The sequence below is a fragment of the Rhizobium terrae genome (assembly GCF_003425685.1).
Classification (GTDB): domain Bacteria; phylum Pseudomonadota; class Alphaproteobacteria; order Rhizobiales; family Rhizobiaceae; genus Neorhizobium; species Neorhizobium terrae.
Genome location: NZ_QJKM01000005.1, coordinates 1 through 56,081 on the forward strand (window position 1 = coordinate 1; position 56,081 = coordinate 56,081).

The window sequence follows — 56,081 nt, forward strand, 5'->3', positions numbered from 1 at the left end:
CACCGTGCGCGATCCAGCGGCAGGTCGCGAGCTCCCTGATCTGGCCCTGGTCCAGCGATGGCTGTGCCTCGAAGTCGAACCCGCCCAATTCGCGCACGAACGGGAACTGCGCCAGCTTGCTCGACATCGATATCCGCCGCTCGTCGCGCCGGGCAATCTCGCGCGACACCAGGAAAGCCAGCGCCTCGCGCAAGGTCATCTTCGAACGGGCCGCCTCGTCCAGCAGCGTGTCGAGCTGGTCGCGGATCGCCGTCAGCTTCAGCCGATCGAGTGTTGCGATCAGTAAATCATGGTCCACGTTCGTCATCACCAGCCTCCTCCGACCACCGCCTCATACTCCGCAAGCGGCCGCAGCAAGACAGCGGGAGCGATCTCGATGGCTTCTTTACGTACCGGCCCATCGAAGCCGGCCACGCCAACAAAATGAGCCCGGTCCACAATCCGTTGTCGTCGCCCCCGGCACAGGGGATGGTCAGCGACGACCTGGCCGGCATGCCGGATGATGACGCGGCCGGCCAGCACAACGACTTGAACGCTTTCACCGATCAGGCGCCAAGGGACCGAGTAGCTGTTGGTATCAAGGTCGATCGCGCAATCGGCTTGAACCTTGCGAACCAGATCCCGCAATTGTCCAAAGGGTGCCCGTCCGGCCAGTGGGCGGAGCGCCTTGGCTTCGTCGGCAAAACGTTCCGCCGGTTTGACACCGGTGGTACCGTGTTCACGCTGATCGGCAACTTCGCGTGTCCATCGATCCAGGTGCGCTTCGAACTCGGCCCAGCTCTCGAAGCGCCGGCCGGCGATCGCGTTCTTCTTGACGTAGCCGACCCCGCGCTCGTCTTTTCCTTTCGTTCTTGCCCGATACGGCGCGCAGGCCCGCGGCGTGAAGCCCCAATAACGGGCAAAAGCATGCAGTCGCGCGTTGAATCTCACCTCCCGCGTCACCGCATCATGATGCTCGACCAGGGCCTTCGCGTTGTCGATCAGCACTTCCGCCGGAACCCCGCCGAACCGCAGGAAAGCGCCTTCCATGCCTTCAAACCAGTCCGCCTGGCGCTGTCTCTGCGAAACCCGGGTATGCATCCGGCGCGAATAGCCAAGTGTCCCGACAAATACATGAATCCGCACCCGCTCGCCGCCGATCCATACCCGGGTGTCGCCGAAGTCGATCTGCATCTGATGACCAGGCGCAGTCTCGTAGCGCACGGTCGCTCTCTTTTGCGCCGTCAATTCCCGCCGCCATTGCCGCACCCGGCGTTCCACCGACCGCAAGCTGATAACGATCCCGTGCTCGCTCGCCAGTTCCTGGCGAATGACGTCCGCGTTGCCCTCGTGACGAAAAAAACGCTCACGCAACCAATCATCGAGCCCGTCCAGCGCCGACACGCGCGGGCGGCCACGATAAGCAATGACGCCACCTTCCCGAAGGTAACGGCGAACCGTATTGCGGGCGCACTTGAACTCCTTGGCTATCCGTTTGGCACCCCAACCATTCTTGTGCAGACGCACCATCGACATCACTTCGTCGGCCTCAAGCATCGCCTCACCCTGCATCCCTCTCGACAATGCAGGATTCACCGAAATCTCAATCGTCATCTATTGCTCCTCTCAAAACAGAGGGGTCACTTCTTTATGCCGTCCGGGGGTCAATTGTGCATGTCGCCCGACACCCTGGTCCGCTCTATCCTTCCATTCTGAACACATCTGTCATCCCACCGGCGTCGCCGAAATAGATGGTGGAGTTGAAAGCCGTGGCTGCGAGGCGTCGTCAACTGGAATGATACGTTGCTCCGGCGCTCTTCGTTTTTCGGCCCTGAGGTCAGCATCGAAGAAAAAGCTGGTCTTGCCCGTGGGTATTCCCACACCCGCTCGCTGGTTCCATTAGAGAACCGAACGCCTCCGCGCCCGCCCACCGATGCCGGTTGCGGTCAGGGCACTTGACCGGACAGATCGCCTGATCTTGTCTCGGTTCACCGCCGCTGTGGCGGCTGGAACGGCAGTGGACATTGGGTCTCCACCCAACGCCATTTGGAGATTTGATCTTAGCGCAAGCCACCTATAAGCTCGTGCAGAACATCCCGGAAGGTCACCACCTTTAGCAGTTGGCCATCCGGGCTTGTTATCTCGATTGAGCCACGTTGGACGACCTGGCCGAGCCTTATCTTCTCTGCAATGAGCGACCTTGCACCCTCCTTCGCCTCGGCGATTGCCGCGGCAATATCTGCGAGATCGGATCCATCGGGATCCTCCATCAGGATGTCGGCCTCTCGGATATGGAAGAAGTAGGTTGCCATCGCGTACGAACAAAGTCCTTCGGTTGGAGGTTCCCGAACCCTTGGAGCGATTGTCCACGCAGCGGGGACGTTCAACCATCCAATGAGCCGGTGAGTGGGACAATATTGGAAGCGTCTTCGCGAAGTTCGCCGAGTAGCCTTTCGTACTCCTCCTCTGGTTTCCCGTAGGCGTCGCGTGCGAATTCTTCAAGAGCTGCTCTGTTTCTGATCACTATGCGGCCCCTCTCGGAGCGGATGAAGTGGTTTCCCTCGAGAACGTGAAGTGAGGTCGTCACCGATGGGCGTCGAACAGCCAGCATGAGGGAAATGTATTCGTGTGTGAGATGTAGCTCGTTTCCGTCAATCCGGTCGTGGCACATCAACAGCCAGCGAGCTAGCCGCTCATCGATATTGTGGGCAGCATTGGACAATGCCGTGAAGGTAACCTGCGTGGCGAGCGCTTGAGCGTAGCAGGCGAGAATGTGGGCAAATAGCGGGCTTATATCCATCGCTTCACGAAACGCGGCAACTGAAATCCGATGCCCCTTGCCCGCCACTTGCATGACGATTTCATGTGGGCTGACGTCGGATCCGACCGCGGCTTGCACGGGGGAAAAGCCGTCGCGACCAAACAGACCGGCTTCTGCCTTGTTGCCCTCCGGCGAGATGGCGACGATCGAAGCGATACCCCTGTCAGGGAAATAGATCTGTTCTATGGAACCGCCCGCCGGTGCGATCAGGAAATCTTTCGGCAGATCGATTGGCTTCAAATGCGCACTGAATAACGAGAGCTCTTCCGGCGGAAGCCGGCGAAGAAGATCGTTCTGTATGGAAAACATGTGTTCGGGCACCATGGTGCTCCTCCCAGCGTTCGCAGGCGGGAGCACGTACCAACCCTCAGTCGTCAGCGCCTACAAATTCGGTTGCTGACGATGCCACTGAGATAGGCCGATGGTTCAGGAAGTCAATCCATTGCCCAATGTCACTATCGGTTGGGATGCTCGGCACTGCGCCTGTTGACGAGCCTGAGAGACTTATCGGCGTGGATATAGATCTCTTCCCACTGTTGGCCGAACTGGTCGCGGAAACGATGATGCACAGGGCTCTTATCGGTGCCCGCCTCAGCTTTGTTGGAGGTTGCCCGCATAGATCAGGCTCCCGGGACGGTTGAATACCATTTTCACCGGCCGCGCAACCGTGAGGATCAGGAAGAGGGTGAGGGCGAGGGGCTTCATATTCGCTGCTTCCAGTGAAATGCGCGATGGAGCGAGCCGAAGTGAATGCGGGGTTGTCTGCCGGGTGTCTCGATCTCATAGTCTGCAAAGCGGCCCGCCGGAGCGGGTCCGTCGACTGCTCATGGATTGGACGCCGCGAGAACCTCGGTTACGAAGATCTCTGCCATGGAGGCATAGACGTCGTCGCGGCGGTTCATCGAACATGGATGGCAAAGGATTGTTCGTGATCATCATAGTTCTTGCGACCCGTCATCAGGCAAATGCCACCCTGCTTCGAGCTGACCGACTTAGGCTGGGGAACCTGTACCCCTGCGGTTTGTTCGTTGCCCACATCAACTTTGTCAGTCAGTGAAGCTTACAAAAGAACCTCGGAACCCAGGTGGGACGTGTGGAACAACACGAGACTATGCGCCAGCTTCTCAATGCTCTCTCGGCCGAACTACGCCAACCGCACCGGGCATTCCCGACCGATGACTTGAGGAAAGCTGCCAACAATATGGCCACGGTCCTCACCATTCTCGCGAATAAAGTACCTCTACCGGAGAAGGAGACAGTTGAGACCTTCGTAGGAGCGGCACAAAAGATTCTCGCCCGGTCAACGGTCGTCCAGTGATGGCGAGGTGGAAATATCGGGGTTCCCGCTGAAGACTGAAGACCCTGTTCCTCACTGGTCGATTGCGTGAGGAGAAGTCGTTCCGGCTTCGTTGTTCAAGAACGCCTGGAACGGCCTCGATCCAAATATGGCGATAAGCGCCGCGAGGAAGACCACGGTCAGGATGATGATGTTGCGCTTGCCCATGGTGCAATTGTACTCCGGCTCTCTCGGGGCCTTCCCAAATCGCTGCGGTTTGAGAGGGCTTTCGGATGGGACTTCCGGCAGCACCCATTCAGCTTGCTTCAAGGCGCATTGATGCTCGGAAGGAGGTTTCGACGTCCCTGCGCCGCTTCTCGTCGAGTGGTTCGATATCGGTTGCCCAGAACTTGCTCGCCTCGGCGGGCTCATCCTCCCACAGGCGGGTGTTGACGATATTGTCGTCGATCTTTGATTTCCTGCGATCCCCAAGCCGCAGATACTCCTCCGCCAATTTCCGTGTCTCGGTCATCTCTGTCTCCTGACATCCCCAAACGGCGGGCAAGGCCGGAGGACATTGCCGTGGGAGTTTCGGTGCGGGCGTTGATGCGCCGTCGAGCGGCATTCTTGCCCTCTTTTGTCAACTCGAACGCGGCTGCGCCGGTCTCTTCTGCTTCAACCCTTCATCCGAGTGGTCGGATTTCTTCTCGGTTGACTTCTCGCGCTTCAGCTCGTTTTCGACAGTCTGCCTTGAGCCTTCCGCCGGATCCTCGTCTTTGGAATCTGCCATGTGCTTCTCCTGAACAGTTACGGCCCAACCGCGGAGGATCGCAGATGTTCCTGCGGGGGCAAGGAGCGGGCCTGGAACTATCGCCGCTCGCTGCAGTTAGTGTGCCGCCACAACCAGGGAGAAAAATCCAATGGCAGATACCTCTGAAATCCGCTCCATCTTCGTCACTGGTCTCAAGAACGCCCATGCCATGGAAAATCAGGCCCTGTCGATCATGAAGCCGCAGGTCTCCCGGATCGAAAACTACCCCGAAGTGGCGGCTCGACTTGAACAGCATATCCGTGAGACAGAGGGACAGATCAAAAGGCTGGAGGATGTGCTTGAGAGTCTCTCGGAAAATCATTCGGCGCTAAAGGATATGGCACTGTCTTTCACGGGCGGCATGGCGGCGATGGGCCACACTGCGGCCGGTGATGAAATCATCAAGAATTCGCTCGCGAATTTTGCCTTCGAAAATTATGAGATTGCCGCCTACAAAGCCCTCATCACCATCGCCGAGCATGGCGGCTTTCCGGGGCCGGCGCCTGCGCTGAAAACCAATCTCGATGAGGAAATCGCCATGGCGAAATGGCTTGACGACAACCTGAAGAGCGTGACGATGAAGTTCGCCTCATTGAAGGAAGCAGGCGAGAGCGCAAAGATCTGATCTGCCAGTCCCCCACGCGGGAAGTAGTAGCGGCTTTCTCCAATCCTGCGTTACTGGAGGGCCCTTCTCAAGCAATGGCTCATCAGTCGTCATCGCGGTTCCTATTGAACTTGGGCAAAACCTTCCGCCCGAAGGCATTGATGAATTCAGATTGGTTGCGGCCGACATTGTGGATGTAGATCTGCTCGAAACCCATGGCGGTATCGTCCTCCAGCCATTCGATGTGCCGGCTTGGGTTGGCCGAGATGCGCACATGCTGGTCCATGTCCTCCGGCCGCACCTTCGTGCAGGCGCCGTCGAATTCCTCCGGTAACCGAAGCGTCTGCGAGATCGCTGCTGGCACCGCATTGCTTCGCCATTGATCGAAGGCGTTCGCCAGGGCCTCATCCTCGGTATCGGCATAGGAGACGTGAACCTGCAGATAGAGCGGCTTTCCTTTCCCACCGCCGCGCCGGAAAGCGTCGATGATTTCCCGCAGGCTTTTCCGCGGCTGGTTGATCGTAATCAGCGCATCGGCCCAGTGTCCTGCCCATTCCGCGGTCTCGGGCGACAAGGCGCCCACCGCGAGACGAGGCGGCTCTTCGGGAAGAGTGTGAATGCGCGCCTCGTCCACCTTGATCGGTCCGTCCCGGCTGACAAGCTTGCCCGACCACAGATCGCGGATAATTCCGGCTGCCGCCTGTAGCCGTTCGTTCCGCTCCCGCTTCGAAGGCCAGCGCTCTCCGGTGACGTGTTCGTTCATGGCTTGGCCGCTGCCGACAGCCGTCGTTTGGAGATTGGCGAGAAGACGGTCGAACAGACGCGATAGTTCCGCTTGTCCCTCTTTCGAAAAATTCAATTCTCGCCGCAACCGCTTGGTGAGATGGAAGGCGATGAAGTTGAAGAATGCCGCCCAGACAACGGCATATTGGGGCCGCAGGACGCGGGTCGACACTATGGTGGCGATAGAGTTGGCGGCGTCGTGCAGGCCATTCAGGAAGTCGAAGAACAGGGCAACGACGATCAGGCCGACGAGCAGGGGCAGGGCGAGGGTGGCATCCATCAGACGTTCTCGATGACGATGCCGCTGATCTCGTTGGCGACATCCTCGAAGCGATCGACTACCTTTTCCAATTCACTGTAGATTTCATTGCCGATCATGTAGGCCATGACGTTGCCCATCGATCCGTATCGCTGGAACAGATCTTTCAGCCCCTGGTCATGAAGCTCGTCCGACCGCCCCTCTACGCGGGTAACCTCCTCGGCGATAATCGCAAGGCGCGACGCATTGGAGCCGATCTTGTTGAGAAGCGGGATTGCTTCCGCAATAAGGTTCGCCGCCTTGACGATCTCACCACCCATCTCCTGCATGAGCGGATCGAAGCTCGCCTGCTCGAACAATCGGATCGTCTTGACCGTCTTGTGCATCATGTCGATGGCATCATCCATCGACTGGATGAGGTCCTTGATATCCCCACGGTCGAAGGGCGTGATAAAGCTGCGCCGGACGGCCAGGAGAACCTCGCGGGTAATATCATCTGCCTCGTTCTCGAGTTCGACGATGCGTTCGCAATTTTTCTGAACATCATTGCCTTGGAGGAGTTGATCGAGCGCGTAGGCTGCTGCGACGACGGTCTTCGAGTGCTGGCAGAGCATATCGAAGAACTTATCTTCCCTCGGCATCAGCCTGCGAAAAATGCTCATCATGCTAAAGCGGCCTCAGATCGAACCTTCTGTCATACATGTGTCATAAACTCGCTCAGGCAATTGAAGCAACATGGAAAATCCGACAGGCTGGATTGATATGAACTCCACAAACCCAAGCCGGAAAAGCAAGCCCAAGAAGTCGCAGGGGTGATGTCAGATTAAGTTCTTGAAGTACGCCTTCGACAAGACGCGTGGCTCCTGCAGCTGTCTCGGCCACGTCCTTCCAATGCGCGATTGCCTGAGGCGGTGTAGGTGAACGGCGATAGCTGAGTGTCTCGAACGAGGCGGCATGTAGAGATTTCGGACTGGCGAAAAGACGCTTGTGAAGCGTTGCAGCGCGCCTGGCGAGCGAAACCGTTGCATGGGCCGCTCCCGTTTTCGCAGTGGTAAATGCGAATTTTCAGCGCGATTGTTCAGTCCCTTGTGTGGCCGATGCTCGACCGTAGGCATGATCTGACGCTGTGCCGCGCCATAGGAACGAAGCTTGTTGGTGACAATGCGCTTCGGCAGGCATCCCTGCTTCTTCAATCAACCGGATCAGCAGGCGTTTGGCAGCCTTGGTGTTGCGGCGGGTCTGGACGATCTCGTCGAGCACGTAACCGTCCTGGTCGACGGCACGATGATCGTCGCCGGCACCTTGTGCAACAAGATGGCGCCTGCATTGCGCAAGGTCTACGATCAGATGCCAGAGCCGCGTTACGTGATCTCGGTGGGCTCTTGTGCAAACGCGGGGGCTACTATCACTACCCTTATTCCGTCGTTCGCGGCTGTGATCGGATCGTTCCCGTGGACGTATATGTTCCAGGCTGCCCGCCGACGGCGGAAGCGCTTCTCTAGGGAATACTTCTCTTGCAGTGGAAGATCAGGCACAGGGGCACGATAGAGCGGCAAGCCGCGCTCGTATCTTTGTACAGCCTCGGCGAAGACGATCTTCCGCCTGGTTGGCGCTGGGCAAGGATACCGTGCGGCGGGCGGTGGGGGATCGTGGGCTGCGCTTTCATCTCAGGGGGTGAGCACAACCTTGATGCAGTTGTCCTTCTTGTCGCGGAAAGTCTCGTAGAGGGTAGGACCATCTTCCAGCGTTGCCCGGTGGGTAATGATGAAGCTCGGGTCAATCTCCCCGTCTTCGATCCGCCGCAACAGGTCGAGCGCGTAACGGTTCACATGAGTTTGCCCGGTACGGATCGTCAGCCCTTTATTCATCGCTGCACCGAAAGGAATCTTGTCGAGGAAACCACCATAGACACCTGGCACCGATACGATTCCGCCGGGCCGGCAGGCCATGATGGCGGTTCTCAAAACATGCGGCCGGTCGGTTCCAAGCAGGGCCGCCGCCTTGACCTTGTCGACCAAGGCATCGAAAGAGGCAGTGGCATGGGATTCCGCGCCGACAGCATCAATGCATTTGTCAGCGCCGTGGCCGCCGGTCATTTCCTTGATGCGATCCGGAATCGTCCCATCCACCTCGTCGAAATTGATGGTTTCGGAACCGGCCTGTTGCGCCAGCGCCAGCCGCTCCGGCACGTTGTCGATCGCGATGACGCGGGCCGCGCCCTGCATCAGCGCGCTCTTGATGCAGAATTGCCCAACCGGGCCGCAGCCCCAGATGGCAATGATATCGGTCGGCTCGATTTCGCAATTGGCCGCCGCCATCCAGCCGGTCGGGAAAATATCGCCAAGGAAAAGCGCCTGTTCATCCGTCATGCCGTTTGGAACAACGATCGGCGAGACATCGGCATGGGGCACGCGAACATATTCTGCTTGCCCCCCGGCATAGGCGCCGGTGAGATGCGAATAGCCAAAGAGGCCCGCCGTTGGATAGCCGAACGCTTTGATCGCATTGTCTGCATTTCGGTTGGTGCGTTCGCAGACTGACCAGTTGCCCTTGAGGCATTGCTGGCATTCGCCGCAGCAGATCGTGAAGGGAACTACGACGCGGTCGCCAACCTTGAGCTTCTTGTTGTCGCGGCCGACTTCCACGACCTCACCCATGAATTCGTGCCCGAGGACATCACCCTTTTCCATGAAGGGAATATATCCGTCCATGAGATGAAGGTCGGAACCACAGATCGCGCAGGACGTCATCTTGACGATGACGTCGCGGCCGTCCTCGATCTCGGGATCCGGAACGCTGTCGCAACGGATGTCTCCCTTGCCGTGCCAGCACAAAGCTTTCATCAGTGTCTCCTCTCGATTGATCAGGAAGCGGCGGTGTCTGGGGCCTTAACGTTGGTGGTGATGATCAGCATCAGAGCCAGCACGCCAAGCACGTAGAATGGCCAACGGAGGACTGCCGATATCCCGTAGATGGTCGGCAGAACCAGAATTAGGATGCCGAATAGAGCATCGAGCAATAGATGGAACTGAATCCTCAGGAAAACGGACGAGACCCAGCTCAGAGTCGGTGATCGCACTGTGGAGGAGAACGATCGCCCCGAGAACCACTATGGTGGCTTGGCACCATCGAGACCCAGGAGAAACGGAAGAGCAATCACGAGCAAACCGACGACATAGTCGGCGATTCCATGTGCCATAGTGGGAATGAAACGCACGGATGCTCCTGATAACCGGTAATGTGGACCGCCAAACCGCAGAGGCGACCATTTGTTCCGCCTGTGCCCTCCACCTACAACGGCGTCTGCACGGTCACACCGTCCTTTGGAGTGGCCGTCGCGAATCATGTCTTGATCCAGTTGAGGCAGCCGGCGGGGATGATCGAATCGCCGACCAACAACGCGCCATGGCGATAAAGGTCACTCCGCCGCGCGCCATTCGAAAGATCGATCGCCCATAGCTGCTCGGACTGGTCGACCCAAACTATTCGCCCATCGACGGCTTGAACTGCGGCATAAGCTTCGGCCGAGGTTATACCAGGCCGGAACATCACCATGACCGTCGACTCTTTCGGGGCAGGCAGTGCGGCGAGCGGCCCCGCCACCATCGCCGCCAGCACAAGGCCAAAAGGAGAACGGGCCGTCCGTCCCCCAGACGCTGAGCCGCCTCCGCGTATGATCCAGCCGATTACCAGGGGGACCAGCCCGAAAACCATCAACCAGAGCAAGTCCCAGAACAGAGGGTTATCGACCTCCATGCGGATGCGGTGAATGCCGAGGACCCAGTGCGAGAGAAGGGCGTCAAGAACGTGCCAGATGCCAAATCCGACGATCGCGTTCGCAAGCAACCGGCGATCAGCGCCCGCGCTGGAGAACTCTCGCCGGGTATGGGCCAACAGCCAGAGACCGACGCCGGTGATGACATACATCAGGATGTGGAAGAGGCCGTCTGTCAGGATGAGGATGCGGATATCCTGGCGCGCTTCCTCAATCCCGCTCAACAGATGGTGCCACTGCAATATCTGATGCAACAGAATGCCGTCGAAGAAGCCGCCCAAACCAAAGCCGAGTGCAAGCCCTGCCAGCTCAAAGTGCCTGGAGAATGGCCGTCCCGGATTTGCGATTGCGTCAGCCAAAATCCTTCTCCCGCAACGCTTGGCGGTTGAATCGCTTCCCGATGCGAACTGAGGTCAGCGATGGGGGAACCTGCTATCTTTAAATCCCGCCGTGGCTGCGGCGAGCATCACGTCCTCATCCCGGTCGGATTCGCTACTCGTTGAGATCCTCGGCCATCTGGAGGTGATGTTCCAGCGCTGGGCGGGTCTTGGCCGCCCACGCCTTCAGTTCCACATCCTCGCCCTCTTCGCCATATCGCTTGAAGAGATCGACCGCATCTTCGTGGACGTCTTCCTGGTCCGAATGGTATTGCTTGGTGAAGTCGTCGCCCTGCAGCTTCTTCAGATCGTCCAGCATGCTCTGATGAGCGGAGGACATCGCCGTCGGAATAGTCGCCTGAACCTTGCCGCCGATAACAAGGCTCTTCAGTTCATCCGACGTCTTCTGATGATCCGTCAACATCTGCTGTGCGAAAGTCTTCGTTTTGTCGTCCGAACGTTCGACCGCCAGTTTGCTGGACTCAATCTCGAACATGTCGCTGCTCGCCGCTTCGGTGACGAAATCCTGCGTCTTGGGTGCGACGCCCATGACCGAGTTGACGCCAGACTTTTCCGCGGCGGATTGCGCGAAAGCGGCGGAGCCTGCAGTAGCAAGGATGATGGATGCGTAGATAAATGCTCTCATGACGACCTCCTGTTGAACCAAGGGGCGAACCTTCGGCGCGTCCTATGGTTCCCGGCAAGGAGGAACTTTGAGCCGGCACCAGGACTTATGGCTTTGGCATTCCGGGAGGTTTCATGACAGATTGATCAGGGTGCCCGTCGCGGATATTGCCGCCCGACTTGAGGCGATGACACAGGACGAGGTTTCTTCCACCATGAGCGATCTGGATCTGCGAGCGAAGGCGAGGAATGCGAGGAGGCCCTGTCACGGATCGTATCGGTCGAGGAAGAAATCAAAAGGCGCTTTCCAGATCATCTGCTGGCGCCATATCGCGAGTGGAAGAGATCCGAAGCGCTGCCAGGACGCGGGGTCGGATAGCCCCCTTGCGCCGACGCCTTTCACACAGGTCGTTTAATTGGCGCTGAGAGTGACATCGGAAGCTTATGATATACTTCATCAGCGACACCCATTTTTCAGATCCGCGCGTCCTGCGGATAGACCGTCGGCCGTTTCCCGACATGGTGGAGCACGACGTCGCGTTGATCCGGAACTGGAATGCGATCGTCGACGAAGAGGATGAGGTTTGGCATCTGGGGGACTTCATGTTCGCGCGAGGAGGCGATTGCGACCAGCTCCTGTCGAGGCTGAACGGGCGCAAGCATCTGGTCATCGGCAACAACGACCCCGTGACGACTGCGACCGCGGCGGGCTGGGCAAGCGCCCAGCATTACGCCGAGATCCTTCTTGGCGGCCACCTGCTTGTCCTTTGTCATTACCCATTCCGAACTTGGAACAAGATGGGCAAGAAGTCGATCAATCTGCACGGCCATTCTCACGGCAGGCTGAAACCTATGCCTCGGCAGTTCGATGTCGGCATCGACGCACGCGGCCTGAGACCCGTCTCTCTCCAGACGTTGCTAACCTCATCGAGGCAGAGCCGACCGGACGATGGCGGCGATTCAGCCCCGATCGACCGATGACGCCTTACATGGGCTTGGCGCCGACATTTCCAGCCCGCTCGGTCTTTCGCTGCGATAGGACGTTGTTCATCCAGTCACGGCCGAACCGGTTTGTCTTCGCAGCCAGTGAGGTCGGGAACCTGTTGAAGCCATGCGGCGCTTCCGGGACGATGAGAGATTCCGCATTGCCGTTCTCTTTTTGCCATTTCGCGCTCATCTCGATGCTGTCGTCCAAGATCGGATCCAGGCTGGCGGCGATGAAGAGCGCCGGTGGAAGATCATGGAGGTCTGCATGGAGAGGGCCTCGCGCACGATCTGCCGGAAGGGAAAGGGTAAGGCGGGCAAGATTTGCCAGCGCGGACCGGTCGTCGATCAGCAGACTCCGCCGCGAGTTGGCGCGCAAGCTTGGGGAGCCGGTCAGATCGAAGCCTCCACAGACCGAATAAAAACCGAGGACGTTATCATGCTTGCCGACAGAGCGCAGATGAAGCAGCGCTTCCACCGCCAGGTGGGCGCCAGAGGATTCTCCGGAGAGAAACAAATCCTGCACGCCAAATCGCTGGAGATTGTCGGCCAGCCATTCAGTGACGGCACTACATTCCTGCACTGTCGAGGCAAGATCGTCATCGATGGCATTACGGAACTCGACAACGGCGACGACAAGGCCGCACTCCCTTGCCATCGACGCTGCAAGCCGGTCTTCGAGGCGGGCGTTCCCGAGCACCCAGGCGCCGCCATGAAAATGCACCAGCATGGCCTGGGGAACGGTATCCGGTCGGACGACACGGATACGGGTGGAAAGATCCGGAATCTCGATGACGGAAACACGGCGCCGTAACCTGCGGACGTCGGGCACCACAAGTTGGGCAACCGTCAGCACCCCTTGGACAAGGCGCGCATTCCAGCGGCGCCCGGTCTGGTAACGGGGCAGAAAGCTCAGGAGCCGATTGAGACGGCGGGCCTGCGCAAGATCGTCATCGTTGAAGATGTCGCCGACCACCGCCTTCATGATTAGGAACTTCCTGTGGAATCTCCCGGCGATCTCGGACATCTCCCCGGGTGGTGCAGTCGGGTGTAGAGGCCCGACGGCACGGTGGTGGCCCGCTGGATCTTTCGCCCTGGGTCGCCAAACACGCCCAGACTACCATACCATTGCTGCCGTCCCGACTGAAGGACTGTCCGAATCGGATCAGCAGTTCCAGACGGAATTTATGAATGATGCGGCAGACGGCGTAGGCCGAGCGTTAGTATGCGATGCCAGTCTCGTCTCCTCAACGCGGCTGAGATTATCGGAACCAAAACCAACGATCGAAACGGAATTCCGAACATCCGGCAGGCCCATACGATTTGCATCTAAGTCGTCGCGGTCGCGAAGACACCGGCGCCAATTGGGCAGAAGCCGATCGTGCCACAACGCTTTCCAGCAGCACAGTTCCCACTTAATGGGGGTAACGAACACCTCAGGGTGAGGGGTAGCACAGCCCGCCACGATCAGCCCCGGCTGTGGCCGCTCCGCGACGCCTTTTAGAATTTCTGTAATCTTGTCGCGGTTGTGGTAACCGGCCGCGGCGAAAGCGCCTTCAAGGACCCGCACTGCATCCTCGTTCGAAGAGGCTGCACAACGGTGAGTTCAGGCATGGCCCAGCGCGCTCCTTCGTTTCGTCAAATGCTCGCATGCCGATCGTCGCCGGATTCACGCAATCCATCATTGTTGCTTTTCCTCCGGCCATTCCTCCAAAAAATCGAAGATGTCGCCCAGGCATCCCATTTCCTGAATAAAGTGCTTTTTTTTCACGAAAAGAGGTCGGTTAAACAGAGTACCGGTCCTTGCGTCCTCCAACGTGATCGGTTTGATGGCCATGATCTAGAAGGACGACGTTGCGCCTTCAAGATGGTGGAAGAGCTTCAAAGGCAACAAAAAAGGCCGGGGCGAAACCGCACCGACCTTCCTCATTATCGCTAACTCACCCGTGCCAGTACATCCGTGGTCAAAAGTATTGAAGCGACGGCGGCGATTGCGAGCGGCGAATTCGCTCCAGCGCTCATCAGCAATGCCGATGGAAATGATATAGGCAGCCTTTGTGTCCAAAACAAGCCCGGTCCGGGCGCTTGATTGTCACAACACCTCTCTCCCGAACGAGGTTGACAAGACTTGGTCAACAGTCGAGCCATCTCTCTCCTTGCTCAACGGCGTCCTCAGGAAACAGCGAGTGTCTGAAGGAAAGAGGATAGTGCCGGTTGTCGTTTGAGGCTGCAAACCGGAAGCCGGTACGTATGCTTTCGTGGTACGAGCGTCTGACAGTCTTCTCCATCGTTCATCCCTCCTTGTTGGCCAAGGATGCCGGCGGCCTCCAGAAGGCCGACCGCCGGCCGGGTTGGATCGATTAGTTCTTGATGGCGATGCGCTTGACCTGCGACTGCGCCTTCTCGGACTTCGGCAAGGTCACCGTCAGCACACCGTTCTTGAAGCGGGCGTCGACCTGGTCTTCCTTGACCTCGATGCCGAGCGGGATGCGGCGCTCGAACCGGCCGTAATAGCGTTCGGAGAACTGGCGATCCTTGTCCTCGTTCTCGGAACGCTTTTCGCCCCTCAGCGTCAGCACGCCGTCGTTGAGCAGGACCTCGATGTCCTTCTCCTCAAGGCCGGGCACCTCGGCCGTCACCTCTATCTCCTTGTCGGTATCAGAGATCTCGACGTTCGGCCACCCGGCACGAAATGCGGACGTCCGGGCAAGCGGCGCAAGGCCGGAGCCGAAGCCGCGGAAGACGTCATCGAACAGGCGGTTCACCTCGCGATGAAGCGACACGAATGGATCGCGGTCGCCATCGCGCAGGAGACTCGGAAACTGGTTGCCATTGTTGCGGTTCCAGGGAATCAAATCACGAACACTCATGTTTCTTCTCCTTTGGTTCAGTCGATAAAGCTTTCCTGCTGGCGCCGAGCATCGCCCGGCGCCTTATGCGCGTATTGCGCTGCTGGAAGGCTCAAGCCGCGTGTTTCTCGGCCTCGATCTGCCTCGTCTCGGCCTTCGGCATGGCCGTATCGGTTGCGATCTCGATCTGGCGCGGCTTCATCTCTTCCGGGATCTCGCGCTTGAGATCGATGGTCAGCAGACCGTTGACGAGGCCAGCACCTACAACCTTGACATGGTCGGCGAGCTCGAACCGACGCTGGAACGAGCGGCCGGCAATGCCGCGATGCAGATACTGCACATCTTCATCATTCGCCTTCTGACCCGAGACGACGAGCATGTTCTGCTCCTGGGTAATCGCCAATTCGTCCTGCGAGAAGCCCGCCACTGCCATGGCGATACGATAGTTGTCCTCGCCGGACTTGACGATGTCGTACGGCGGCCAGTTGTCGATCGTCTCGACGCGGCTTGCGGCATCGAGGGCGTTCAACATTCGGTCGAAACCGATGCTCGACCGGAACAGGGGAGAGAAATCGAGGTTTGTCCTCATAGCCATATCCTCCTTTGAAGCAACATGGAACGAGGAGACGCCAAGAGAAACCGGCGTCTCCTGGACTTCGTCGATCCTCATGGGGCATCGACAATATCGATATAATTCAGTGGCTTGCGGTTTCAAGAGGAGTCGACTTTCATAAGTTGAAAATTGATTTTTTTTGACGGCGCCACCACATCGGAGGAGAGATGGAGAGAGGAGAAATGGACATGCCAATGACTTCAGACGACGTCATCGCCATCCTTGGACCTGTCGACGAAATTCTCGTGGCCGATGTCATCGCGACAGGCGCGACGCAGACTGAACTCGCAGAGGCATTCGCATGGGTCAGCAATGATGAAGCCTTGATAGGGGAAGGGCGGCATCTGCCGGCAGGCAGGGTGGCTGCGCTCGTCGATCTGCTGACCGCCGATGAGGAGGAGCAAGCCGACTAACCTGGTTGGCAAGGCTGCCAGCCGGTGCAATCGCCGAACCGGTTCATGCCGTCGCAAGCACCCGGACATCGCCCCTGCGGTGGATCACCTCAACCACCACATGGCGACCGGAGCGGCGAAGAGCAACGTCGGCCGAGCCGGTGCCGATCAGCAGATGCCGCAAGGTAACCTCGTCGAGAAAGGCCGGCAGGTGCGGCTCTTCGAATTTGATCTGCATACTGTGCGGATCAAATTCGAGGCCGAGGCAGGATTGCAGCAGGAAGAGCGGCGCTGCGGCTGACCAGGCTTGTGGAGAGCAGGCCACGGGATAGAAGGTCGGCCCCTGTGCGCGCTGACGTGGCAGCCCGCAGAAGAGTTCGGGAAGGCGGCGCAGGTCGATATAGGTCGAGGCGGCAAACAGCCCCTCGAAAATCCGTGCCGCTTCGGCCCGATAGCCATAGCGAGCCAGGCCGCTGGCGATCAAGGCATTGTCATGCGGCCAGATCGAGCCGTTGTGATAGCTCATGGGATTGTAGCGCGCTTCCGTGGAAGGCACTGTGCGGATGCCCCAGCCACAGAAGGACGAAGCGCTCATCAGCGTAAGGACAACTTGTCTGGCACGCTCGGGATAGGCAATGCCGGTGAAGAGCGCGTGGCCGGCATTCGATGACCGGACCCGACAGGGGCGTTTATCTCCGTCCAAAGCAAGCACATAAGTGCCCAGTTCCTCATCGAAGAAGCTCGTGTCGAAGGCGCGGCGCAGACCTTCGGCCCGCGCGAGAAAGCGTGCGGCCTGTTCCGGCCGGTCGAGCACGCGGAAGATTTCCGCCGCCGCCTGCCAGGCGCCGTGGACATAGGCCTGAACCTCGGCGATGGCGATCAGCCCCCTGGCGAGCGTTCCGTCCGCATGGAAGACGGAATCGTGGCTATCTTTCCATGCCTGGTTGATCAATCCTTCTTCGGTGAGCCGTCCATACTCGACGAAACCGTCGCCGTCGCGGTCGCCATGCTCGTCGATCCATGTCAGCGCCGCCTCGATATGCGGCAGAAGACGGTCGATGGTCGCAAGATCGCCTGTCCGCTTGAGATATTGGCCGGCCAACATCACGAACAACGGCGTTGAATCGATGCTGCCGTAGTAGCGCCGGAAAGGAACTTCGCCAAGTTCGGCCATTTCTCCGGCACGTACCTCATGCAGGATCTTTCCGGGCTCGGCGTCTGAGGCGGGGTCCACTTCGGTGGCCTGGTTCGCCGCCAGATGCCCAAGAACACCGCGTGCGATCTCTGGATCGAGCCAGAGCGTTTCCAACGCGGTGATAAGGGCATCTCGGCCGAAGACCGTGCTGAACCACGGAATGCCTGCATAAGGGTAAGGCCCTTCCGGCTTGTCGGTCATCAGCATGTAAAGGTCGGAAACGCTGCGTCGAGCCATCTCATTGAATATCTCGTTCGACGTCGCGATTGCAGCCGCGCGCGAGGACGAGGCGCGCAAGGCGCGGCGGGCATCCCGCAGAGCAAGAAAAAGCGAGCGGTGGCCCGGCCGTTGTGCGCCGGCCTGATCGCAACCTATCTCGATAAACATCGATTGGGCTTCGTGCGGCGCCAGATGGAGATTATAGATGACATGGCCGCTCCCGAGCTCGTTCGGCTGTGGATCGAAGGAAAGCCGGGTGGTTCGCTTCCGATCGTCCAGGCCGACATAGGAGAGCAAGATCGAATCCTGCTCCACGACGGCGGGAAAATGTCGCCCCCTCCTGGCTCTCGTGGTTCCCCGCACTTCGAAAAGATCTGCGAAATCTGACGCGAACTCGATCCCGATGCACACGTGCCGCGGCTGGTCGTCATAGTTCATCACGCTCAATCGCTCGTAACATCGTGCATTCCAGAGGAAGCGGGATCTGCGCAGGTGAATCAGGTCATGCTCCAGAACGAGCTTTCCCTTGTCATCGAAGAGATCGGGATTGGTGAGATCGCAAGTCAGTGTCGCATTGTCGTCGCGTAGCGTCGATGACAACAGCATCGGCCGCTTGTTATTGATCGTCAGATAAAGGTGCGAGAGATAGCGCGTATCGCGATGGAAAAGGCCTTCCGGGCTCCCGGGCCCGGAAAGCGCGTCGCCATTGTGATCGAAGACCGCGAAGGTGTCCCCGTGCTTCAGGGTGCGCGGCCGTCGCTCCTGCAGCGACGCGGAAGCTGGAATGAAGAACTGCGCTATCGGCATCCCCTGGCCTGCCGGTTCGGGGACTGAATTGCTGCCTGCAGAAGCGATCGGCATGATGGCCTCCGGTTTCTATGCCACGATTTGAAGATCGAGGGCGCGGCCGTTGGCGCGGCGAAGTTGCGCGGCCTTTGTCCGGGTGCCGGGCAACTGCCGATAGATGTCGAGATAGTCCTGCGCCATCCGTTCAGCGGTGAAACGCTTCTCGAAAGTGGCGCGTACCTTCCACCGGTCAAGCTGCAGCGCCCGTGCGACATTTTCTGCAGCCTCCGTCACGCTGTCGATCAGAATGCCGGAAACGCCGTTGTCGATCACCTCCGGCACGGAGCCGCAGCGGAAGGCGATGACCGGCGTGCCACAAGCCATGGCCTCGATCATGACCAGCCCGAACGGCTCAGGCCAGTCGATCGGGAAGAGCAGCGCGCCGGCATTGCCGAGGAAAGCCGCCTTCTGATGTTCATTGATTTCGCCGATAAATTCGACATTCGGATGGCTCTTCACCATTGGCTCGATCACCGTTTCCCAATAGGCCTTGTCCGCGTTGTCGATCTTGGCAGCAATCTTCAAGGGCATGCTGGCCCTCGCTGCGATCTCGATCGCTCGATCTGGCCGCTTCTCGGGCGAGATGCGTCCGAGGAAAGCGAGGTAGCTGCCTTTAGGTTTTGCCGTGAAGGGGAGGAGATCGGCGGGCAGACCATGATAGACCGTTCCGGACCAATTGACTGGCGGCATCGGGCGGCGCTGGTCGTTGGAGATCGATACCAGCGGAATATCGAAGAAAGCCTCGTAGAAGGGCTTTAGGTCCGGCAGGTCGAGCCGGCCGTGCAGCGTCGTGACCGTGCGGTCGGCAAAATCCCGGATCAGCGGAAAATGCAATAGATCGATATGAAAGTGCAGCACATCGAATTCGTGCGCCCGCCGTCGGATTTCCTCCAGCATCACGACCTGATGCGGCAGATGGTCCCTGACTGCCGGGTTGAGCCGCAGCGCGACGTCCGAGCAGGCCACCAGCTTGGCTTAGGTGACGGAATCGCCGCTGGCAAAGAGCGTCACGTCATGACCTAGGGCGGCAAGTTCTTCGGTAAGGTAGGAAACGATGCGTTCGGTTCCGCCATAGAGTTTGGGTGGAACACTTTCGGCAAGCGGCGCGATCTGAGCGATCTTCATCGGCAAGACCTCCTCTAATGAGCAAAGAATCGTCGGTAAAAATCATGCCCGTGTCCTCGGAAGGCACGCGGCAAGTCAGATGGAACGTCTAGATCTCGAATGGCTGTCGGCGACGCTCTCCTTTCCGGTAGCTGCACAGACCAAGGCTGCCAAACCGGCCCACTTTCGGTCTCCGGCGATGGGGCCTGTGGACATTGAAGAGAGGAGACGAGCCTTGCTCCTTGCATCGCTCATCGTCCTTATCCAACGCCTTCAGCGCTTCAATGATCTCGTCATAGGGGACGGCTTTATCCGTGCCGGGATGAAGGCGAAGGGCCGGGATGGACTCGATCGCAAAGATATCGGATGCCCACGACGCGAGAATGGCTCGCTTCTCGTCATTGTCGATGTCGGCGGCGGTAAGCACGTCACGCGGGTGATCGAAATGCTGAGCCGGATGAAGCAGATGCGCAGCGCTGATCGCTGCTGTGGCTTGCGCCGGTGCCGAATTGCTGTCGTTTTCCTTTCTCATTGTCTAGCTCCATTGATGTCAAACCGATGGATCTTGTTGTTCTTCCCGTTCAGACCGGTGCCTGCTTTTGAAAATAGCCTGCGTGCGGCCTGGACCATTGTCTCTCAGATGGCCGGAGTCGTGACCCCTGCCGGTAGAGTTCAACCACGATCACCGCGATGTGCTCCCCTTCCTCCGATTCCTTGGCGACGCCGGCGTCCTTGCGGAGATCGTCGAATACGTGCTGACAAAGGTCGTCGGCATAAAGCGGCGTGGCCGAGCGTTTGATCGTCGCCTGAACCATCTTCATCTACATGGATGAAGGCCCGCCCGTCGAGGGCCGGGCGGGCCGTTGTCGATCGACCTAGAAGTCCATTCCTGCTCCGGCGGGCATGGCCGGAGCGGCTTCCTTCTTCGGCTTCTCGGCAATCATGGCTTCCGTCGTCACAAGGAGACCGGCAACGGATGCCGCGTCCTGAAGCGCGGCGCGCACGACCTTGGCCGGATCGATGACGCCCTGGGCATAAAGGTCGCCATATTCACCGGTCTGGGCGTTCCAGCCGTAGGAGAAGTCGCTTTTCTCCCGCAGCTTGCCGACGATCACCGAACCTTCGGCACCAGCGTTCTCGGCGATCTGGCGAACCGGGGCCTCGATCGCCCGGCGCACGATCTCGACGCCGACCTTCTGGTCCTGGTTGGTGGTAGAAAGATTGTCGAGCGCCTTGACGGCGCGCAGCAGCGCGACACCGCCGCCCGGCAGGATGCCCTCCTCGACCGCAGCACGCGTCGCATGCAGCGCATCGTCGACGCGATCCTTCTTCTCCTTCACCTCGACTTCCGTCGAACCACCGACGCGGATCACGGCAACGCCGCCAGCGAGCTTGGCAAGACGTTCCTGCAGCTTTTCGCGATCGTAGTCGGAGGTGGTTTCTTCGATCTGGGCGCGAATCTGCGCAACGCGGCCGTCGATTTCCGATTTCGAGCCAACACCGTCGATGATGGTCGTGTTCTCCTTCTCGATCGCCACCTTCTTCGCCCGGCCAAGCATGTTGAGCGTGACGTTTTCGAGCTTGATGCCGAGGTCTTCGGAGATGACCGTGCCGCCCGTCAGGATGGCGATGTCTTCAAGCATGGCCTTGCGACGATCACCGAAGCCCGGAGCCTTGACGGCGGCAATCTTGAGGCCGCCACGCAGCTTGTTGACGACGAGAGTGGCGAGCGCTTCGCCTTCGACGTCCTCAGCAATGATCAGGAGCGGCTTGCCGGACTGCACGACGGCTTCGAGTACCGGCAGCATCGATTGCAGGTTCGAAAGCTTCTTCTCATGGATCAAAATATAGGGATCTTCCAGCTCGACCCGCATTTTGTCCTGGTTGGTGACGAAGTAGGGCGAGAGATAGCCGCGGTCGAACTGCATGCCTTCGACGACTTCGAGTTCGGTTTCGGCGGTCTTGGCTTCCTCGACGGTGATGACGCCTTCGTTGCCGACCTTCTCCATTGCTTCAGCAAGATAACGGCCGATCTCGAAATCACCATTGGCGGAGATCGTGCCGACCTGGGCGATCTCTGAATTGTTGGAGATCTTGCGCGCGTTGTTCTTCAGTTCCTTGACGACAGCGTCGACGGCAAGGTCGATGCCGCGCTTCAGGTCCATCGGGTTCATGCCGGAGGCAACCGCCTTCGCACCTTCCTTGACAATCGCCTGGGCAAGCACGGTTGCGGTTGTTGTGCCGTCGCCGGCGATGTCATTGGTCTTCGATGCCACTTCGCGCAGCATCTGGGCGCCCATGTTTTCGAACTTGTCTTCCAGTTCGATTTCCTTGGCGACCGATACGCCGTCCTTGGTGATGCGCGGTGCGCCGAAGGACCTGTCGATGACGACGTTGCGGCCCTTCGGACCGAGCGTCACCTTCACGGCATTGGCCAGCACATCGACCCCGCGCAGCATCCGTTCACGGGCGTCGCTGTGGAACTTGACTTCTTTCGCAGCCATTTCTTTAACTCCTCAATAGGCAGCTATCTGACTGATGGTTCGTCGTGTGGATGGTCAGGCAGCTTGTCTCTGCTCCACCTGGGCTTCGATGATGCCCATGACATCGCTTTCCTTCATGATCAGCAGGTCTTCCCCGTTGATCTTGATTTCGGTGCCGGACCATTTGCCGAACAGAATGCGGTCGCCGACCTTGACGTCGAGCGCCTGGATCTGCCCGGCCTCGTTGCGGGCGCCGGAGCCGACGGCAATGACCTCGCCCTCTTGCGGCTTTTCCTTCGCAGTGTCGGGAATGATGATTCCGCCCTTGGTCTTTTCTTCGAATTCGACCCGGCGGACGAGAATGCGATCATGAAGCGGTCGGAACGACATGTTTTCCTCCGATGGACAAACAATGATGACGTTGTTCCCCTGACCGGACCGGATGACCAGTCCGGGCGGGTGCAAAGCCTCGATCGAGCGTTTTGCGCGAAAAAATCTGGTTTTGCGATTTTCGATTTTCAAGAGGGACAGGAGAAAAAATTAGCACTCGACGTGAGCGGCTGCTAACACGCTGGAAAGGAACGATAAACTGGCATTGTTCGTTGGGAAAATCGTTGATGGCCGCAAAATTTTGCGCCACCTTTGCAATGTCATGAAACGGAGATGAAGCATGCAATTTTCGTCGGATCTGGAACGCCAGCTCAACGGCTACGGTCTTACCACCGCTCACATCCTCTACCGCATTCCTGATTTCGAATCCGTGCTGCAGACCTATGTCTGGCAGGACTACGACCTGGCTCCCGATTTTCCCGAGATGCACAAATTCCTCGATTTTTGGCAGTCCAGCCTAGAAGGCCCACTGCATTCCGTCCGCTATACGCACCAACGCCTGATCGGCCCAAATGAATGGCGCCGCGTCGAGGGTGAGTTCAAGCTGCACTGAGACTGTATCCGGATTTTTCCTTCCTAGCTCTGCGGTGGCCACGGCTTGATGAGCCGGTCGTTTTCCCACGTTTGTTCAGAGTGAGGCCTAATTGGAAGAGAAAACCCATATGATCAAAGACCTCGATGTTGAGGAACGCGAGCAGGTTTTCACGGATGTCGCCCGCGTCCTCGAAAACACGGCATGCGAGGTCTTCATCGAAGGACACAGACACTTTGCGGCGCTTCCACCGATGTGGTGATCTGAACCCTTCAAACTGGCCTAGTTTTGGGTAGAGTTTTCCGGTGCATTTTCCTGGCTGGGAAAGGAACGGAAGACGATGAAGGCATCGCAATTTTCGGACGCGCAGAAGGCGTTCATTCTAAAGCAGGGTGATGAAGGTGTGCCAGTCGCGGAGATCTGCCGGAAGGCAGGGATCAGCCAGGCGACCTACTTTAACTGGAAGAAGAAATACGCCGGTCTGTTGCCGCCGGAGATGAAGAAGCCGAAGCAGCTCGAGGACGAGAATGCGCGGCTGAAGAAGATTGTCGCGGACCTGACGCTGGACCGCGAGATGCTGCAGGATGTCATTCAGCGAAAGCTTTAAGGCCTGCTCGTAAGCGTGATGTGGTGAAGGGCATGTGCCGGGATTGGATGATCTCGATCCGGCGTGCCTGTGGAGCGTTGAACTTCGATCGATCGACCTACCACTACACCTCTCGCCGTCCCGATCAGGCCGGCCTGGAAGGTCGTATTCGTGAGATTTGCGAAACCCGTGTCCGTTACGGCTATCCTCGTATTCATGTGCTCTTGGAACGCGAGGGCTGGGGCACCAATATCAAACGCACCTATCGGATTTACAGGGACTTGGGCCTTCAACTACGGAATAAAACGCCGAAGCGCCGGGTCAGAGCTAAGCTGCGGGAGAACCGGCAAAAGGCTGTGGGACCAAACGATGTCTGGGCGATGGACTTCGTTCACGACCAACTCGCCACCGGCAAGAAATTACGGGTGCTAAAGCGCGTCGCACTCTTTCAGATTCGCTTGCCGCGCTTTAGATTCTTGTTTTTACGCATGTCGTCGTCGCAAAACCGCTGCACACTTTTGCGCGACATGCTTTAACGGTGGTCGACACCTTCTCGCGCTACGTGCCGGTGCTTGACCCTCGGCACAGCTATCGGGGTGAAGATGTCGTGGAAACCTTGGAACGGGTATGCCGGCAGGTCGGGTATCCGAAGACAATCAGAGTGGATCAAGGCACGGAATTCGTGTCACGCGATCTGGATCTTTGGGCTTATGCCAAGGATGTCACTCTGGACTTCTCGCGTCCCGGAAAACCAACGGACAACGCCTTTATCGAGGTCGCTTCCGGGCGGAATGCCTGAACCAGCACTGGTTCCTGACCCTTGCGGATGCCCGCGAAAAGATGGAGGATTGGCGTAGAGACTACAATGAGGTTCGGCCGCATGGTGCGATCGGCAACAAAGTCCCGATCTCGCTGATGAATTCCCGAGGCGCAACCAGCCCGCCTCCCTGAATGAAGCCCGAAAACTCCAGCCTCCGCTGGTCCAGTTTGAAGGGTTCAGATCAGGTTCCGGCTTGGCCGCGCTGCACCGCCACACCTATATCTTCGCGAAGTCCACGACCTGCGCCCTGATTGCGACTTCGGTCGGCAGACGTTCCATCGAACTGGCCCCATAAAAGCCGTTACAGCCCTTGCAGCGGGCAAGCACATAGGCCGCATCCGCCGGCATGGAGATCGGACCGCCATGGCAGAGCACGATGACCTCGTCGCGCACCGACCTTGCGGCATCCGCCCATTCGTTGATCTTCTCCACGCACCCGTCGAGCGTCAGCGCCGTTTCCGCGCCGATCGCGCCTCCAGTGGTCAGGCCGAGATGACAGACCACAATATCGGCACCGGCCTTGGTCATGGCGGCGGCGTCATCGCTGCTGAAGACATACGGCGTGGTCAGCATATCCTTGGCATGCGCACGGGCGATGATGTCGATTTCCAGATCAAAGCCCATGCCGGTCTCTTCGAGATTGGCGCGAAACGTGCCGTCGATCAACCCGACCGTCGGAAAGTTCTGGATGCCGGCAAAACCCATCGCCTTCAGCTCATCGAGGAAATGATCGGGCAGCATGAAGGGATCGGTGCCGTTGACGCCGGCAAGCACGGGCGTATGGCGCACGACCGGCAGCACCTCACGGCCCATCTCCTTGACGATCTCGTTGGCATTGCCGTAGGCAAGCAGGCCGGCAAGCGAGCCGCGACCGGCCATGCGGTAACGGCCGGAATTATAGATCACGATCAGGTCGATGCCGCCGGCTTCCTCGCTCTTGGCGGAAAGGCCGGTACCGGCGCCGCCGCCGATGATCGGCCGGCCCTCGGCGATCTTGCGGCGAAGCCTGCTCAGAATGTCGGTTCTGTCGATGCGGGTCAAAATTCCCTCCTTAGGCATGAATGTCTTGGAAGCTGGCGACGAGTGCCGCGGCGAATTCCGGGCTGTTGATATGGGCGTCTATCTCGATGAGACGCCTGTTCGGCGCGGCGTGCCACCCGAGGCGGATGGCGGAAAATAGCGCCTCGTCGGCTTCAGGATCGTGAAACGGCTGACCGGCCACATCGATTGCCGAAACGCCCTGAAGCGGCAGCAGAAAGCGGACCGGACCTTGCATCCGGTTGAGCCGTTCGGCGATGAAGGCGCCGATCCGGCCATTTTCCTCCGGCGTGGTGCGCATCAGCGTCACCTGCGCATTGTGGACGTGAAGCCTGCGGTCACGGAACGGTGCCGGCACGGTGTCACGCGCGCCGAAATTCACCATGTCGACGGCGCCGACCGAGCCGACATACGGCAGGCCGGTGCGGATGATGGCTCCGAAGCGATCCTCGGTCGCGGGAAAGACGCCACCGACCAGGAGATCGGGAACTTCTGTCGTCGTCACATCGATGACGCCCTGCAGCAGACCTGAATCGACAAGCTTCTCCATCGACTGGCCGCCGACGCCGGTCGCATGGAAGACGTAGATTTCATGCGTCTTGCCGAGCATCTCGCGCACCTGTGTGACGCAGGCGGTGGTGACGCCGAACATGGTCATGCCGATGCCCGGCCGGTCATCCCCGGAAGCGGGAACGGGGTTGCGGGCCATTCCGGCCGCCGCATTGGCCGCATTGCCGATAACTTTGCGCGAGATGGCATTCAGGCCGGCGACGTCAACAACCGAATACATCATGGTGATGTCGTTGGGTCCGACATAGGGCGCCACATTGCCCGAGGCGACCGTTGAGACCATCAGTTTCGGCAGTCCGATGGGGAGTGCCCGCATCGCCTCCGTCACAAGCGCCGTATTGCCGGTTCCGCCGAGGCCAAGAATGGCGCCGACGTCATCACGCGATTTCAGGAACGCCGTCAGCGCCTTGGCCATGGCCGACACCGCTGTTCCCCTGTCCGTCTGCCCGAGCACGGCCGCAGCACCTTCAGGATGAAATTCGGCGATATCGCGCGCCCGGACATCGGCGCCAGCACCTTCCCCGAGCGTCCCGACATCGATGAGCACGGCATCGGCTCCCGCAGCAAGGACCACTTCCTTGGCGTAGCTCAGTTCGGCTCCCTTGGTGTCGCAAGTACCAACAACATAAACCCTTCCCATTGGTTTTCCTCCTCCTTTCAACCCGTCGCTGACTGTCTCGATAAAATTCCTATTTTTTGTATTTTCCATATTGTATATTCTTTCGCATATTGCATACTTGGAATGCGAAAGCCAGACGGAAATGGAGACCATGAACGCACCCCGCCATCTCACTCTTCGCGAGCGGATCTACGAGGAAATCGTTCGCCTGATCGTCTCCGGTGAACTGCCGAGCGGCGTCTCGATCGACGAAAAGGAATTGACGGAACGCCTGCAGGTCAGCCGCACGCCGTTCCGCGAGGCGATCGGCACGCTTGCCAAGGAAGGGCTGATCGAGATCAAGCCCTATCGCGGCTTTTTCGTGCGCAGCTTCACGCCCAAGGAGATCGACGACCTCTACGAACTTCGCAAGACGCTCGAATGCTTCGCCGTCGAGCTCGCCGTTCCGCAGATGAGCGACCGGCACATCGCCGGCTTCGAACGCATCCTGGATGAGGCGGTCGCAGCGCTGCGCCGCGGCAACATGGAGACCTACGGCATTCGCGACAAGGAATTTCACGAGACCATCGCCGAGCTTTCGGGAAACGCGCCGCTCATCGAAACGCTGGCGCGGCTGGCGCTGCAGATCCAGATCTGCCGCTCGATCGCCAATGAGAGCCGCGATCTCGCCGAGAGGGCGGCAGAAGAGCGCGATCAGATCCTGCAGGCCTTCCGGTCGCGCGACATAATCCGCGCCAAGGCGCTGATGCACGCACATATCAGCGATGTCCAGCAGGCCGTCATGGCGCGCTTTCAGAAGGGAAATCCGGCGAGTTAACCGGGTGTATGAAGGAGAGGGAGGTCTCCTTTTCGACAAGCGAAAAACGTGGCCGTGGAGCGGCCCAGGAGGAGGGAACAATGCTGAAATTTCTTGCCCGCGGAACGGCGCTGGCGGCGATGATCGCCGCAAGTTCGCTGGCGCATGCCGAGACCCTGAAGATGTGGGGTCCGGAACAGATCACCGAACCGCTGGTCGCGCAGCTGTGGAACGGCATCAAGGCCGATTTCGAAAAGGCCAATCCCGGTGTAACTGTCGAATTCATGCCGCCGACCGGGACGATCAGCAACGGCGCGGTACAGGCAGCGATCCAGTCGGATGTCGGTCCCGACGTGATCCTCACCAATTCAGGCATCGGCCGCATCAGCGTCGTCAAGAACGCCAAACAGGTCATGCCGCTGACCGAGCAGTATGAAAAACGCGGCTGGAAGGACAAGATCTACCCCTGGCTCTACACCGAACTGAAAGGCCAGTTCGGCGGCGAGATCTACGAGGTTCCTGACGGCCTGGATGCGCTTGGCATCTGGTATCACAAGGATCTTTTCGCGCAGGCGGGCTGGAAGATCCCGGCGACCTGGGCCGAATTCGAGACGCTGATGAAGTCGATCCGTGATACCGGCTTGCAGCCGATCGCCATTGGCCCGCGCACGACCGGCAGTGCTGGCCATCTCTTCGGCAACCTCATGCAATCTGCAAGCGGCAAGGACGTGGTCGGCAAGGCGCTACGCCGCGAGATCGCTTGGGACGATCCCTCGGTCGCTGCCGGCGCCATCCGGCTGCAGAAGCTGGTCGAAGCCGGTTACATCAAGAAGGAAATGGCCGGCCTCGATCTCGACGGCGCCTCACGCCTCTGGTTCAACAAGCGCGCGGCCATGTTCGTCGCAGGCCCCTGGTTCACCGCCAATGCCCGCAAGGCAGGCTACGACCTCGCCAATGCCGGTTACGCGCCCATGCCTTCCGACATTAAGGGGGCGGCGATGCCGACCGGCGGCGTCGGCTGGAGCTGGCTCGTGCCTGTCAATTCCAAGCAGCCGGAGCTTGCGATGAAATGGATCGACTTCATGCTGTCGGATGCGGTGATGAAGAAGCGCGCGCAGGATCCTGCAAGCACGATGATCTACCCGCGCGAAATCCCAGGCCTCGAACCGCCGACCCCCGTTCTCAAAGCTATCTTCGCGACTGCAGCCGGCGGCGTCGGCTACAATCCGAGCGTCTATCTGCCCGGTACCGTTCTCGACACCTATTTCCAGGTCATCCAGGGCCTGATCTCAGGCCAAATCGGCGGCGAGGACGGCATGAAGCAGCTTCAGGCGAAGATGGCAGAGGCGAAATAGTGGTCAGTCCAGAAACGCCGGGAAGCAAGGTCATGGGTCCTCTCAGCACCACACCTGCCGTGGCGGGACATACGGGCGGCAAACCCGCCCGTATGTCCAGACCACGAACGGCCGGGTCGATCCCAGCCGATGGCGATGCCAGGACCGCATTCTGGCTGATGGCGCCGGCGCTCGCGCTCTATGCCGTCTTCACGCTGCTTCCAATTGTTGCCACCTTCTGGCTGAGCTTTAACAGTTCCGCCGGTTTCAACACGTCCGCGAGTTTCGTCGGCGTCGGCAATTACGCCAAGGCGGCGCAGGATCCGATCGTCTGGAAGAGCCTTGTCCATACCTTCATCTGGCTGGCCTACCATGTGGTGATGGCGGGCGGGCTCGGCCTTCTGCTGGCGCTTGCCGTCAGCAGGCTCAGGATCACGCAGGTCTTCTTCCGCACCGCCTTCTTCCTGCCGCATCTGGTCTCGCTCGCGGTCGTCGGCGTCATCTGGGCCAATATCTACGACCCGTTTTTCGGCCTGCTGAATACGGCGCTGACGCGGATCGGGCTCGGCGCCTTCACGCAAGGCTGGCTTTCCGACCCCGCGCTCGTGCTCTTTTCCGTCAATGTCGCAAGCTCGTGGCAGGGTTTCGGTCTCTACATGCTGCTCTTCATCGCCGGTCTGCAAAATATCGACCGTTCGCTCTATGACGCAGCCGAGGTGGACGGCGCCAACGCTCTCCAGAAGCTGATTTATGTGACGCTGCCGGGGCTTCGTGAGGTCATGACCTTCGTCGTCTCGCTGGCGATGATCAACGGCCTCAAGGGCTTCGCCACGGTCTTCGTCATGACCAATGGCGGGCCGTTCTATCAGAGTGAGCTGATCACGACCTATATCTACCGGCTTGCCTTCCAGTCCCAGGATCACGGACTTGCGGCAGTGCTCTGCATCCTGCTCAGCCTGCTTGCGATCGTCATCACCATCGTCTTCAACCGCTGGCGCGCGAGGCTTTCCCGATGAATGTGCGCTATCGCGAATGGCCGGTGGCACTGGCGCTGACGCCGGTCTTGATCCTGATCCTCGCCCCCTTCGTCTGGCTGCTGATATCGAGTTTCAAGACCGAGGCCGAGATCGGCCAGGCCGATCCCTTCACCTGGCCCGCCGACCTGATGTGGCGGAACTATTTGGACGCCTGGCAGATTGGGGGCTTCGGCGACCTCGTCGGCAACAGCCTCATCAATCTCGTCGGCGTCGTCCTCCTGTCGCTCATCACCTGCGCGCCGGCCGGCTATGCGCTCGCCAAGATCCGCTTCTCCGGCCGGGAGTGGCTGTTCTATGCCTTCATCCTGGGCCTGACCGTGCCGGTCCAGGCGATCGTCATTCCGCTCTACCAGGTGCTTTTCGGACTGAACCTCGTCAACACGCTTACCGGTATCGTGCTGGTGCAGGTCAGCAACGGTATTCCGTTCGGCATATTCCTGATGCGGAGCTTCTTCATCGGCGTACCTGACGATTTGATCGAGGCGGCCAAGATCGACGGCGCCTCGCACTTCCAGATTCTCACCAAGGTCTTCCTGCCGATCTCGACGCCGGCGGTGCAGGCGCTCGTCATCATCAGCGCGCTCTCCACCTGGAACGATTTCTTCCTGCCGCTGATCGTGCTGATCAGCCCCGACGTACAGACGCTGCCGCTGGGGCTGGTGCGTTTCGCCAGCACCTACGCTTCCGACTACCGCCTGGTCTTCTCGGGCACCGTCATTTCATTCCTGCCGATCATTCTTCTCTACATCCTGATGCAGCGCCGCTTTACCGAGGGGCTGACGCAGGGAGCAATCAAGGGCTGACCATGTCGCATCATGTCCAGCGGGAAATCCGCTACAATTTCGAATTCGACCATCGCATCAAGGCCTGCTTCATCGGCGCCGGCGGCCACGCCTACCGCAATGTCTATCCCGCGCTGCGTTATGCGCCGGTCGACCTTACTGGCATCTGCGATCTCGATCTCGGCCGCGCCGAGAAATTCGCCAAGCTCTTCGGCGCCGGCAAAGCCTATACCGACCACCGCGAGATGCTGGAACGGGAGAAGCCGGAACTGGTCTTTCTCGTCACCGCTTATCATCCCGACGGCCGGGTGCAGGCGACCGATCTGGCGCTCGACGCGCTTGCGGCAGGCGCCCACGTCTGGATGGAAAAGCCAACCGCTGCGAGCCTCGAGGATATCGAAAAGCTGCAGGCGGCAAGCGCTACTGCCCGCCGCATGGTGATGACGGGTCTCAAGAAGACTTTTTTTCCTACCATCGAGAAGCTGAAAGATCTGATCGGCTCACCCGGTTTCGGCAGGCTGACCTCGATCAATGTCCGCTATCCCCAGAGCCTGCCGAGACCGGAAGACCGCGCCGATCTGGTCAAGATGCAGAGCTTCCTCGACCATATTTACCATCCCGGCGCGATCCTCAATTTCCTCGGCGGAGAGATCGAGCGCGCGGGCTATGAATGGGAGCCACTGACGGGCGCGAGCGTTACCAGCCTGCGCTTCCGCTCCGGCGCGATCGGCACGCTGCATTTTGCCGCCGGCCAGTCGGGCGGCAGTATCTTCGAGCGGGTCGAAATCATCGGCGAAGGCGCCAACGCCATCGTCGAGAACGGCAGCCGGCTGACTTATTTCCGCAAGGCGGACCTGCCGTCTTATGGCCGCGCCGCGAGTTTCATCCAGCCGGACGAAAATGCGGCGCTCTTTTACGAACCGGAGCATTCGCTTGGCCAACTCTACAACAACAACCTCTTCTATCTCGGCTACGTGCCCGAAATCCTGCACCTGACCGACGCGATCCTTGCCGGCACGCCGATCACAAGAGGCACGCTCGAAATCGCCCGCGAGATCATGAAGCTCTTCGAATTCTACAGACGCACGGATGCCGGCGTCACTTCCAATCTCTGACCGGAGGCACAGCCTTGAGCGAGACCGACATCATTTTCAGAAAAGCCGGTGGCGAATTCATGCCGACCAGTTGGGGTGAACTCAACTGGAAGATCACCGGCGACGGTACGCCCGGTGCCGAGATGACATTCGGCACCTGCCGCATCAATCCCGGCGAGCGCAACCAGCTGCATTCTCATCCCGATTGCGAGGAGATCCTCTACGTCGTCTCCGGCAGTTGCGAACACAAGCTCGGTGACGCCCTTTACCGGCTCGAAGCAGGAGACGCGATCCGCATTCCCCGCAACATCAGGCACTGGGCACGCGCGCTCGGCACTGAACCGCTCTTCGCCCTGATCATGTTCTCCTCCGGCACCAGGACGGCGGTCAATCATGAAAGCGAAGGCGCGGCCTGACACGACGATCACCAGGGGAATAAATATCATGGCGTCGATCGCGCTTCACAACATCCGCAAATCCTACGGCAGCCTGCCTGTCATCCATGGCGTTGACGTCGATATCAAAGACGGTGAATTCATCGTGCTCGTCGGGCCGTCCGGCTGCGGCAAGTCCACGCTGCTGCGTATGATCGCCGGCCTGGAGACGATCTCCGACGGCCGCCTTTCGATCGGCGGTCGCACGGTCAATGACCTGCCGTCGAAAGAGCGCGATATTGCCATGGTGTTCCAGAGTTATGCGCTCTATCCGCACCTGACCGTGGCCGAAAATATGGGCTTTTCCCTCAAATTGCGCGGCACGGCCAAGGACGAGATCGGCCGCCGCGTTCAATCTGCCGCCAAGATTCTCGCGCTGGAACCCTATCTCGACCGTCATCCGCGCCATCTCTCGGGCGGCCAGCGCCAGCGCGTCGCAATGGGCCGGGCGATCGTGCGCGATCCGAAGGTTTTCCTCTTCGACGAACCGCTTTCCAATCTCGACGCCAAGCTACGCGTGGCGATGCGCGCCGAGATCAAGGAGCTTCACCAGCGGCTGAGGATCACCACCGTCTACGTCACCCATGATCAGACCGAGGCAATGACCATGGCCGACCGCATCGTCGTGATGCGCGACGGCATCGTCGAGCAGATCGGGACTCCGCTGGAGATCTACGATTACCCGGCAACCACCTTCGTCGCCGGTTTCATCGGCATGCCGGCGATGAACCTCATCAAGGGCCGTATCCAGGCCGATGCCACTTCGATCTTCCGCACGGACAGCGGCGTCGCCTTGCAGCTGTCGCTGCGTCCCGGCACGGCCCATCCCAATGAAGAGCTCATCTACGGCATCAGGCCGGAACAGTTCGTCCTCGCCGACGATGGAACGCCGGCACAGATCGTCGTCGTCGAGCCGACAGGAGCAGAGACGCAGGTCGTCGCCCGGATCGGCGGAGAAAACGTCAATATGCTGTTTCGCGAGCGCATTGCCGTAAGGCCTGGCGACACCATCCGCTTCACCTTGCGGGTGGCCGGTGAACACCTGTTTTCGGCCGCCACGGGCAGACGTTTTCCTTAGTTTTGTCGAGGCTCTGACGATTGGCGCGTCCTCGTCGCATCGACTGGGGGCTCAATCTCGCATCACCTGCGCTAGGGAAGACCGTCGCTCATGATCGAGACTAAGTTCGTGTAGCCGAGGAAGTGAAACCCGGGAGATTGCCTACCATCGGTAACATGTTTTACGGCCGTGGATGTCAGGCGGCAAAGGCCTGCTCATCCTCAATCGCCCGCTGTTCGGCCTTGCTAGCCGGCTTGACGGCCAGGCGGTAGCCCTTCAGGCGGGCGATCGGCGCCAGCGTCGCATACAGAGCCTTTTGCACCCAGACCGGCGGACCAGAGATATAAAGGTGGTCCGGGAAAGCATTGAGCGCCAGCGCGATCGGCAGCAGCTTCACCGAGCCATCCGGCTTGAAGTAATCCGGGTATTCCGAGGTCCAGCGGGCGATGTTCAGGAGGAACCGCAGGTGCTGCTGAGCAGCGACGAAGGTCACCGTCCGGTGGGTATCGCCGTTAAACGCATTGCGGAAGAGGTGGCTGGCCCCCCTTCGGCACGATGATCGACTGGCCCTCGGTCGCGACATATTCCTTCGTCGATCATCACCATGACGCAGCCGCTGTTGACGGTGAAGATCTCGTCGGTGCCAGGATGGATATGGGCGAGGGCATTGCCGCCGCCGGAGCCACCCTTGTCAAGCACAACGTCCATGCGGCTGGATATCCCGCTTTCATAGGGATGGGTGAAGACGAAGGTCTCACTGTTGAAATGATTGACGATACGGGTATTGGCAGGCACAAGCGCTTCGCGCATGGCGTTTCTCCTGATTCTGTGCTGATGTAGCGTGATTTGGCCCGCAAACGCGTTTCGCTGGCAATGAAAGTCGTGTGGATTATTCGCGTTTCTGCTTCAAACACCGTTATTGCCGCTGTCTTCACCGGATTTGCATAACGTGAGGGAGCCCATCAATGTCGATGATCTGCGTTTTCTGCTGTCGGTTGCTGAGACGGGATCGACGTTTTCGGCCTCCAAGGCACTGAATGTCAGCCAGAGTACGTGTCCCGACGGATCGTCGCCGCGCTTGAGGCCGATCTGTGCATCCAGCTGTTCGACAAGCGACGCACTGGCTATGTGCTGACGGAGGCGGGTGCGGCGTTGATCGCGCCTGCACAGGCGGTGCGCCAGGCGGTAGACTCCTTTTCTAGCGCGGTCGGCAGTCATTCCCGCGAGGTTTCGGGTACAGTGCGGTTCACCACCAACGATGTGCTGGCCAACATGCTGCTGACGGACCTGACGATGCGGCTGAAGCAGGTGCATCCGGGCGTGCGGCTGGAGGTGGACATCAGCAACCTGCTGCGGAGCCTCGCCAACGGAGAGGCAGACGTTGCGTTGCGGGCGGCACCGGCGCCGACGGAGACTGGGCTGGTGGGGCTCAAGATGGTGGAGGATTACTGGAGCCTCTACTGCTCGCGCAGCTATGCCGAACACAATGGGGTGCCGAAGAGCCCGGAGGAGTTATCGGGCCACGCGCTGGTCGGCATCGACCCCCATGTGCGGGATCGCCCTATTTTTGAATGGGCACGTCAGCACTTCCCGCCGGAGACGATGCTGTTGCGGCAAAACAGTGTTCCCGCAGTCTTCGCCAGCGTGCGCAACGGTCTTGGCATCGGCTTTTACTCCGAGTTTATCGCCGCAGGCGATCCCGAACTCGTGCTATGCTTCCGCCCTCCGGTGCCGCCGGCTGCGGAAATCTGGTTGGTGACACATGAGCGGTTGCGTCACGTGCCGCGGGTCAGGGCGGTGATGGATGCAATCAAGGGGTTGGTGAAGGAGAGAGCGGGGCGAGGCCTAGGTGAAGAGCGCGAAATGGCCCATGAAGAAGGCGCTGACCGCAATCATTCCCCAAGCGACCGAAGTGCGTGACAGCAGCTCCAACGGGTTGCTCGATGGTCGGGGTCTCGGGTCGCCATGGCTGGGAGCGCGAATAGCTTCCAAAAGAATACCCGCCGCAACCGGCACGATGCAGAAGAAGGTACCGCGCGACTGATGATGCCGCCGAGGTAGCTGTCAAGCGGGCGACCAGTGCCACGGCGAGGGCGTTGCCGCCATTGCGGATCGCAAGGGCCTGCGGAACCTGCCGGTCCTGCGCCAAGGGAATCGCGGTCGCGGCCTTGCCAAAGGCCGATCATATCGATCTTCTCAGCAATCCGAAATCTCTTCGTTCCCCCGTATTGGAAACGCCCGGCCCTTTCCACTCACACTCATCGGGTCCGCGCAATGGCGCAGTGGAAAGCCGTGACCGGCACAACTGTCTAACCTCAGTCGGAACCTCTCAGCTCACGCTTGAGGCTTGCCACCGTCCTCCAGGGCGGCCATGGCAATGGCCTGCCTGCGGGCGTCGCGGTAGCGGGAAAACTGCGTGTCTGCGATCACGCCGGCAAGGATGACGCTGCCCATGACGGCGAAATTCAGTGAAGAGGGGATGCCCAAGAGATTGACGAGGTTTTGCAGGACCTGAAGCAGGATCACGCCCAGCACCACGCCGATGATCGACCCCTCGCCACCCCGCAGGGAAAAGCCGCCCAGGACCGCGGCGGCTATGCCGTACAGCTCGTAGAAATTGCCATGGGACGAAGGTTGGACAGAGCGGGTATACATGGCGAAAAACACCGCCGAAATGCCCGTCAGGAAGGCGCAAAGCACATAGGCCTGGATGATGATCCTGTTGGTGTCGATACCTGAAAAACTCGCCGCCTCGGGATTTTTGCCGACGGCAAGAAGATGCCGGCCGAGCACCGTCCGGTGCAGGAGAAACCAGGCGGCAACAGCGACCAGCAGGAACGCGATGACGGAATGCGGCACGCCGGCTGTGCGGCCCGCGACCAGATATTCCAGCATCGGAAAGTCGGACCCGAAGGTAAAGCCGGCTGTGCCATCCCTGGTGTAGAAGCGAGCAATGCCGCGATAGATCAGAAGGCCGCAGAGGGTGACGACGAAAGGCTGAAGCTTGAGGCGGGTTATCAGCCAGCCGTGCAGAAGGCCGATGGCGACTGACAGCACCATCACGATTGCAAGCGCGACCGGCCAGGGAACGCTGAAGCTGGCGATCAGATCGACAAAAATGACGCCTATCAGCGCGATCACCGAGCCGATGGAGAGTTCGATGCCCGCCGTGACGATGACGAAGGCCTCGGCAATGGAGAACAACCCGAACAGGCCGATCAAATTTGCTGTGTTGGCGAGGTTGATCGGCGACAGGAACCGTGGATTCATCACGGCGACGATTGCGCCGACGGTCATCACAAGCGTGGCTAATCCGATATCTTTTTTCTGCATGCTACGGAGTTCCTATTCCACGGCCAGTTGGAGAATGGTCTCCTCGGTCAGTTGATCGCGCGCGAGCGTGCCGGCGATGCGCCCGCGGCACATGACGGCGACCCGATCGGATATCCCGATCACCTCTTCCATGTCCGACGAGATCATCAACAGCGCGACGCCATCGGCGGCGAGCGCCTGCATCAGGCGGTAAACTTCCGCCTTGGCGCCGACATCGATACCGCGTGTGGGCTCGTCCAGAATGATGATCCCGGGCTTCATTGCCAGCCATTTGGCCAAGACCACCTTCTGCTGGTTGCCACCGGACATTTCCGCCGCAGCGCGACCGAGGCCTGCCGTCTTGATGTTCAGTTTGTGCCGCGATGCCTCAGCCAGGGCGGTCTCGGCGCCTATATCGACAAATCCTGCTCGCGACAGCGCGGCATGGCTCGGCATGGCGATGTTCTCGGTGATCGAGAAATCGAGAAAAAGGCCTTCCGTCTTGCGATCCTCCGGCACCAGGCAGAGGCCCGCGGCGATGGCGGCTGGAACGGAATGGCCGACGAGCCGCTGGCCCTCGATCTCCAGTACGCCCCCTTCGATGCGGTCTATGCCAAACAGCGCGCGGGCAAGCTCCGTACGCCCCGCGCCGACCAGGCCGGTCAGGCACAGGATCTCGCCGGCGCGCAGGCAAAGGTCGAGCGGATGCTGCGGATAGGCCTTTGTGCGCAGGCCCTTCAATTCCAGGACCGGCCTGCCGGGGTCATGCTCTGCCTTTTCATAGAACTGGCCGAGATCGCGGCCGATCATCAGCCGGATCATGGCGTCCTTGGTGATTTCGCCGCAACCGAGGGTTCCCGCATTGCGGCCGTCACGCAGCGCCACGACGCGGCTCGCCACCTCCTCGATTTCAGCCAGGCGGTGGGTGATGAACAGCACCGCCACGCCGTCGGCGCTCAGCTGCCTGATCACGTCAAGAAGACGCTTGGTCTCGGACAGGGTCAGAGTGGACGTGGGTTCGTCGAGAATGAGCAGGCGCGGATCGATCGAAAGCGCACGGGCGATTTCAAGCAATTGCTGGTCGGCCAGAGACAGGCCCGAGACAGCGTCATTCGGACCGAAACGAGTGCCCAGCCTGGCGAGGATCGGCGCGACCTTGCTCTCCATGGCGGCCCGGTCGAGAAAACCAAACATCCCGCGCCTGATTTCCCGCCCCAGAAGGACGTTTGCCGTCACATCGAGATTTGAAAACGGATTGAGTTCCTGGTGGACAAGGGCGATGCCGCGCTCATGCACACGCGCCGATGTCAGCGATGTCACTTCCTCGCCATCGATGATGATGCGGCCCTCATCCGGCGCGATGGCGCCGCTTAGCACTTTCATCAGCGTGGATTTTCCCGCCCCGTTTTCTCCAACCAGGCCGACCACCTCGCCGCTACGGATGCTCAGCGAGACATTGTTGAGGGCGACTGCTCCCGGGTAGACCTTGGTAATCCCCAGAAGGTCGAGCGATATGTCTTTTTGCCGATGGGCCGTCATCGAAACTCCGGGATGGCAGGGACGGATGCTGCACGAACCACGCGAGTTCGTGCAGCAGGGACTGTTTTGGAGGCGACTCCTATTTCCCCACGCGCGCCTTCAATTCGGCGACGAAGGCATCGACATTGCCTTTGTCGATCTTCTTGGTCGGCACGATGATCAGGCCGTTTGCCGGTATCTGCGACTTGTCGCCCTTCAGGTAGGCAGCCATCAGCTTCATGCCCTGGTATCCCCATTGGTAGGGGTCCTGGACCACCGTTCCGGCGAATTTGCCTTCCCTCACGGCGCCGAGCGTGACGGGATCTTCGTCGAAGGCGATGACCTGGATTTTTCCGAGCTTGCCGGCCGCCTGCAGGGCTTCGTAGATCTTGGGCGGATTGTAGGAATAGAAGCCGACCATGCAGGTGATATCAGGGTTGGCGGCCAGCACGTCATCGACATTCGACCGGGCGCGAGCGAAATCGACGTCGTCGCCGCGCACATCGACCAGCTCTATGCCGGATCCTTTGACCGCTTTGCGGAAGCCTGCGATCCGTTCGACGGCATTGTCGGCCCCCAGGAAGCCGACGAAGCCCATGCATTTTCCGCCCTTGGGCATGGCCGCCCGCGCGATCTCGCCAGCCTGGACCCCGGCATCCGTATTGGACGAGCCCAGATAGGCGATGCGCTTGCTGGCGGGCGCATCGCTGTCGGTGGTGAATAGCGGCACCTGGGCCGCGATCCTGTTGAAGGCGTCGATCGAGTTTTTAGGATCGGCCGACGAGATCATGATCGCATCCGCCCCGGCGGCGACCAGGTCGTCCATCAGGGCATTCTGCAGGGCGGCGGTTCCCTGGGCCGGGTAACGGAACTGCAGGTCGTAACCCGGCAATTCGGCCTGGGCTGCCTTCACGCCAGCCTCAGCCAGTTTCCAGAAATCGGATGCTGCGTTGACGACGAAGGCAAGCGCCGGCTTGTCCGCGGCGGGTGACGGACTGGCGGCAAGCACCAGGCCTGCGGCAAGTATCAGCGAATTGAGACGTTTCATGTTGCTCCTCCCCGCGACCCGTTCCTCAAAGGTCGCGCTAAACACGGTTTCACATCTGGTGGCGAAATTAATGCTATTACTAATAATTCGCGTCGTGCCGGGGGCCTTGAGACGAACCGGCCCTCGGTCCCCGACATGGATCCGCATTAGTTCTTGGCGCAGAAACCCGGATCGTCGAGGTTGCAGACGTCAAGGCCCGTGAACAGGGGATCGGCCACTTTCTCGCCCTTGATCAGCTTGATCATGACGTCAGGCGCCTTGTACCCCATCTCGAAGGGGCGCTGGCCGACCTGCGAATGGCTGCGGCCTTCGCGGAAGGCCTTGGTCTGCGGCGGCAGCGTATCGCCGGCGATGATGATCAGATCCTTGCTCTTGAGCTTGGGCATCACCTGGTCCGTGACCTGCGCATAGGCCTGCGGCGCAAACTGCGCCCAGCCGCCGACAAGGATAAAGGCGTCCAGCGTGGGATTTGCAGTGAACACATCGGACATCTGCTGGTTGGCAAGGTCTGCCTGGTCATTGGTGTAAACCGGGCACCCCGCGATTTCCTTCCAACCGCCCTGTCCGGTCAGGCGATCGATGTTCTTGGCGCCGCCGATGGTGTCGCGGAAGCCCTGCGCGCGGGCATTGATATTGGCGGCTGCCACGTTGCCGAGTTGCAGGCAGACCGACCCGCCCTTGGGCTTCAGCTTCATGGCCTGCTCGGCCATCTTCACGCCCATCAGGTAGTTGTCGGTGCCTAGATAGGTCTTTCGCAGGTCGTGGTCCTTCTCGAGAAAGTCCGCATCGACAGTCATGACCGGAACGGACGGGGCGATGGCCTTGATGCGGGTCGCCATGGCCGGCGCGTTCGAGGGCGAAATGGCGATGGCCGCAACGCCTTTCGTCAGCAGGTCATCGACGATCTGGACCTCACCGGCCTCATCCGCTGACGAGGCCGGGCCGGTATAGAGGCATTCATATTCGCTGCTCGCATTCTCCGACTTCCACTTCTTGCAGCCGAGATTGATCTGCTCGAAGAAAGGATTGTCGAGACCCTTGACGACGATCGCCAGGGTCTTCTTGCCCTGCGCTGCGACCGGGGCCGCGGCAAGCGCCGCAACTGACATGGCCGCCATTGCCAATATGGTGATTTTCATTTTCTTTCCTCCTCCTCACACCGACCGGGGCCTCATGCCTCAGCCGGGATACCAGACAATGCGCGGGTCGTTGTCCGCGCGCTCGTAGCGCCATGCGCGATCGATCATCTGCTCGAGATCGACCTGCGGTGCCCAGCCAAGCAGCATTCTTGCTTTGGAATTATCGAGCCAGTTGCTGTGAAACGGGGTGTCGATCTCGATCGGCCGTAATCCATGCCGCGCCGCCAGACGTGCTCCGAGATCGCCGTAATCCACTGGTTGGTCCATTGAAATGTTGAAGAGCTGGCCGTTGGCGTGCGGGTTGTCGAGAGCAGCCAGGATCGCGTCGACCAGATCGTCGACATGGACGAAATTGCGTTTGAGGTAGCCGCCCCCGGCGTCGCGCATGACGGGCGCATAGCCGCCCTTGCGGAACTGTTCGAGCGCATCTGCATCGATCAGTTCCGACCAGTTCGGGCCGCCGAACTGGTCGTCGCCCAGAGCAAGCGTGAAGCGGAAGTCATCCTTCTCCATGACCCAGGGCGCCCGCAGGGTGGTCCAATTCACTCCATACTGGATGCCGAACTGCTCCAGCATCACCTCCTCCAGGGTCTTGGTCAGGGCATAGCAGCCCTTGTAGGCGCGGCGCGCCGAGGCTTCCGTGATCGGCTCGTCGTAGCGCTGGAAGATGTGGCCCACGGTGCAATCGCCGCTGAGAAGGATGAACTGCCGGGCGGTATCGGATTTGCGGAACGCGTCGAGCAGCAGGAAAAGGCCCTTCAGCGCCACATCGAAAATCTGTTCCGGCGTTTCCTTGACGGCGGCCATGTGGAGCACGTGGCTCGCCCCCTGAAGGGCCTCGGCGACTACGGCGGGATCCGACATGGAACCCGCGACGACGGACAGGCGGTCTGCGGGCTCGATGGTCCTGTTGTTGCAAAGCGCCGTCACCTCCCAATCCGCGAAACGGAGATCAGACAGGAACGCCGGCAGGAAAGTCTGCCCTACCTTCCCTGTGGCGCCTGTAACCAGCAGTTTCATGTCGCACTCCCCCTGCAACATTCTTGTGTGATGGATTTTGTTTACTAATAATATTAAGTCAAGTAATTAGTTATTAAATGCTCAGAATGGGGACGCCGACAGTGCGAGGAGCCGCCTGCCGGCGCGCGGGAAATCATTGCGGGGGAGGAGAACCACGTGTCGCGACTTGTCTTTTCAGGAATCTCGAAAAACTTCGGGGCCATCCAGGCACTCAGCGACGTGTCGCTGTCCATCGAACCGGGAGAAGTGCTGGGGCTGATGGGTGACAACGGCGCGGGCAAGTCCACGCTGGTCAAGATCATCGCCGGCAATTTCCGCCCGTCTGCCGGCGAACTCAGCATCGATGGAAAATCTGTCGTCTTTCACAGGCCGATCGATGCGCAGCGCGAGGGGGTGGAGATGGTCTACCAGGACCTCGCGCTCGCCGACAATCTCTCGGCTGCCTCAAACGTCTTCTTGGGCAGGGAGCCGCTGCGCAGGTTCGGGCCGATCCGATACATTGATTACAAGCGGATGAACACCGTCTCTGCCGAGCTGTTCAAGCAGCTCAAGTCCGAAACCCGCCCGCGACAGCTCGTGCGGCGCATGTCCGGGGGGCAGCGCCAGGCGGTCGCGATCGCCCGCACGCTGCTGTCGGAACCGAAGATCGTCATGATGGACGAACCGACGGCGGCCATCTCGGTGCGCCAGGTTGCCGAAGTGCTCGACCTGATCCGCCGCCTGCGGGACCGCGGCATCAGCGTGATCCTGATCAGCCACCGGATGCCGGACATCTTCAGCGTGTCCGACAAGATTGCCGTCCTGCGCCGCGGGCGCCTGGTCTGCCGCAAACCGGTGGGCGCCTCGTCGCCCGAGGAAGTGACCGGACTGATCACCGGCGCCATCGATGCCGCTTAGGAGAAAAATCGCCATGACGACACTCGACGACATCATCAACAATTCCCGGCACGACAGCTGGTTTGCCCGGCTGAAGAACCTGCAGGTCTTCTGGGTCTTCATAGCGGCCGTGCTGGCATGCCTGGCCCTGTCGCTGATGACAGATGCGTTCACCAGCGACCGCAATCTCTTCAATGTCGCCCGAAATTTCGCGTTCGTGGCGATCATTGCCATCGGCATGACGGCGGTGATCGCATCGGGCGGCATCGACCTGTCCGTTGGCTCGAGCGTGGTGCTGAGCGCGATGGTAATCAGTGTGGCCATGGCCAGCGGCATGGGTTTCTGGCTGTCTGCCGGTCTTGCGTTGGGTGCCGCCCTGCTGGTTGGCCTGCTCAACGGCATCTTGATCGCCTATGCCGGTATGCCGGCCTTTGTCGTGACGCTCGGGAGCCTGTCGGCCGCCCGGTCCCTGGCGATGGTGCTTTCGGACAACAAGATGATATGGGAGTTCGGCCCCGATCACGACCTGCTGCTGTGGATCGGCGGCGGCTCGACACTCGGGTTTCCCCATCCATTATATGTGCTGTGCGTGCTGGCCGTGGTCATGTCGCTGGTGTTTCGCTGGACGAGGTGGGGCCAACACCTCTTCGCCATCGGCGGCAACGAAAATGCGGCCGTGCTGGCCGGCATTCCGGTGCGGCGGCTGAAGGTCAGCATCTATATGTTCTCGGCCATGACCGCCGGGCTCGCCGGCATTCTGATGGCCGGCTGGCTGGGAAGCGTCACGACCAATCTCGGACAGGGAATGGAACTGACCGTGATTGCCGCCGCCGTCATCGGCGGCGCCAACCTGGCGGGCGGGGAGGGCAACGTGCTTGGCGCGGTGGTTGGCGCATTGCTGATAGAGGTGATTCGCAACTCCCTGATCCTGTTGGGCATCTCGACTTTCTGGCAAGGAATGTTCATAGGTACGTTCATAATCGTTGCTGTGGCATTCGACCGATTCCGGAATATGCGGAGATAGGTCTAAAGGTGTTACGGCAAGCGACATGGAGAACGCCTTGAAACCAACCATGATGGATGTCGCAGCGCGCGCAAGTGTGTCACAGGCAACCGTTTCCCTGATCCTCAACGGCAGTTCCGGCGCCCGCTTCAGCGAAGCCACGCGCAAGAAGGTGATGGACGCGGTTCAGGAGCTCGGCTACCGGCTCCCCAACAGGTCGCCGTCCGGCGATCTGTCCGACAGCAGGGTCATCTGCTTCATCACGGACGAGCTGACAACCGACCCCTGGATGGCGCTCGCTTTCGAGGGAGCGCGGGAAAAGGCGCTCGAATTCGGCATTATCGTTACGCTCGGTATTTTCCGCGCTGGCGAGGATCCCGACGAGGATGTGTTTTCGCTGTGCCAGCAGCAGCCCTTGCTGGGCTATATCTTCGGCACCATCCTGACCCGCAAGATCGACCCGCCGGCGGCCCTGTTCACCGTGCCTTCGGTGCTGGTCAATTGCTACGACCAGGACAGGCGACTGCCATCCATCGTACCGGGAGACGTCGCCGGCGGCCGCGCCGCCACGGAACGGCTGATCCGCGCCGGCCGCAGCCGGGTCGCCTTGATCAACGGCCAGGAGGGTCTCGACAATCCGCGTGACCGGTTGCGCGGCTACAAGCAGGCGCTGGCCAGCAACGACTTCACCTTCGACCCGCAACTGGTGCGCTACGGAAATTGGGAGCCGTCATCAGGCTATAGCGAAACCCATCTGCTGATGGACCTGCCCAATCCCCCTGACGCCATCTTCTGCGCCAACGATCTGATGGCGCTGGGGTGCGTCGAGGCGCTCAAGGAGCGGGGGAAGTCCGTCCCGAAGGACGTCTCCGTGATCGGGTTCGACAATCGCGACATCGCCCAGTTCATCCGTCCGCCGCTGACGACCCTGCACCTGCCGCTGTTCGAGATGGGCGCGATGGCGGTGGAAATGATCCACGACATCGCCGGCGGCCTGAAAAGCAGCCATGACCAGCTGAAGGTCGAATGCGCCCTCGTCGAGCGTGAATCCGTGTAATCGGCCGCTGGATATAGCCCGATTCGGCAGTGCCATGTGGTCGGCCAGAAGCATGTCTCTTCGAGATCGAGAGGGTAGGCTGTCGATTTCCACGCAGAACTGAGCCGGTTAGGCGCATAATTTCCATTTGCGCTCTGGAAGGGCCAAATCTTCTCTTCTGCGAATAGGTTTAACCCGCGTTTCCGCAAGAATTTGGCCTCGCCGACACGCAACGGCCAGCGAGAATCGGCGCCGATCACCCAGGGTTATCTCGCAAATACCCGGATTGATTATGCCGCAGCTCCCTCATGCTTTAGAACGAGCAGCAGGGAGAGCCTTATGAAAACGATCTTCGTCCTTTTTGACTCGCTCAACCGCGACGCTCTCGGTTGTTATGGCGGGACCGGTATTACGACACCCAATTTCGACCGGTTCGCGAAGCGCTGCGTCACCTTTGACAGGCATTATGCCGGGTCGCTGCCATGCATGCCGGCGCGGCGGGATCTGCATTCCGGGCGGCTGAACTTCATGCACCGGTCCTGGGGACCGCTGGAGCCGTTTGACAATTCCTTTGCCCAGATCATGAAGCAGAGTGGCGTCTATACCCATATGATTACCGACCATCTCCATTATTTCGAAGATGGCGGGCATGGGTTCCACACCAAGTTTTCGAGCTACGACTATATCCGCGGTCAGGAATACGACCCTTGGGTGCCTCTGGTGGAGCCGCCTCTCGACATGATCGCGGAGAAATTCGACCAGCGACACTATAACGTCAAGAAGCCGAGCAAGCGGCTGCAGCATGCGATCAACCGGACCGAGATGCGGGACGAGAAGGACATGCCCGGCCCACGCTGCTTTGCTTCCGCCTTCGACTTCCTGGACAGAAATCGCACAGCCGACGACTGGTTCCTGTTGCTCGAATGCTTCGATCCGCATGAACCGTTCCATGCGCCAGACCGTTTCAAGGCGATGTATGAGACGGGCCACAAAGGTGGGATTCTCGACTGGCCGCATTACGACAGGGTTGTTGAAAACCCGGAGGAGATGGCGGAAATCCGGGCTAATTATGCCGCGCTTGTCGCAATGTGCGACGACTATTTCGGCAAGCTCCTCGACTATATGGATGCCCATGACATGTGGAAGGATACCTGTGTCGTGCTGAGCACCGACCATGGTTTCCTGCTGTCGGAACATGGATGGTGGGGCAAGATCCGCATGCCCTATTATGAGGAAATTTCCCATATTCCCTTGATGATCCATCATCCAGCCTTCGGGGACCAGGCGGGAGAGCGCCGGCAGGCATTGACGCAGGCCGGCGATCTCATGCCGACATTCCTGGAGCTGCACGGGTTGCCGATCCCTGCGGAAGTCCGGTCCCGCAGCCTATTGCCGTTGCTGGAAAAGGAAGCGCCACAGCGGGATGCCGTCGTCTTCGGCGTGTTTTCCGGACCGATCGGCGTCACCGATGGCGAATGGGTGCTTTACCACTATCCGCCGGATATCCTGGCGGAGGGCCTAGTGGAATATACGTTGGCGCCTGCACATATGACCGTGCCCTTCAATGTCGAGGAGCTGCGGACCGCACGTCTTGTGCCGCCTTTCGACTTTACGAAGGGCGTGCCGGTGCTCGCCATCGATGCCTTGAAGGGCATGCCCCGTCCGCCTGGCAATGACGGTAAAGGCTTCGAGGACCTGTGTACGCGTCTCTATAATGTGGTCGAAGATCCGAAACAGGAGAACGAACTTCAGGACGCGGGCCAGCACGCGCGGCTGATCGGCCTGCTGCTCGACGAACTCAAGGCCCACGATACGCCACTCGAAGTCTATCGCTGGTACGGACTTGCGAACTAGCTCCAAGAGGCCCTCATGTGGGGCCTTTTCCGTCAGGGGCGGACGGCGGCAAAGGGCGTCGCCTTCTTCAGGAACTTCAGCATGGTCTTGATCGGCGGAAAGTCCTTCGAGGACTTGTGATAGGTAATGCCGGTCGGAATGCTCCAGTGAAATCCGTCCATATTGATTTCGCGCAGCTGCAGGGTCGAATAGCTCTGGGCGAGAGGCACCGGCATGCAGGCGATGAAATTGTGCTCCACGAGCATTTTCAGCGCGATCTGCAGCGAGTGGGATTCAAGCGCAAGCGGCGGTGCGGGCAGTTCGTGGCCGGCGAAAAAGCGGTCAATCTTGCCGTTTGCCAGCCCTCCGCTGAACAGGCTCAGCCATGGGTAGTCGAGAAGCTTTTCGGGAGTAATCTCGCGTCCATCGAAGAGCGGATGCTGATGCGAGGCAAAGAGTGAATTTGCCTGGTCATAGAGGATGTCGGTGATGAAATCGCGTCCCAGACCATCCACTTCAGTCGGTATGCCACCCGCATAGGCCCTGAGATCGCCGCGCTGCAGAAGTGGCAGCAGATCCGCGCCGACGCCGGTTGAAACAGCAACCCGCAGATTCGGAAAGTTCGAGCGCAGATCAGCCAGCATGTTCGGAAAGTAGACCGCCGAATAGACAGGGCCGCCGCCGATCCGCATCTCACCGCCAAGGCCTTTCGTCTGCACCTTCAGCTCAACCAGCGACGCGTTCCAGGCGGCTTCGATCTCCCGCGCCCGGTGTCTGAAAAGTTCACCGGCCTCGGTAAGGCGCACGCCGCCGGGAAGCCGCAGGAACAGCGCGCAACCGAGATCCTGTTCCAGAAGACGGATAGACTTGGTCAGTGCCGGCTGACTGACGTTGATCGCTCGTGCCGCCGCATGGAAGCTGCCATGTTCCGCCACACTCAGAAAGTGGTGCAGCCGCCAGATGTGATGCATCGTCATGATGCGATATCCCCAGGTTATCGACATCGATGTGAGAGGTATTAGCGCAAGCTTTGAACTGCCGCTAGTTTTCGCTCGTGGAGGATCGCTCATGCGTGCAGTTTTTGTGCTGTTCGACTCGTTGAACAGACTGGCTTTGGGTTGTTATGGCGGAACTGCGGTTCCGACCCCGAATTTCGATCGGTTCGCGGCCCGGGCGCTTACTTTCGACAATCATTATGTCGGCAGCCTTCCGTGCATGCCGGCGCGGCGCGATCTTCACACGGGCCGGCTGAACTTCATGCATCGGTCCTGGGGGCCGTTGGAGCCGTTCGACAATTCCATGCCGGAGCTTCTGAAGAAGGGTGGTGTCTATACCCATCTGCTGACCGACCATTTCCACTATTTCGAGGACGGTGGCGCGACATACCATTCCCGCTATTCGACATGGGATTTCGTCCGTGGTCAGGAATACGACACCTGGAAGGCGCTGGTGCAGCCGCCGCTGGACCGGTTCCGCAAGGAATATTCGGACAAGCACTATAACGGGCCGAACCAGGCAAACCGCCTGCAGCACCAGATCAACCGGGAATTCATCAGGGAAGAAAAGGACTTTCCGGCCGTTCAGTGTTTCGACCGTGCTTTCGAGTTCCTCGACAACAACCGCGGCGCCGACAACTGGATGCTGCATCTCGAATGCTTCGATCCGCACGAGCCCTTCTATGCGCCGCGGCGTTTCCGCGAGGGCCTCAAGACGAATTATGACGGCCCGATCATCGACTGGCCGAAATACGCTCCCGTTTCGGAAAGCGACGACGAAGTAGCCGAGATCCGCGCCAACTATGCAGCGCTTGTCGCCATGTGCGACGAATATTTCGGTAAGCTTCTGGACTATTTCGACGCGTATAATCTGTGGGACGATACCTGCCTGATCCTCACGACCGACCACGGTTATCTTCTGTCCGAGCATGACTGGTGGGCGAAGAACGTGATGCCCTATTACGAGGAAATCTCGCACATCCCGCTCATCGTGCATCACCCGGACCTCGGCGCGCGCAAGGGCACCCGCACCGATGTGGTGACGCAGACGCCGGACCTGATGCCGACGATCCTCAAGCTCTTCGGCCAGGATATCCCGGCGGAAGTGCAGGGCACCTCGGTTCTCGAACTAGCCGAACAGGAAGGCCGGGAGAGATCGGTCATCTTCGGGATGTTCGGCGGTGCGATCGGCGTGACGGACGGACGGCATACCTGCTTTCTCTATCCGCCGGATCTCGATGACGAAGACCTCAGGGAATACACCCTGATGCCGACGCATCTGCACCATTTCTTCGCGCTGAACGAGCTGAAGACGGCGGAGCTTCACCCGCCGATGGATTTCACCAAGGGCCTGCCGGTGCTGAGCATCCGGGCGCTGAACGACGCCCGCCGCCCGCCCGGCGGCGACCGCACCCATTTCAAGAGCTTCAGGACGGCGCTCTACGACAATGTCGCAGACCCGTACCAGCAGAACCCGCTCGATGCACCGGATCTGGTAGAGCGCTTCAAGGGCGCCATATCGGACATCCTCCGACAGCATTCCGCAACGCCGGAATTCTTCGACTGGATGGGTCTGGAACATCCGTAGGCGAGATTCAATTCAGGGAGGAGAACCGAAATGTCCGAAAAGAAAACTGGCAGATATACGAGAAGGACGCTGGGCAAGCTGATGGCCGGCCTTTCCGTCGCGGCATGCCTCACGGCGCCGGCCTTTGCGCAGGATGCGGGAACGATCAGGATCCTGATCAGCCAGTCGCCCTGGCTGAACTCGTTCGTGGCGCTGGTCGACCAGTACCAGAAGGACACGGGCACCAAGTTCCAGCTGGACGTGACGCCGTTCGGCGGCATGGTCGACAAGATGCGCAACTCGGTGCGCGCCCAGCAGGGCTCCTACGATATCATCAACATCAACGCTCAGGGCCTTGCGGAAATGTATGCCGGCGGCTTCCTGAAGCCGCTGAAGCAGATCGACGCCAGCTTCACGCTGCCGGACGGCGTGCTGGATTTCGGCGGCTCGGCCTACTGGAACGCCACCAAGAACAGCTTCGATCCCAAGGGAGAGCTTCTGGGCGTTCCGACCAACGGCAACGTGCTCGTGCTCTACTATCGCAGCGATCTCTACAAGCATGCCGGGCTCAAGGTGCCCAAGACCTGGGACGAGCTAATGGCGAACGCCAAGAAGCTGCACAATCCGCCCAAGACATATGGTTTCGTCTCGCGCGGAACGCGTGAATCGGTCCTCTTCGATTTCTCGCCGGTGCTCTTCAGCCATGGCGGAAGCTTCTTCGCCGATCCGGAAAACGGAGATTTCTCGGTCACGCTCAACAGTCCGCAGGGGCTGCAGGCGCTGGAAACCTTCATCAAGCTCAACAAGGAAGTCGGTTCCGGCAATGCCGGTGCGCTCGAGCAGGCCGAACTGATCCAGCTCCTCTCCACCGGCAAGGCAGCCCAGGGCACGGCTGTCATCGCCGCAGTCGCCGATCTTCAGGACCCGAACAAGTCGATCGTCACCGACACGATCGAGACAGCGCTTCTGCCGGCAGGTCCCGGCGGCAAGCATGCCTCGGTCGCCGGCCACTGGATGGCTGGCATCCCGAAGAACGTGCCGGACGCCAACCAGAAGGCGGCGCTGAAATTCCTGAAATGGTTCCTCCAGAAGGATACGCAGGTTGCCTATACGCAGGCCGGCGGCATTCCGATCCGAAAGGACCTGAGCGACACCAGGCTCGCGGGCGACCCGGCCTATCGCTTTATCAAGGCGTTTTCCGAAAATGCGGATGTCGCCAAGATGAACACGCCCCTCAAGGAAGGCGTGCGCATGAAGGAAGTCATCTCGCTTTATCTCAACCGGGCGCTCATCGGCGAGATCTCTCCCAAGGATGCCCTGAACGGAGCGGCAACCGAGGTGAACCAGATTTTGACCGCGGCCGGCTACAAGCTCACTCCTCCCAAAATGCTGTGAGCCGCAGGGTGTCCGGGATAAAAGCCCCGGACACCCCATTCATGGAGTAGTCTCTCACAATGGCGATACGTCCCATAGACGCGGCGAGAATCGAACGCGCTAATTTCTGGTGGAGGGTCGGTTCCCTTGCTCCCGCCATCATCGTCCTGGCTCTTCTGTCGATCTGGCCGGTCTTCAATCTGGGCTATCTGAGCCTTTCGGACGTCAAATGGGTATCCGGCTCTGCCGTCGTCGATTTCGTCGGCCTGCGGAATTTCCATGAACTCTTCACTGGCGAGGCGGTTTATTGGGCCGGTGTCAGGAACACGATCGTCTTTGCGATCTGCGCCGTGACGCTGCAGATGATCTTCGGCTTCACCATGGCGCTCGCCGTGCGTCGGGCCTCGAAGATCGGCCGCAGCGTGCTGACGGCGATCTTTCTGCTGCCGATCGTCATTCCGCCGATCGTCATCGGCGCGATGTGGCGCCTACTGCTCGGCCGTGATTTCGGCATCGTCAACGCGCTGCTGAGCTTCCTCAGCCTGCCGGAAGTGGACTGGCTCGGCGATCCGCGGTTCGCGCTGATATCCGTCGTCATCGTCGACGTCTGGCACTGGACGCCGTTCGTTTTCCTGCTGACGCTGGCGGGACTGGAGTCCCTCGATCAGGAAGTGTTCGAGGCCGCCAAGCTGGACGTCAAGAACCGCTGGCAGGAGCTGCGCTATATAACGATCCCGCTGATGATGCCGACCATCCTCATCACGCTGGCCTTCCGCATGATCCTCTCCTTCAAGGTCTTCGACGAGGTCTTCCTGCTGACGGGCGGCGGTCCCGGCACGGCGACCGAAGTCATCAACTTCTCGATCAACCGCGTCTTCTTCGCCCAGGACCGGGTCGGCATGGGATCGGCGATGTCGCTCCTGACGATCTTCGGGGTCGCCGTGCTGATCGTGCTCGCAAACACCGTCGTCCGCCGCCGTCGCAAGCAGAGGGAAACCGCATGAAAGCCAAGACAAGCCTCAGCGGCATCGGCGGAAACCTCATCGCCTGGGGTTACGCCCTAATCATCCTCGGCCCGATGATATGGATCCTGTCCAACTCGTTCAAGCGGCAGATCGACATCCTGATGGGCACGACCATCGCGCCCTTCACGCTGGTCAACTACCAGCTGATCATCAATTCCCGTCAGTCGCACTTCCTCTGGAATCTCTGGAACAGTGCGGTCGTCTCGGTCATCTCGACGCTGGTGGTGCTGGTCATCGCGACGCTCGCGGCCTTTACCGTCGCCCGGCTGGAGCCGCCGCGGTGGGTGACCTTCATCCTGCTCGGCTGGGCGTTGGTGTTCCACATGCTGCCGACGCTGACCTTCGTCGGCTCCTGGTATGTGATGTTCACGCAGGCCGGATTGCACGGCACCTATACGGCGCTGATCCTTGCGCAGGTCGTGCAGGGATTGCCGATGGCGCTCTTCCTGATGATCGGCTTCGTCATGAATATCCCGAGAGAGCTGGTGCAGGCGGCAAGGCTCGACGGCTGTACCTATGCACAGGTCTTCCGCCACCTGATCTTCCCTCTGTCGCTTGGCGGCATGGCGGCGGCAGGGGCGCTCTCCTTCATCTCCGCCTGGAGCGATTTTGCGATCGCACTCAACCTCTCCAACAAGGATACGATGACCGCCCCGGTCGCGATCGCGACCTTCGCCCAGGAACACCAGATCCTCTACGGGCAGATGGCGGCCGCATCCATGCTTTCGATGATCCCGGCCTTGGCCTTCATCATGTTCGGGCAGCGTTTCGTCGTGCGCGGCTTGCTTGCCGGCGCGGTCAAATAGGAAAATCCATGGCACACTTGCAACTTCAGAAAGTCGGCAAATCCTACGGCGCGGTCGAGGTCATTCCCGGCATAGATTTCGAGATCAACTCCGGCGAATTCCTTGTCCTGGTCGGACCATCCGGCAGCGGGAAATCGACCCTCCTCAAGATGATTGCCGGACTGGAGGAAACCACGTCCGGCAAGATCCTCGTCGATGGCGAGGATATCACCCATCTCGATCCGTCCGCCCGCGACCTTGCCATGGTGTTCCAGTCCTATGCGCTTTATCCGCATATGACCGTTAAGGACAACATGTCTTTTGCACTCAGGATGCGTGGCGAAGATCCCTCGGAAATCGATCGACGCGTCAAGGATGCGGTGGTCATGCTTGATCTTGGCGGGCTGGAAAACCGCAAGCCCGGCCAGCTTTCCGGCGGCCAGCGCCAACGCGTCGCCATGGGGCGCTGCGTCGTGCGTAATCCCAAGCTCTTCCTGTTCGACGAACCGCTTTCCAACCTTGACGCCAAGCTCCGCGCCCAGACCCGCATCGAAATTCGGCGCCTGCACGAGCGGCTGAACGCGACCTCGATCTTCGTCACTCACGACCAGGTGGAGGCGATGACCATGGCAGATCGCATCGCGCTCCTGAAGGATGGCAAGCTGCAGCAGATCGGCTCGCCGCAGGACCTTTATCTCCGGCCGAAAAACACCTTCGTCGCCACCTTCATTGGCACGCCTGAAATGAACTTGCTGCCTGGCCAGGTCGAGATGATCGACGGCGGACTCTGGCTTGATGGCAGCAACGGCCTGCATTTGCCTCTCTCTCCAGAGCGCCAGTCAAAGCTCGCCAATGCAATGAAGCCCGGCGTGGCGGTGAAGGTCGGCATCCGGCCGGAGCATTTTGAGATGGTTCCTGCCGGCACCAAGGGGGCGATGGAGGTCAGGGTCAATGTGGTGGAGTGGCTGGGCCACGAGATCTTCATCTTCGGCCAGGCCTCTTTCGGTCCGATCGGTGTCCGCGTTCCGGAAGGCATGGCGACGGCACCAGCGGCAAACGACGTCCTGTATATCCGGCCGATCTCCGATCGCTGGCATGTATTCGATGCCGCCAGCGGCGACAATCTTCTGGTCGAATGACCGTTCGCCGATAGTTGTACGAGGTGATGAAATGGTGATGTTGTTCGGCCAAGCCTTCACAAAGCAGGAACTCGGTCGGGTCTTTCCCGATCTCATGCACGTGGCGGGCTTCAAGAAGCTGACGGTCGACGACGGCACGGGCCGCGGCATGCGGCTTCTGCAGATCGATAGCGGAGGCGGGCTGCGCATCGATCTTCTGCCGGATCGCTGCTGCGATATCGGTCAGGTATGGTGCGACAACATTCCCTTCGGCTGGATCAGCCCGATGGGCACGCCTATGCCTCACGCAATCGGCGAGAACAATGCGCTTTCCGGCCTGATGGCGACCTGCGGCTTCGACCACATCCGCCAGCCGGAAACCGATGAAGGCCGCAGTTTTCCCCTTCATGGCAACATGATGCACCTGCCGGGCAAGATCATTGCGACCGATACAGTCTGGGATGGCGACGAATGCCTCTTTCGGGTCAAGGCGGAAGTGACTCAATTCAGCCTGAACCACGGGGCAATCCGGCTGCAGCGGCATATCTACGTGCCGTTGGGGGGGCGCTCGCTGGTCGTATCCGATCGCGCGACGGTGCTGTCCGGCAATCTGCCGGTCATGGCGATGTACCACATCAACCTCGGCTTCCCGGCCGCCACGTTTACCAGCAAGGTGTGCCTCAACGGCGAGGATATCTCACGTGATTGTCTGGCCGAGAACAATATCAAGGTCCGCCCGTCCGGTGCCGCCGTCTCGGAAGTTGAACTTTCGGCGCGAACAGCTGGCGGCGCGCGTTTCCGGCTCAAATACGACGGGCGGAAATTGCCTTTCCTGCAAACCTTGCGCAATGCCGATGAAGGTATAAACGTGTTCTGCATCGAACCTGCGACCCATGACCGCCTGCCGCGAAAGGAGTTGCGCGAGACGGGAGCCCTGGTGCCGACACCCCGCGGCGGCTCGCACATGTTCCACCTCGAAATGCTTTTCGACAGCGGCAGGTAGTTCCCCTGAAAGTACGGTTTGTCGAATGAGAAATTTCGGGAAGATACAATGAGCGGATGCTGTTCGGCAGTCAGCCGGAACAATGGAAATGAAGGATCGGGGAAGGCTCCGAAGATTTCGTCGCGCGGCAAGGCCGGGGAGGTCGTCGCCGTCAAGGGTGGCGAGACGTTTGTCGGAACACACGAAGCGATCCTGACCGTCGATGGAGAGGGGCCTGAGCGCAAGGTCACGGTCGGCGACTTTTTTCTTGAAGCCGAAACGGTGACGGTTGCGCGTTTCGCCGAGTTTGTCGTGGCGACGGGTTATGTCACCGAGGCGGAAAAATTCGGCTGCGCAGCGGTCTTCGCGGGCCTTTTGAACGACAAGGCTTTGATTGCCGACAATGTCAGGCAGACGCCCTGGTGGGCACGCGTCGATCAGGCTATCTGGAGCACGCCGGAAGGGCCGGGGAGTTCCATTGAAAATCGCATGGACCACCCGGTGACGCAAGTCTCGTGGAACGACGCGGTGGCGTTCGCTGGCTGGGTCGGAGGCCGGCTCCCGACAGAGGCAGAATGGGAGCATGCCGCCCGCGGCGGCAATCGTCGCAGGCGCTACCCCTGGGGGAACGAAGAGCCGACTGACGACAAGATTTTCTGCAATATCTGGCAGGGCCGCTTTCCGCATCAGAACACCCTGGCGGATGGCTTCTTTGGTACCTCGCCGGCGCGTGGCTTCGAGCCGACCGAAAATGGTTTCTACAATCTCTCCGGTAATGTCTGGGAATGGACGAGCGACGCTTTCCGAATCCGCTCGCTGTCCCGCCAGGCGAAGCTACGCAATGAACAAGCCAAGAAGAATGCCGACAAGGTACTGAAAGGCGGGTCGTTTCTCTGCCACAAAAGCTATTGCTACCGTTACCGGATAGCCGCCCGCATGGGTCTGTCACCCGATAGCGCATCCAGCAATACCGGTTTCCGCATCGCCTACGATGTGATGCCGGGTGCAACACCGGGGATCTGAAGCCGTGAAGCATCGGAGAAAGCGAGAGTCATGCGCCCGAACATCCTGATGCTTTTTCCTGATCAATGGCGCGCCGACTGGCTCGGCGCGATCGGCGACCTCCCGCTCCGGACCCCGTATATCGACGCGCTCATCGCGAGAGGAATTTCTTTTGGCCGCGCCTGGACACCGAGCCCGCTTTGTGCGCCGGCACGATCCTGCTTCGCCACCGGCAAAGGGTATGGCCGAGCGCCGGTAGGCAACAATCTCATGGACAATCCGCCGACCACGCCGACGTTTTATGCGCGGCTGCGCGATGGCGGGTATCAGGTCGCCAATGCCGGCAAGTCGGACCTTTTGAAAGGCGCTCATAGCTGGGGTGTCGATGGTCGTCACAGGGTGAACGGTACCGACCAGCTTGCACAACTCGGCTTCAGCCACGGTTTCGACAGTGCCGGCAAGAAGGCCGCGGAAAAGGCTTATGCCGAAGGGTTTCCAGAACCCTATACCAATATGCTGAAACACCGCGGCCTGATTGACCGGTTCATGGCCGACTACGCGCATCGTTCCATTGGCAAGGAAAAGCGGCCGATGACGGACTGGATGGAAGGCCGCATCCAAAGGCCGCCGGATGCCTATGCCAATGTGGCGCCGCTCGACTTGCCGGACGATGCTTATAACGACAATTTCGTCGGGCAGGCGGCTGACCGGATCATCCGCGATTTCGATCCGTCGAAGCCATGGTTCCTGATCGTCAATTTTCCCGGTCCGCACGAACCGATGGACGTGACGGTCGACATGGCGGAACGCTGGAAGGACGTTACCTTTCCGCTTCCTTGTCTGCGCAACAACGACGATGCCGAACTGCAGCAGGATATCCGCCGTCGTTATGCCGCGATGCTGGAAAACATCGATCGATGGCTCGGCGTCTACATCGAGACGTTGCGAGAACTTGGCCAGTTGGACGAGACGCTGATCGTTTTCACAAGCGACCATGGCGAGATGCTGGGGGACCGAAATCTGTGGAAGAAGCAGGTTCCGTACGAACCGTCGGTGCGCATCCCTCTGGTGCTCGCAGGGCCCGGAGTGTTGGCCCAGGGACATGTGCCTGACCTGCTTGGAAACCTCCTTGATTTGCCCGCAACTTTTCTTTCCTTGGCGGGTCTCACCGTCCCCAGCGATTATGAAGGCTACGATCTGACCGGCATCATGAAGGGTACCGACTTGTTGGATGGCAGGGCGGTCACATCCGGATTGGGCGGCTGGCGGGCGATCACCGACGGGCGCTACAAGCTGCTCGTCGGATTCCGTACCGACATATTCCAGGAAAGCCTGCAATTCGGCACCCTGACCGCGGAGATTTTC

Annotated in this window: 54 protein-coding genes and 9 pseudogenes (1 of these 63 running past the window's edge); 29 read left to right on the forward strand and 34 right to left on the reverse strand. The window is 59.8% G+C overall.

All coding sequences use genetic code 11. The annotated features are described in order from the left end of the window. The 7 genes and pseudogenes from istB to DMO26_RS33630 form a co-directional block, all read right to left on the reverse strand. A pseudogene (gene istB / locus DMO26_RS10125) lies at positions 1-307 on the reverse strand (IS21-like element ISSme2 family helper ATPase IstB); the annotation flags it as partial. Continuing rightward, the gene (istA, locus tag DMO26_RS10130) at positions 307-1,593 is read right to left on the reverse strand and encodes an IS21 family transposase (protein WP_117191955.1); all 1,287 of its coding nucleotides are present in this window, start codon (positions 1,591-1,593) and stop codon (positions 307-309) included. The pseudogene istB and the gene istA, both read right to left, overlap by 1 nt. A gap of 446 nt (positions 1,594-2,039) precedes the next feature. Then, positions 2,040-2,291, reverse strand: a complete 252-nt coding sequence (locus DMO26_RS10135; RefSeq protein WP_117191956.1) for a DUF6894 family protein — start codon at positions 2,289-2,291, stop codon at positions 2,040-2,042. 71 nt (positions 2,292-2,362) lie between these two features. Next, positions 2,363-3,124, reverse strand: coding sequence for a Crp/Fnr family transcriptional regulator (locus DMO26_RS10140; RefSeq protein ID WP_226951252.1), 762 nt, complete (start codon positions 3,122-3,124; stop codon positions 2,363-2,365). Between the two features lie 1,045 nt (positions 3,125-4,169). Continuing rightward, complete coding sequence (locus tag DMO26_RS34795; protein WP_264319354.1) at positions 4,170-4,304, reverse strand: hypothetical protein; 135 nt, start codon at positions 4,302-4,304, stop codon at positions 4,170-4,172. 98 nt (positions 4,305-4,402) lie between these two features. Then, positions 4,403-4,608, reverse strand: a pseudogene (locus DMO26_RS10150) (hypothetical protein). Positions 4,609-4,716: 108 nt separating this feature from the next. Continuing rightward, the gene (locus tag DMO26_RS33630; RefSeq protein WP_162894803.1) at positions 4,717-4,866 is read right to left on the reverse strand and encodes a hypothetical protein; all 150 of its coding nucleotides are present in this window, start codon (positions 4,864-4,866) and stop codon (positions 4,717-4,719) included. Positions 4,867-4,996: 130 nt separating this feature from the next. On the opposite strand from DMO26_RS33630, the gene DMO26_RS10155 reads away from it, so the two are divergent. Next, on the forward strand, positions 4,997-5,512 hold the full coding sequence (locus DMO26_RS10155; RefSeq protein WP_117191959.1) for a ferritin-like domain-containing protein: 516 nt from the start codon (positions 4,997-4,999) through the stop codon (positions 5,510-5,512). 82 nt (positions 5,513-5,594) lie between these two features. Here DMO26_RS10155 and DMO26_RS10160 read toward each other — a convergent pair whose 3' ends face one another. The 4 genes and pseudogenes from DMO26_RS10160 to DMO26_RS10170 all read right to left on the reverse strand — a co-directional run. Beyond that, entirely contained in the window at positions 5,595-6,362 is a 768-nt protein-coding gene (locus DMO26_RS10160; protein WP_404947037.1) for an LLM class flavin-dependent oxidoreductase, read from the reverse strand. A 15-nt stretch (positions 6,363-6,377) separates the two neighbouring features. After that, positions 6,378-6,554, reverse strand: a pseudogene (locus DMO26_RS35055) (inorganic phosphate transporter); the annotation flags it as partial. After that, positions 6,554-7,198 (reverse strand): DUF47 domain-containing protein, encoded by a 645-nt coding sequence (locus DMO26_RS10165; protein ID WP_117191961.1) that lies wholly within the window; start codon positions 7,196-7,198, stop codon positions 6,554-6,556. The gene DMO26_RS10165 and the pseudogene DMO26_RS35055, both read right to left, overlap by 1 nt. 199 nt (positions 7,199-7,397) lie before the next feature. Continuing rightward, positions 7,398-7,889: pseudogene (locus tag DMO26_RS10170) on the reverse strand (IS6 family transposase); the annotation flags it as partial. Between DMO26_RS10170 and nuoB the strand changes: the two are divergent. Further along, positions 7,818-8,035, forward strand: a pseudogene (gene nuoB, locus DMO26_RS10175) (NADH-quinone oxidoreductase subunit NuoB); the annotation flags it as partial. The pseudogenes DMO26_RS10170 and nuoB overlap by 72 nt on opposite strands. 165 nt (positions 8,036-8,200) lie before the next feature. Here nuoB and DMO26_RS10180 read toward each other — a convergent pair. From DMO26_RS10180 to DMO26_RS10195, 4 genes are all read right to left on the reverse strand, one after another. After that, positions 8,201-9,376, reverse strand: coding sequence for a zinc-dependent alcohol dehydrogenase (locus DMO26_RS10180; protein ID WP_117191962.1), 1,176 nt, complete (start codon positions 9,374-9,376; stop codon positions 8,201-8,203). Between the two features lie 20 nt (positions 9,377-9,396). After that, positions 9,397-9,552 (reverse strand): hypothetical protein, encoded by a 156-nt coding sequence (locus DMO26_RS34360; RefSeq protein WP_226951253.1) that lies wholly within the window; start codon positions 9,550-9,552, stop codon positions 9,397-9,399. Between the two features lie 323 nt (positions 9,553-9,875). Next, positions 9,876-10,667 carry a DUF2243 domain-containing protein gene (locus tag DMO26_RS10190; RefSeq protein ID WP_226951254.1) on the reverse strand — a complete coding sequence of 264 codons (792 nt, stop codon included), beginning with the start codon at positions 10,665-10,667 and terminating at the stop codon, positions 9,876-9,878. Positions 10,668-10,800: 133 nt separating this feature from the next. Then, the gene (locus tag DMO26_RS10195; RefSeq protein ID WP_117191963.1) at positions 10,801-11,331 is read right to left on the reverse strand and encodes a DUF4142 domain-containing protein; all 531 of its coding nucleotides are present in this window, start codon (positions 11,329-11,331) and stop codon (positions 10,801-10,803) included. Positions 11,332-11,753: 422 nt separating this feature from the next. Here DMO26_RS10195 and DMO26_RS10205 point away from each other — a divergent pair, with 422 nt between their 5' ends. Further along, a complete protein-coding gene (locus DMO26_RS10205) occupies positions 11,754-12,290 on the forward strand; it encodes a metallophosphoesterase family protein (protein ID WP_117191964.1) in 537 nt (178 codons plus the stop codon). Positions 12,291-12,294: 4 nt separating this feature from the next. Here DMO26_RS10205 and DMO26_RS10210 read toward each other — a convergent pair whose 3' ends face one another. From DMO26_RS10210 to DMO26_RS10220, 3 genes are all read right to left on the reverse strand, one after another. After that, a complete protein-coding gene (locus DMO26_RS10210; protein WP_117191965.1) occupies positions 12,295-13,278 on the reverse strand; it encodes an alpha/beta hydrolase in 984 nt (327 codons plus the stop codon). A 1,375-nt stretch (positions 13,279-14,653) separates the two neighbouring features. Then, on the reverse strand, positions 14,654-15,163 hold the full coding sequence (locus tag DMO26_RS10215) for an Hsp20/alpha crystallin family protein (protein WP_117191966.1): 510 nt from the start codon (positions 15,161-15,163) through the stop codon (positions 14,654-14,656). A 91-nt stretch (positions 15,164-15,254) separates the two neighbouring features. After that, positions 15,255-15,731 (reverse strand): Hsp20 family protein, encoded by a 477-nt coding sequence (locus tag DMO26_RS10220; protein ID WP_117192289.1) that lies wholly within the window; start codon positions 15,729-15,731, stop codon positions 15,255-15,257. A gap of 212 nt (positions 15,732-15,943) precedes the next feature. Here DMO26_RS10220 and DMO26_RS10225 point away from each other — a divergent pair, with 212 nt between their 5' ends. Next, the gene (locus tag DMO26_RS10225; protein ID WP_117192290.1) at positions 15,944-16,168 is read left to right on the forward strand and encodes a hypothetical protein; all 225 of its coding nucleotides are present in this window, start codon (positions 15,944-15,946) and stop codon (positions 16,166-16,168) included. Between the two features lie 43 nt (positions 16,169-16,211). Here DMO26_RS10225 and DMO26_RS10230 read toward each other — a convergent pair whose 3' ends face one another. The 6 genes and pseudogenes from DMO26_RS10230 to groES all read right to left on the reverse strand — a co-directional run bounded on the left by DMO26_RS10230 (position 16,212) and on the right by groES (position 22,384). Next, positions 16,212-18,422 carry an amylo-alpha-1,6-glucosidase gene (locus tag DMO26_RS10230; protein WP_117191967.1) on the reverse strand — a complete coding sequence of 737 codons (2,211 nt, stop codon included), beginning with the start codon at positions 18,420-18,422 and terminating at the stop codon, positions 16,212-16,214. A gap of 15 nt (positions 18,423-18,437) precedes the next feature. Next, positions 18,438-19,532, reverse strand: a pseudogene (locus tag DMO26_RS10235) (glycosyltransferase family 4 protein). 88 nt (positions 19,533-19,620) lie between these two features. Further along, complete coding sequence (locus DMO26_RS10240; protein ID WP_117191968.1) at positions 19,621-20,043, reverse strand: hypothetical protein; 423 nt, start codon at positions 20,041-20,043, stop codon at positions 19,621-19,623. 49 nt (positions 20,044-20,092) lie between these two features. Continuing rightward, entirely contained in the window at positions 20,093-20,326 is a 234-nt protein-coding gene (locus DMO26_RS33635) for a hypothetical protein (protein ID WP_162894799.1), read from the reverse strand. A gap of 60 nt (positions 20,327-20,386) precedes the next feature. Further along, positions 20,387-22,015 carry a chaperonin GroEL gene (gene groL, locus DMO26_RS10245; protein ID WP_117191969.1) on the reverse strand — a complete coding sequence of 543 codons (1,629 nt, stop codon included), beginning with the start codon at positions 22,013-22,015 and terminating at the stop codon, positions 20,387-20,389. 54 nt (positions 22,016-22,069) lie between these two features. Beyond that, complete coding sequence (gene groES, locus DMO26_RS10250; protein ID WP_117191970.1) at positions 22,070-22,384, reverse strand: co-chaperone GroES; 315 nt, start codon at positions 22,382-22,384, stop codon at positions 22,070-22,072. A 280-nt stretch (positions 22,385-22,664) separates the two neighbouring features. Between groES and DMO26_RS10255 the strand changes: the two genes are divergently transcribed. From DMO26_RS10255 to DMO26_RS35065, 4 genes and pseudogenes are all read left to right on the forward strand, one after another. Next, positions 22,665-22,937, forward strand: coding sequence for an usg protein (locus DMO26_RS10255; RefSeq protein ID WP_117191971.1), 273 nt, complete (start codon positions 22,665-22,667; stop codon positions 22,935-22,937). 109 nt (positions 22,938-23,046) lie between these two features. Beyond that, entirely contained in the window at positions 23,047-23,178 is a 132-nt protein-coding gene (locus DMO26_RS34800) for a hypothetical protein (protein ID WP_264319355.1), read from the forward strand. 78 nt (positions 23,179-23,256) lie between these two features. Next, positions 23,257-23,930, forward strand: a pseudogene (locus DMO26_RS35060) (transposase); the annotation flags it as partial. 104 nt (positions 23,931-24,034) lie between these two features. Further along, positions 24,035-24,453 (forward strand): annotated as a pseudogene (locus tag DMO26_RS35065) (integrase core domain-containing protein); the annotation flags it as partial. Between the two features lie 85 nt (positions 24,454-24,538). On the opposite strand, the gene DMO26_RS10265 reads toward DMO26_RS35065, so the two are convergent. After that, positions 24,539-25,381: a phosphoenolpyruvate hydrolase family protein gene (locus DMO26_RS10265; RefSeq protein ID WP_117191972.1), complete on the reverse strand. Its 843-nt coding sequence runs from the start codon at positions 25,379-25,381 to the stop codon at positions 24,539-24,541. Next, positions 25,374-26,570: a Tm-1-like ATP-binding domain-containing protein gene (locus tag DMO26_RS10270; RefSeq protein ID WP_117191973.1), complete on the reverse strand. Its 1,197-nt coding sequence runs from the start codon at positions 26,568-26,570 to the stop codon at positions 25,374-25,376. Before DMO26_RS10270 ends, DMO26_RS10265 begins: the two co-directional genes overlap by 8 nt. Positions 26,571-26,700: 130 nt before the next feature. On the opposite strand from DMO26_RS10270, the gene DMO26_RS10275 reads away from it, so the two are divergent. The 7 genes from DMO26_RS10275 (at position 26,701) to DMO26_RS10305 (ending at position 33,104) form a co-directional block, all read left to right on the forward strand. Further along, the gene (locus tag DMO26_RS10275; protein WP_117192291.1) at positions 26,701-27,366 is read left to right on the forward strand and encodes a GntR family transcriptional regulator; all 666 of its coding nucleotides are present in this window, start codon (positions 26,701-26,703) and stop codon (positions 27,364-27,366) included. An 80-nt stretch (positions 27,367-27,446) separates the two neighbouring features. Continuing rightward, complete coding sequence (locus DMO26_RS10280; protein ID WP_117191974.1) at positions 27,447-28,700, forward strand: ABC transporter substrate-binding protein; 1,254 nt, start codon at positions 27,447-27,449, stop codon at positions 28,698-28,700. A 32-nt stretch (positions 28,701-28,732) separates the two neighbouring features. Further along, the gene (locus DMO26_RS10285; protein ID WP_226951255.1) at positions 28,733-29,695 is read left to right on the forward strand and encodes a carbohydrate ABC transporter permease; all 963 of its coding nucleotides are present in this window, start codon (positions 28,733-28,735) and stop codon (positions 29,693-29,695) included. Beyond that, complete coding sequence (locus DMO26_RS10290) at positions 29,692-30,519, forward strand: carbohydrate ABC transporter permease (RefSeq protein WP_117191975.1); 828 nt, start codon at positions 29,692-29,694, stop codon at positions 30,517-30,519. Before DMO26_RS10285 ends, DMO26_RS10290 begins: the two co-directional genes overlap by 4 nt. A gap of 2 nt (positions 30,520-30,521) precedes the next feature. Further along, entirely contained in the window at positions 30,522-31,613 is a 1,092-nt protein-coding gene (locus DMO26_RS10295) for a Gfo/Idh/MocA family protein (protein WP_117191976.1), read from the forward strand. 14 nt (positions 31,614-31,627) lie between these two features. Then, positions 31,628-32,008, forward strand: coding sequence for a cupin domain-containing protein (locus tag DMO26_RS10300; protein WP_117191977.1), 381 nt, complete (start codon positions 31,628-31,630; stop codon positions 32,006-32,008). Positions 32,009-32,036: 28 nt separating this feature from the next. Continuing rightward, a complete protein-coding gene (locus DMO26_RS10305) occupies positions 32,037-33,104 on the forward strand; it encodes an ABC transporter ATP-binding protein (RefSeq protein WP_117191978.1) in 1,068 nt (355 codons plus the stop codon). A gap of 175 nt (positions 33,105-33,279) precedes the next feature. On the opposite strand, the gene DMO26_RS10310 is transcribed toward DMO26_RS10305, so the two are convergent. Then, positions 33,280-33,576, reverse strand: a complete 297-nt coding sequence (locus DMO26_RS10310; protein WP_117191979.1) for a hypothetical protein — start codon at positions 33,574-33,576, stop codon at positions 33,280-33,282. Continuing rightward, positions 33,573-33,893 (reverse strand): hypothetical protein, encoded by a 321-nt coding sequence (locus tag DMO26_RS10315; RefSeq protein WP_117191980.1) that lies wholly within the window; start codon positions 33,891-33,893, stop codon positions 33,573-33,575. Before DMO26_RS10315 ends, DMO26_RS10310 begins: the two co-directional genes overlap by 4 nt. A 243-nt stretch (positions 33,894-34,136) precedes the next feature. Between DMO26_RS10315 and DMO26_RS10320 the strand changes: the two genes are divergently transcribed. Continuing rightward, positions 34,137-35,003 carry a LysR family transcriptional regulator gene (locus tag DMO26_RS10320; RefSeq protein ID WP_162894804.1) on the forward strand — a complete coding sequence of 289 codons (867 nt, stop codon included), beginning with the start codon at positions 34,137-34,139 and terminating at the stop codon, positions 35,001-35,003. A 264-nt stretch (positions 35,004-35,267) separates the two neighbouring features. Next, a pseudogene (locus tag DMO26_RS10325) lies at positions 35,268-35,396 on the forward strand (IS6 family transposase); the annotation flags it as partial. A 21-nt stretch (positions 35,397-35,417) separates the two neighbouring features. Here DMO26_RS10325 and DMO26_RS10330 read toward each other — a convergent pair. The 5 genes from DMO26_RS10330 to DMO26_RS10350 form a co-directional block, all read right to left on the reverse strand. After that, on the reverse strand, positions 35,418-36,416 hold the full coding sequence (locus tag DMO26_RS10330; RefSeq protein ID WP_117191982.1) for an ABC transporter permease: 999 nt from the start codon (positions 36,414-36,416) through the stop codon (positions 35,418-35,420). A gap of 12 nt (positions 36,417-36,428) precedes the next feature. Then, a complete protein-coding gene (locus DMO26_RS10335; RefSeq protein ID WP_117191983.1) occupies positions 36,429-37,934 on the reverse strand; it encodes a sugar ABC transporter ATP-binding protein in 1,506 nt (501 codons plus the stop codon). 79 nt (positions 37,935-38,013) lie between these two features. Continuing rightward, on the reverse strand, positions 38,014-38,961 hold the full coding sequence (locus DMO26_RS10340; protein WP_117191984.1) for a sugar-binding protein: 948 nt from the start codon (positions 38,959-38,961) through the stop codon (positions 38,014-38,016). A 146-nt stretch (positions 38,962-39,107) separates the two neighbouring features. Further along, positions 39,108-40,100 carry a substrate-binding domain-containing protein gene (locus DMO26_RS10345; protein WP_117191985.1) on the reverse strand — a complete coding sequence of 331 codons (993 nt, stop codon included), beginning with the start codon at positions 40,098-40,100 and terminating at the stop codon, positions 39,108-39,110. A 39-nt stretch (positions 40,101-40,139) separates the two neighbouring features. Next, positions 40,140-41,120, reverse strand: a complete 981-nt coding sequence (locus DMO26_RS10350; RefSeq protein WP_117191986.1) for an NAD-dependent epimerase/dehydratase family protein — start codon at positions 41,118-41,120, stop codon at positions 40,140-40,142. Positions 41,121-41,276: 156 nt separating this feature from the next. On the opposite strand from DMO26_RS10350, the gene DMO26_RS10355 reads away from it, so the two are divergent. From DMO26_RS10355 to DMO26_RS10370, 4 genes are all read left to right on the forward strand, one after another. Continuing rightward, entirely contained in the window at positions 41,277-42,017 is a 741-nt protein-coding gene (locus DMO26_RS10355) for an ATP-binding cassette domain-containing protein (protein WP_117191987.1), read from the forward strand. A 13-nt stretch (positions 42,018-42,030) separates the two neighbouring features. Further along, the gene (locus DMO26_RS10360) at positions 42,031-43,020 is read left to right on the forward strand and encodes an ABC transporter permease (RefSeq protein ID WP_117191988.1); all 990 of its coding nucleotides are present in this window, start codon (positions 42,031-42,033) and stop codon (positions 43,018-43,020) included. Positions 43,021-43,057: 37 nt separating this feature from the next. Then, a complete protein-coding gene (locus DMO26_RS10365; RefSeq protein ID WP_226951256.1) occupies positions 43,058-44,056 on the forward strand; it encodes a LacI family DNA-binding transcriptional regulator in 999 nt (332 codons plus the stop codon). Between the two features lie 318 nt (positions 44,057-44,374). Then, complete coding sequence (locus DMO26_RS10370) at positions 44,375-45,889, forward strand: sulfatase (protein WP_117191989.1); 1,515 nt, start codon at positions 44,375-44,377, stop codon at positions 45,887-45,889. A gap of 32 nt (positions 45,890-45,921) precedes the next feature. Here DMO26_RS10370 and DMO26_RS10375 read toward each other — a convergent pair whose 3' ends face one another. Beyond that, a complete protein-coding gene (locus tag DMO26_RS10375; protein ID WP_117191990.1) occupies positions 45,922-46,845 on the reverse strand; it encodes a LysR family transcriptional regulator in 924 nt (307 codons plus the stop codon). A gap of 91 nt (positions 46,846-46,936) precedes the next feature. Here DMO26_RS10375 and DMO26_RS10380 point away from each other — a divergent pair, with 91 nt between their 5' ends. The 8 genes in view from DMO26_RS10380 to DMO26_RS10415 are tightly spaced (at most 59 nt apart) and all read left to right on the forward strand, a layout consistent with a single transcriptional unit that may run on beyond the window. Next, on the forward strand, positions 46,937-48,451 hold the full coding sequence (locus DMO26_RS10380) for a sulfatase (protein WP_117191991.1): 1,515 nt from the start codon (positions 46,937-46,939) through the stop codon (positions 48,449-48,451). A 30-nt stretch (positions 48,452-48,481) separates the two neighbouring features. Then, on the forward strand, positions 48,482-49,825 hold the full coding sequence (locus tag DMO26_RS10385; RefSeq protein WP_226951257.1) for an ABC transporter substrate-binding protein: 1,344 nt from the start codon (positions 48,482-48,484) through the stop codon (positions 49,823-49,825). A gap of 59 nt (positions 49,826-49,884) precedes the next feature. Then, a complete protein-coding gene (locus DMO26_RS10390) occupies positions 49,885-50,808 on the forward strand; it encodes a carbohydrate ABC transporter permease (RefSeq protein WP_117191992.1) in 924 nt (307 codons plus the stop codon). Then, positions 50,805-51,635, forward strand: coding sequence for a carbohydrate ABC transporter permease (locus tag DMO26_RS10395; protein ID WP_117191993.1), 831 nt, complete (start codon positions 50,805-50,807; stop codon positions 51,633-51,635). The genes DMO26_RS10390 and DMO26_RS10395 overlap by 4 nt, the downstream gene beginning before the upstream one ends. Positions 51,636-51,643: 8 nt before the next feature. Beyond that, positions 51,644-52,753 carry an ABC transporter ATP-binding protein gene (locus DMO26_RS10400; protein WP_117191994.1) on the forward strand — a complete coding sequence of 370 codons (1,110 nt, stop codon included), beginning with the start codon at positions 51,644-51,646 and terminating at the stop codon, positions 52,751-52,753. Positions 52,754-52,784: 31 nt separating this feature from the next. Next, a complete protein-coding gene (locus DMO26_RS10405; RefSeq protein WP_226951258.1) occupies positions 52,785-53,735 on the forward strand; it encodes a DUF4432 family protein in 951 nt (316 codons plus the stop codon). A gap of 48 nt (positions 53,736-53,783) precedes the next feature. Next, entirely contained in the window at positions 53,784-54,737 is a 954-nt protein-coding gene (locus DMO26_RS10410) for a formylglycine-generating enzyme family protein (protein ID WP_117191995.1), read from the forward strand. Positions 54,738-54,767: 30 nt separating this feature from the next. Then, a protein-coding gene (locus DMO26_RS10415) for a sulfatase family protein (RefSeq protein ID WP_117191996.1) crosses the window boundary here: on the forward strand, positions 54,768-56,081 show its 5' portion. It continues 126 nt past the right edge of the window; the window shows 1,314 of its 1,440 coding nt (coding positions 1-1,314); it begins with the start codon at positions 54,768-54,770; its stop codon lies beyond the right edge, outside the window.

Coding starts and splice junctions, on each gene's coding strand:
- istA (WP_117191955.1), bottom strand. CDS start 1,593: ATGACGATTGAGATTTCGGTGAATCCTGCATTGTCGAGAGGGATGCAG.
- DMO26_RS10135 (WP_117191956.1), bottom strand. CDS start 2,291: ATGGCAACCTACTTCTTCCATATCCGAGAGGCCGACATCCTGATGGAG.
- DMO26_RS10140 (WP_226951252.1), bottom strand. CDS start 3,124: ATGGTGCCCGAACACATGTTTTCCATACAGAACGATCTTCTTCGCCGG.
- DMO26_RS34795 (WP_264319354.1), bottom strand. CDS start 4,304: ATGGGCAAGCGCAACATCATCATCCTGACCGTGGTCTTCCTCGCGGCG.
- DMO26_RS33630 (WP_162894803.1), bottom strand. CDS start 4,866: ATGGCAGATTCCAAAGACGAGGATCCGGCGGAAGGCTCAAGGCAGACT.
- DMO26_RS10155 (WP_117191959.1), top strand. CDS start 4,997: ATGGCAGATACCTCTGAAATCCGCTCCATCTTCGTCACTGGTCTCAAG.
- DMO26_RS10165 (WP_117191961.1), bottom strand. CDS start 7,198: ATGATGAGCATTTTTCGCAGGCTGATGCCGAGGGAAGATAAGTTCTTC.
- DMO26_RS10180 (WP_117191962.1), bottom strand. CDS start 9,376: ATGAAAGCTTTGTGCTGGCACGGCAAGGGAGACATCCGTTGCGACAGC.
- DMO26_RS10195 (WP_117191963.1), bottom strand. CDS start 11,331: ATGAGAGCATTTATCTACGCATCCATCATCCTTGCTACTGCAGGCTCC.
- DMO26_RS10205 (WP_117191964.1), top strand. CDS start 11,754: ATGATATACTTCATCAGCGACACCCATTTTTCAGATCCGCGCGTCCTG.
- DMO26_RS10210 (WP_117191965.1), bottom strand. CDS start 13,278: ATGAAGGCGGTGGTCGGCGACATCTTCAACGATGACGATCTTGCGCAG.
- DMO26_RS10215 (WP_117191966.1), bottom strand. CDS start 15,163: ATGAGTGTTCGTGATTTGATTCCCTGGAACCGCAACAATGGCAACCAG.
- DMO26_RS10220 (WP_117192289.1), bottom strand. CDS start 15,731: ATGAGGACAAACCTCGATTTCTCTCCCCTGTTCCGGTCGAGCATCGGT.
- DMO26_RS10225 (WP_117192290.1), top strand. CDS start 15,944: ATGCCAATGACTTCAGACGACGTCATCGCCATCCTTGGACCTGTCGAC.
- DMO26_RS10230 (WP_117191967.1), bottom strand. CDS start 18,422: ATGCCGATCGCTTCTGCAGGCAGCAATTCAGTCCCCGAACCGGCAGGC.
- DMO26_RS10240 (WP_117191968.1), bottom strand. CDS start 20,043: ATGAGAAAGGAAAACGACAGCAATTCGGCACCGGCGCAAGCCACAGCA.
- DMO26_RS33635 (WP_162894799.1), bottom strand. CDS start 20,326: ATGGTTCAGGCGACGATCAAACGCTCGGCCACGCCGCTTTATGCCGAC.
- groL (WP_117191969.1), bottom strand. CDS start 22,015: ATGGCTGCGAAAGAAGTCAAGTTCCACAGCGACGCCCGTGAACGGATG.
- groES (WP_117191970.1), bottom strand. CDS start 22,384: ATGTCGTTCCGACCGCTTCATGATCGCATTCTCGTCCGCCGGGTCGAA.
- DMO26_RS10255 (WP_117191971.1), top strand. CDS start 22,665: ATGCAATTTTCGTCGGATCTGGAACGCCAGCTCAACGGCTACGGTCTT.
- DMO26_RS34800 (WP_264319355.1), top strand. CDS start 23,047: ATGATCAAAGACCTCGATGTTGAGGAACGCGAGCAGGTTTTCACGGAT.
- DMO26_RS10265 (WP_117191972.1), bottom strand. CDS start 25,381: ATGCCTAAGGAGGGAATTTTGACCCGCATCGACAGAACCGACATTCTG.
- DMO26_RS10270 (WP_117191973.1), bottom strand. CDS start 26,570: ATGGGAAGGGTTTATGTTGTTGGTACTTGCGACACCAAGGGAGCCGAA.
- DMO26_RS10275 (WP_117192291.1), top strand. CDS start 26,701: ATGAACGCACCCCGCCATCTCACTCTTCGCGAGCGGATCTACGAGGAA.
- DMO26_RS10280 (WP_117191974.1), top strand. CDS start 27,447: ATGCTGAAATTTCTTGCCCGCGGAACGGCGCTGGCGGCGATGATCGCC.
- DMO26_RS10285 (WP_226951255.1), top strand. CDS start 28,733: ATGGGTCCTCTCAGCACCACACCTGCCGTGGCGGGACATACGGGCGGC.
- DMO26_RS10290 (WP_117191975.1), top strand. CDS start 29,692: ATGAATGTGCGCTATCGCGAATGGCCGGTGGCACTGGCGCTGACGCCG.
- DMO26_RS10295 (WP_117191976.1), top strand. CDS start 30,522: ATGTCGCATCATGTCCAGCGGGAAATCCGCTACAATTTCGAATTCGAC.
- DMO26_RS10305 (WP_117191978.1), top strand. CDS start 32,037: ATGGCGTCGATCGCGCTTCACAACATCCGCAAATCCTACGGCAGCCTG.
- DMO26_RS10315 (WP_117191980.1), bottom strand. CDS start 33,893: ATGCGCGAAGCGCTTGTGCCTGCCAATACCCGTATCGTCAATCATTTC.
- DMO26_RS10330 (WP_117191982.1), bottom strand. CDS start 36,416: ATGCAGAAAAAAGATATCGGATTAGCCACGCTTGTGATGACCGTCGGC.
- DMO26_RS10335 (WP_117191983.1), bottom strand. CDS start 37,934: ATGACGGCCCATCGGCAAAAAGACATATCGCTCGACCTTCTGGGGATT.
- DMO26_RS10340 (WP_117191984.1), bottom strand. CDS start 38,961: ATGAAACGTCTCAATTCGCTGATACTTGCCGCAGGCCTGGTGCTTGCC.
- DMO26_RS10345 (WP_117191985.1), bottom strand. CDS start 40,100: ATGAAAATCACCATATTGGCAATGGCGGCCATGTCAGTTGCGGCGCTT.
- DMO26_RS10350 (WP_117191986.1), bottom strand. CDS start 41,120: ATGAAACTGCTGGTTACAGGCGCCACAGGGAAGGTAGGGCAGACTTTC.
- DMO26_RS10360 (WP_117191988.1), top strand. CDS start 42,031: ATGACGACACTCGACGACATCATCAACAATTCCCGGCACGACAGCTGG.
- DMO26_RS10370 (WP_117191989.1), top strand. CDS start 44,375: ATGAAAACGATCTTCGTCCTTTTTGACTCGCTCAACCGCGACGCTCTC.
- DMO26_RS10375 (WP_117191990.1), bottom strand. CDS start 46,845: ATGACGATGCATCACATCTGGCGGCTGCACCACTTTCTGAGTGTGGCG.
- DMO26_RS10380 (WP_117191991.1), top strand. CDS start 46,937: ATGCGTGCAGTTTTTGTGCTGTTCGACTCGTTGAACAGACTGGCTTTG.
- DMO26_RS10385 (WP_226951257.1), top strand. CDS start 48,482: ATGTCCGAAAAGAAAACTGGCAGATATACGAGAAGGACGCTGGGCAAG.
- DMO26_RS10390 (WP_117191992.1), top strand. CDS start 49,885: ATGGCGATACGTCCCATAGACGCGGCGAGAATCGAACGCGCTAATTTC.
- DMO26_RS10395 (WP_117191993.1), top strand. CDS start 50,805: ATGAAAGCCAAGACAAGCCTCAGCGGCATCGGCGGAAACCTCATCGCC.
- DMO26_RS10400 (WP_117191994.1), top strand. CDS start 51,644: ATGGCACACTTGCAACTTCAGAAAGTCGGCAAATCCTACGGCGCGGTC.
- DMO26_RS10405 (WP_226951258.1), top strand. CDS start 52,785: ATGGTGATGTTGTTCGGCCAAGCCTTCACAAAGCAGGAACTCGGTCGG.
- DMO26_RS10410 (WP_117191995.1), top strand. CDS start 53,784: ATGAGCGGATGCTGTTCGGCAGTCAGCCGGAACAATGGAAATGAAGGA.